Source organism: Rhodococcus sp. IEGM 1307 (genome assembly GCF_030056915.1).
GTDB classification, from domain to species: domain Bacteria; phylum Actinomycetota; class Actinomycetes; order Mycobacteriales; family Mycobacteriaceae; genus Rhodococcus_F; species Rhodococcus_F opacus_D.
Window position 1 is genome coordinate 630,465 of sequence record NZ_JASHKW010000001.1, and the last position, 57,671, is coordinate 688,135.

Here is a 57,671-nt window from a genome sequence, read left to right on the forward strand (position 1 = left end):
CCTTCACGACTCGCTCACCGCATTCTTCGGCGTGGGATTCGATGTCACCGAGGACCTTCCGATCCGGGTGCGACTGTGGGAACTCACTCCCGAACGGCACGTTCTCGCCCTCGTCGCGCACCACATCGCGGCCGACGGCTTCTCGATGGCACCTCTTGCGCGGGACGTGATGCTCGCCTACACCGCCCGCGCGCAGCAGCAGGCACCCGGCTGGGCGCCGCTGCCCGTGCAGTACGCCGACTACAGCCTGTGGCAGCGAGCGGCTCTGGGCACCGAAGACCAGCCCGATTCGATGATGTCCGGGCAACTCGGCTATTGGGCGCGGACGTTGTCGGGCATCCCGGACGTGCTGCCACTGCCTCTGGATCGGCCACGACCCCTCCAGCGGTCGCTCCTCGGAGACGTCGTCCCGTTCGACATCCCGCCCTCCGTCCACAAAGCTCTGACCGAGCTGGCACGCCAGCACAATTCGACGCTGTTCATGGTGGTGCACGCCGCGCTGGCCGTGCTGCTCGAGAGAGTGTCGGGATCGGACGACGTGGTGGTGGGAACCCCGATCGCGGGCCGGGGCCACGCGGCACTCGACAACGTGGTGGGAATGTTCGTCAACACGCTGGTGCTCCGCACAGCGGTGGCACCAGGATCGTCGTTCGCCGACGTGCTCACCGACGTGCGGTCGGCGGACCTCGGCGCGTTCGAGCACGCAGACCTTCCCTTCGAGCGTCTGGTGGACGAACTCGCACCCGAGCGGTCCACCGCGCACTCACCCCTGTTCCAGGTGTTGATCGAATTCCAGAACGCCACCCGCACCCACCTGGAACTGCCCGGGTTGACCGCCCGGTCGCTCGACGTCGATCTGAACGTCGCGAAGTTCGATCTGCAGCTGAGCCTGGTGGAGCGAGTCGACGAGCAGGGGGTTCCGGCCGGGATCGGCGCCGGCCTCCGCTACGCGACCGACGTGTTCGATCGTGCGTCGGTACAGAGTTTCGCGGAGCGCTTCGTGCGCGTGATCGAGGCCGTGACCACCGACCCGGCCACACCCGTCGGGGACATCGACATCCTGCACGCGCCCGAACGCGAACTCGTGCTCACCGCCGCGCATCGGCCGGGGACCGACGTCCCACCGCTGTCGCTCGTGGACGCGTTCGATCGCATGGTGGCATCCGCGGGCGATGCCGTCGCGGTGCGCTGCGACGGCGCGTCGATGACATACCGCGAACTCGACGACCGGGCCAACCGGCTCGCGCGACTGCTCGTGGCGCAGGGGGTAGGTGCGGAAACGCTGGTGGCGGTGGCGATGACGCGGTCGGTCGACCTCGTCGTGGCGCTGCTCGCGGTGGTGAAGTCGGGCGCCGGTTACCTTCCGGTGGATGTGGCCTCTCCTGCCGAGCGGTTGGTGTTCCTGCTCGGCGACGCCCGGCCGGAGTGTGTGCTCACCACGACTGCGGACGCCGCGACCTTCCGCGGCGCCGGGGTCCCGGTGGTGGTGCTGGACGACCCCGAAAGCGTGACTGCGCTGCAGCAGTTCTCGGCGCTACCGGTGACCGACGACGACCGTCGTACTCCACTGCACCTGGACTCGGTGGCGTACGTGATCTACACGTCCGGTTCCACCGGGCAGCCGAAGGGCGTGCAGGTCTCGCACCGCAACGTGATCACGTTACTGGCGAACACCCAGACGCTGTTCGGATTCGGACCGGCCGACGTGTGGACCATGTTCCATTCCGCCGCGTTCGACTTCTCGGTGTGGGAAATGTGGGGAGCGCTCGCACACGGTGGCCGGCTGGTGCTGGTGGACTATTTCACGGCGCGCTCACCCGAGAAGTTCCTCGAACTCCTGCGCGGCGAAACCGTCACGGTCGTGAATCAGACCCCCACCGCCTTCTACCAATTGGCGGAGGCCGATCGCCTCGCCGGTGGTCCCGGCCTGTCGTTGCGATACGTGATCTTCGGCGGGGAGGCCCTCGAATTCGGCCAGTTGCGGCGCTGGTACGCACGCCGGGGCGACGCCGCGCCCGTCCTCGTCAACATGTACGGCATCACGGAAACGTCCGTGCACGTCAGCCACCTGCCGATCGACCGGGACCTCGTCGAGGAGGAGTCCGCATCGGTGATCGGCCGGGGACTGCCCGGGCTGCGCGTGTACGTGCTCGACGGTCGACTCTATCCGGTGCCGCCGGGCGTGGTCGGCGAGATGTACGTCTCGGGTGCGCAGGTTTCGCGCGGCTACCTGGGCCGGGCCGCCCTCACGTCCGGCCGATTCGTCGCCGACCCCTTCACTCCCGGCGCCCGGATGTACCGGTCCGGCGACCTGGGCAGGTGGAACGGGAACGGCCAGTTGGAGTACCTCGGCCGCAACGACCTCCAGGTGCAGGTGAAGGGCTACCGGATCGAACTCGGTGAGGTGGAAGCGGCGCTGCTCGCGTGCGAGGGGGTGTCGCAGTCGGTCGTGACGGCCCGCGGGGACCGGTTGGTGGGGTACGTGGTGCCGGAGACCGGCGCGGCGATCGACCCGGCCGCGATCATCGATGCGGCCGCGGTGCGATTGGCGTCGCACATGGTGCCGGCCGCGGTGGTGGTTCTCGACGAGTTGCCGCGGACGGTGAACGGCAAACTCGATCGGAAAGCCCTGCCCGAACCGGACTTCGGGCAGCGGGTGACCGCGGGCCGCAGCCCGGTCACCGAGACCGAACGGATCCTCGCCGACCTGTTCGCGGAGGTCCTCGGCCTCGACTCGGTGGGGGTCGACGACTCGTTCTTCACCCTCGGCGGGGATTCGATCATGTCCATCCAACTGGTCACTCGCGCCAAGGGCGCCGGGATACTGATCTCGCCGCGCGAGGTGTTCGAACGGAAAACCGTTGCCGGGCTGGCCGCGGCGGCCGGGACGGACGACGAGACCGCTGTTCTCGACGAATTGCCGGGAGGCGGGATCGGCGAGATTCCGCTGACCCCGATCGTGCGGTGGATGCTCGCCCGGGGTGGGGATTTCCGCCGCTTCTCGCAGTCCGCACTGTTCACGCTGCCCGCCACGGTGGACGAACGCACCCTGACGGAAGCTCTGCAGGCCGTGCTGGATCGGCACGACCTGTTGCGGGCCCGGCTGTACCGCACGTCCCGCACCGAAGAGGGCTGGTCGATGGAGGTGCAGGCCGAAGGGTCGGTGCGGGCGGCGACCGTTCTCCGCCGGGGGCGGATGGACGATGTCGGCGCCGAACTGGACGGTGCCCTCGACCGGCTCGACCCGGAATCGGGCGTCATGATGCAGGCGGTCTGGCTGGACGGGGCCGAACACCCGGGTCGCGTGCTGCTCGTCGTCCATCATCTGGCGACGGACGGTGTGTCCTGGCGGATCCTGATCCCCGACCTCGCGGCGGCGTGCGCGCAACTGCAGTCCGGCGCGGCACCGGCGCTGGAGCCACCGGGGACGTCGATGCGCCGGTGGGCGCACGCACTCGCCGACGCCGCGCGTGAACCCCAGCGCACCGCCGAGGTCGAACTGTGGCGGGGAATGCTGCACGCGCCCGACCCGCTGCTGGGGTCGCGCCCGGTGACCGCGTCGGACACCGCCGAGACGGCCGCGGACATCGTGGTCCGGGTTCCTGCCCCGTTGACCGAGACGCTCCTGACGACCGTGCCGCGGGCCTTCCACGGCAGTGTGGGAGATGCGCTGCTGACGGCGCTGACCATGGCGCTGACGAGTTGGCGGCGACGACGCGGGATCGAACTGTCCGGCGCGCTGGTCAGTCTCGAGGGACACGGTCGCGAGGAGCAGTTGGCGCCGGGCGCTGATCTCGCGCGCACGATCGGCTGGTTCACGACGATCTTCCCGGTGCGACTCGATCTGAGCGGGGTCGACCTCGACGACGCGTTCGCCGCAGGCCCGTCCGCGGGGGCCGCGGTGAAGACCGTGAAGGAGCAACTCCTCGCCGTTCCCGACCACGGCATCGGTTTCGGACTTCTCCGGTATCTGAACGACGAGACGGCGCAGGTTCTTTCGCCGCTGCCGATGCCTCAGGTCAGCTTCAACTATCTCGGCAGGATGGGCCCGACCGCCACGGCGACCGACGAGGGGTGGGTGCCGGTCGAGGAACCCGGACTGCGCGAGAAGTCGGCGGTGCCCGTCGCGGCCGTCGTCGACGTCAACGCGATGACCGTCGACTCGGGCGACGGCCCCCAGCTGAACTCCACGTGGACGTACCCGCCGGGCGTCCTCACCCGAGAGGAGGTCGAGGAACTCGCGCAGCTGTGGGTGCAGGCACTCGCTGCTCTCGGCGCGCATGCGGAGTCGGGTGGCGGCGGGTTCACACCGTCGGATCTCGATCTCGTCGAACTGCGGCAGGATGCGATCGAGGACCTCGAACACGTCTGTCCGGACCTGACGGACGTGTGGCCGCTGTCGCCCCTGCAGTCCGGCATGCTCTTTCACTCCGAACTCGCCGACGACTCCCTCGATGTCTACCTGGTGCAGGTGAGCCTCGAACTCGAGGGCACCGTGGATCCGCATCGACTGCGCCGCGCGGCCGATGCCCTGCTGAACCGGCACGCGAATCTGCGCGCCTGCTTCCGGCACGACGCCGAGGGCAACGCCGTCCACGTGATCCGGCGACGGGTGGAGGCGCCCTGGCGCGACGTCCCACTCACGGCTCTGGACGAGGACGCCGCGGCTGCCGAGGTTGCGCGACTGCTGGCCGAGGACAGGGTCCGCCCGTTCGACCTGACACGTGCCCCGCTGATCCGGTTCATGCTGATCGCGACCGCGCCGAACCGCTACCGGCTGGTGTCGACCAACCACCACATCCTCCTCGACGGCTGGTCGATGCCGTTGCTGGTCCGGGAATTGCTGACGCTCTACGCCACCGACGGGGACCCGTCGCCGCTGCCCCGCGTCCGCGGGTACCGCGACTACCTGGCGTGGATGAGCCGCCGAGATCACGGCGCCTCCCGGGAGGTGTGGGCTCGGGCCCTCGCCGGGGTGGACGGACCGACGTTGCTGGCCCGCTCGGATCCGGGACGGCGGCTGTCCACGATGTCCGACGAGTTCGTCTTCGACCTGGACGAGGACCACACCACACGCCTGCGTGATGTCGCGCGGTCGCGTGGCCTGACGGTCAACACGCTCGTGCAGGTCGCGTGGGGGATTGTGCTGGGTACGTTGACCGCCCGCGACGACGTGCTGTTCGGTGCCACCGTTTCGGGGCGGCCTCCCGAACTGGCCGGCATCGAGACGATGGTCGGACTGTTCATCAACACCCTGCCCGTCCGGGTCAGGCTGCGCCCCGACGACACGGTGGGTGCTCTGCTCGAGCGCGTGCAGGCCGAGCAGGCGGCATTGCTGGATCACCACTACCTCGGGTTGGCCGAGATTCAGAGTGCAGCCGGGCCGGAGGTCGGATTCGACACGCTGACGGTGTTCGAGTCGTACCCCGTCGACCGCGCCGGGCTCTCCACCGAGACCGACATCGCCGGAATGCGCGTCACCGGAGTGGATGCGCGCGATGCGGCCCATTATCCGCTGAGTCTCGTGGCATCCGTCGACGCTCGTCTGCGCCTGAAATTCGAGTACCTCCCGGACGTCTTCGACACGGACACCATCGACGACATCGCCGGACGCGTGCTGCATGTACTCGACGCGTGCGCTCGTCCGGACCAGCCGCTGGCCGCGCTGTCGCTGCTGACCGACCGGGAGCGCGCCGACCTGGTGCCGGTCCGCGGCCGTCCGGGCGGGTCGACCCGCACGCTGCCGCAGATCCTCGACGAGGGGGCCGCGGTCGATCCGGGCGCGATCGCACTGTCCTCCGAGGACGGCGACGTGAGCTACGGCGATTTGGACGAGCGGTCGAATCGCCTGGCGCGCGCACTCATCGCCCGTGGGGCGGGCCCGGAGACGTTCGTGGCCATCGGGATACCGCGGTCCCTCGACTCCATTCTGTCGGTGTGGGCGGTGGCGAAGACCGGTGCGGCGTTCGTGCCGATCGATCCGAACTACCCCGACGAGCGCATCACTCACATGCTCGTCGATTCCGGAGTCACTCTCGGCGTGACCACATCCGAACACCGAGGCCGGCTCCCGGGCACCGCGCACTGGCTGGCCCTGGACGAACCCGGCTTCGCGACCGAGTGCGCCGAGCGCGCGGGGGCACCCGTGACCGACGCCGACCGGAGCGGTCCGGTCACGCTGGACACCGCCGTGTACGCCGTCTACACGTCGGGGTCCACGGGTGTGCCCAAGGGCGTGGTGGTCACCCATCGCGGACTCGACAACTTCGCTCTCGACCAGCTCGAACGTTTCGGTGCGACACCGCAGTCCCGGACTCTGCACTTCTCCACACCGAGTTTCGACGGGTCGCTGTTCGAGTACCTGCAGGCCTTCGGTGCCGGCGCGACGATGGTGATCGCGCCGCCCAGCGTGTTCGGCGGCGAGGAACTCGCGCGGCTGCTGGCCGACCGGAGCGTCACCCACGCATTCATCACTACCGCTGCGCTGGCGTCACTCGATCCGGCCGGGCTGGCGCAGCTCACGGACCTGGTGTTCGGCGGCGAGGCCTGCCCACCCGAACTGGTCGCCCGCTGGGCGCCGGGCCGCCGGCTGTACAACGCGTATGGACCGACCGAGACGACGATCATGTCCAACATCAGCGAGCCGATGGTCCCCGGGCACCCGATCACCATCGGCGGCCCGATCCGCGGGGTGACGGAACTGGTGCTCGACTCCCGGCTGCAACCGGTCCCCGTGGGAGTTCCCGGCGAGTTGTACCTTGCCGGCGCCGGCCTGGCCCGCGGCTACCACCGCCGACCGGCACTCACCGCCGAACGGTTCGTCGCCGACCCCGTCCGCCCCGGCGAGAGGATGTACCGCACCGGCGACATCGTGCGGTGGACGGCAGACCACAGCATCGAGTACGTGGGCCGCACCGACTTCCAGGTGAAGGTGCGCGGCTTCCGCATCGAACTCGGCGAGATCGACTCCACCCTCATGTCGGAGCCGGACGTCGGATTCGCCGCCACTCTCGCGCACCGCGGCCCCGCGGGAGACACCTTGCTGGTGTCGTACGTCGTTCCGGCGTCGGGTCGCTCCCTCGACCCGGCCGTACTCACCCGGCACCTGGCGGACCGCCTGCCGTCCCACATGGTGCCCACCTCCATCACGGTGCTGGAGCGCATTCCGCTGACTGCCGTCGGCAAGCTGGACCGCACGGCACTGCCCGAACCCGACCTGCTCTCCGGGACAGGGCACGACCGGGTTCCGGTCGGTCCGATCGAGGACGCGGTGGCCGTCGTCTTCGCAGAGGTACTCGGACTGGCGCGCGTCGGCGCCGACGCCGGTTTCTTCGACATCGGTGGCAACTCCCTGAGCGCCACCCGGGTGATGGCACGGCTGCGCGCGCTGCTCGGCACCGACTGTGGGGTGCGAGATCTGTTCGAGGCGCCCACGGTCGCCGCGTTGGCGGCACGGATCGAGCACGCCGGCGCCGGGCCGTCCGGACGTCCGGTGCTCGCGGCCCGCACCCGTCCCGAGGACATCCCGCTGTCGTACGCGCAGCAGCGGATGTGGTTCGTCAATCAGCTCGACACCACCTCGGCTGCCTACAACATCCCGATCGTGGTGTCACTGAGCGGAGACCTCGATGTGGGATCGCTGAACTCGGCACTCACCGACGTCGTCGCCCGGCACGAGTCGCTGCGCACGATGTTCCCGGTCCGTGGGGACTGGCCGGTTCAGCAGATCCTGCCCGCCGAGGGTGCGGTGCCCACTCTGACCCCCGTTCCCGTCGCGGACGAGCACGGCCTGCGGGAGGAGCTGACCCGGCTGGTTTCGGCGGGTTTCGATGTCACCGTGCGGATCCCGCTGCGGGCCGGACTGTATTCGCTGAGCGACACCGAGCACGTACTCGCCGTGGTGGTGCATCACATCTCGGCGGACGGGTTCTCGATGGTCCCGCTGGTGCGCGACGTGATGACCGCGTACGGCGCCCGCGTCGTCGGCGGCGCACCCCACTGGCCACCCCTGCCGGTGCAGTACGCCGATTACGCCCTGTGGCAACGGGAGTCGCTGGGTTCGGACGACGACCCCCGGTCGCTGATCTCGCGGCAACTCGACTACTGGACGACCACCCTCGCCGGCGCCCCCGACCTTCTGGAACTCCCCACGGATCGGGATCGGCCGTCCCAGCAGTCCTTCCGCGGCGCGCGCATCCACTTCTCCGTCGACAGCGACCTGCACCGTCGCATCAGCGAACTGTCGCGACGTCTCGGCTCCACCGAATTCATGACCGTGCACGCCGCCCTGGCGGTGTTGCTCAGCCGTCTCGGGGGAACCCCCGACGTCGCGGTCGGCACCCCGATCGCCGGCCGGGGAGACCCCGCACTCGACGACCTGGTGGGCATGTTCGTGGGCACGCTCGCCCTGCGCACACAGGTGGACGCCGCCGAGTCGTTCACGGCCCTGGCCGCGCACTGTCGCGACGTCGACCTCGAAGCCTTCGCCCATGCCGACGTTCCGTTCGAGCGGGTGGTGGACGCGGTCGGCCCGACCCGATCGACGGCGTATGCGCCGCTCGTCCAGGTCTCGCTGGAATTCCAGAACAACGAGCGACCGGTGCTGACGCTGCCGGGACTGGAAGTCCGTGGAATCGATCCCGGGCTCGCCGTGGTCAAGGTGGATCTCGAATTCCTCCTGGCGGAGGAGTTCGACGCGAACGGTGCGCCGGCCGGGATGAACGGCGCCGTCGACTTCGCGACCGATCTCTTCGACCCCGACACGGTCCGCGGCTTCGCCGGCCGCTTCGTGCGCATCCTCGACGCCGTCACCGAGAATCCGGACCGGCCGATCGGCGACCTCCCCCTCCTCGACGCGGTGGAGTTGCGGGCGATGGTGCCTGCCCGCGGCGAGCCGCAGGTGCGCCCCGAGCTGTGGCCCGATCTGCTGACGGCCGCCGCCGCACTCACCCCGGACTCGGTGGCCCTGTCCCTCGGGGACCGCCGGGTCAGCTACCTCCAACTCGACGAGTGGTCCAACCGGGTGGCCCGGGTTCTCCGCGGACGCGGGGTGGGACCGGAGACGTTCGTGGCAGTCGGAATGCCCCGGTCGATCGAGTCGGTGGTCTCGATCTGGTCGATCACCAAGGCAGGCGCGGCGTTCGTGCCCGTCGACCCCACCTACCCGCGCGACCGCATCGACTACATGCTCACCGATTGCCGGGCTGTGCTCGGCGTCACCGTGAGAAGTCGCCGGAGCGCCCTGCCCGACACCGTTCCGTGGCTGATCCTCGACGACGAGGACTTCGCCGCGCAGGCGTCGGCCGTGTCGTCGGCACCGATCACCGACGCGGATCGGACGAGTCCGTTGCACCTCGCTCACCCGGCCTATCTCATCTACACGTCGGGGTCGACCGGAAGGCCGAAGGGCGTCACCGTCACCCACCGGGGTATGGCCGATTTCACCGCGGAGACGCACCAACGGTTCGAGGTCACCCGCGAGTCCCGGGTCTCGCAGTTGGCGTCCCCGAGTTTCGATGCCTCGGTGTTCGAGCTGATGATGGCGTTCGGCGCGTCGGCGCGCGTCGTGATCGTGCCGCCTGCCATCGTCGGGGGCAGCGAACTGGCGGATCTGTTCCGTCGCGAGCAGGTGACTCATGCGACCATCACGCCGACCGCACTGGCGGCCCTCGACAACGACGGACTCGATTCGCTCCGGGTCCTGGACCTGGTGGGCGAGGCGTGCCCGCCGGAGGTGGTGGCGCGGTGGGCGCCGGGGCGGAGCCTGCACAGCGGGTACGGGCCCACGGAGACCACGATCCAGGCGAGCGTCAGCGCCCCGATGCGTCCCGGCGAGAGCGTGAACATCGGGGCACCCGCCCGGGGATTCGCGTTCCTGGTCCTCGACGAGCGGCTGCAGCCGGTCCCGGTCGGTGTGCCCGGCGAGTTGTATATCGCCGGACCGGGTATGGCACGGGGGTACCACAACCGGGCGGCGCTCACCTCGGAACGCTTCGTGGCCTGTAACTTCGGGGAACCGGGGTGCCGGATGTATCGGACCGGTGACGTGGTGCGCTGGCGTGAGTCGGCGAGCGCACTCGAGTACATCGGGCGCAGCGACTTCCAGGTCAAGGTCCGTGGATTCCGCATCGAACTCGGCGAGATCGACGCCGTGCTCGCCCGTCACCCGGCGGTTGCCTTCGCTGCCAGCGTCGGTCACACCGGCCCGTCCGGTGACACCGTGCTCGCCTCGTACGTGCGGGCTCAGGACGGGCAGGAGGTGGAGCCCGCGGGACTGCGCACCTACGCGTCCGAGCGACTGCCCGCCCACATGGTGCCGTCCGCGGTGGTGGTACTCGATCGGATTCCGATGACCCCGGTGGGCAAGCTCGACCGGAAGGCGTTGCCCGCCCCGGAGTTCGGTTCGACCGGTGCGGCGTTCCGGGCACCGGCCACGGAAAACGAGCGCATCGTCGTGGACGCCTTCGCGGAGGTTCTCGGGGTGGACCGGGTGGGCACCGCGGACAGCTTCTTCGATCTCGGTGGAAATTCGCTCCTCGCCACCAGGATCGTCAGCGCACTGCAGGCCGCGCTGGACCGGAGGGTTCCGCTGCAGTGGATGTTCCTCGACCCGACACCGGCGGGGATCGCCCGCCGCCTCGACCTGCCGCATCGGAGCGCCGGTATGGAAGAGGCACTCGCCGTGGTGATTCCGCTGCGTGCGCACGGAATCGGGCGACCGTTGTTCTGCGTCCATCCGGGCATCGGCCTGTCCTGGGGGTACGCCGGTCTGGTGCGGTATCTCCCTCCCGACCGGCCGGCGTACGGACTGCAGCTGCCCACGATCAGCGATGACGGCGACTACCGGACGATCGAGCAACTGGCCCACCGCTACATCGAGGAAATGCAGGCCATCCAGCCCACCGGCCCGTACGACCTGCTCGGCTGGTCGCTCGGCGGGGTCATCGCGCACGCCATGGCCGTCGAACTGCAGGCAGCCGGCGAAGAGGTCGCCACACTCGCCGTCATGGACAGCTACCCCGTGGGCGGCGAGGACCCGCTGGTCGGCCGGCTCGAGATCCGGGACCTCCTGCGCGGGTTGGGACTCCAGACCGAGGGGGACGGTGAGATGACCTACGAGCACGCCGCGCGGTTGATCGACGAATCGTTCGGGACCGAGACCGGAGTGCGAGGGCACGACCTCGAACGCATCGCCGCCGGGTACGAGAGTTCGAGGTGGCTCGCCCACCACTTCGTGCCCCGGGTGTACGACGGGGATCTGCTCATCTTCCCCGCCACACGCGACGGGAACGGCACGACCCGGGCCCGGTCGGCGGACGAGTGGCGGCCGCTCGTGACCGGCCGGATCGACGAGCAACCCGTGGACTGCGGGCACAACGAGATGATCGAGCCGCAGTCGCTCGCCGTCATCGGGCCGATCCTCTCGCGCGTGCTCTCCGAACGGCCGTGAATCGGATCAGGCGATGCGGAACCCGGCGAGACCGCGAATCGGCCACTCGCCGTTGACGTCCGATGCGTCCCGGCCCTGCCGGACGAGGTAGTCGGCGAAGTCGCGTTGCCGTTCGGCGTGCCAGCCGGCCTGATGCGTCATGATGTCGAGGGCCCGCAGATTCGGGTACTCCTGCGCGAGGGTCCGGGCGAGGTGTGCGGCGGCGATCGCGTCGGCCTCGGCCTCGTGGGCGTCCTCGAGGGCGATGCCGTAGTGCTCGCACACCGCGCCCAGTGTGCGCCTGCCCTTCCGGTACCGGTCCATCTCGCGGTCGATGACGTACGGGTCGACCACGATGCCGGTGACGAGTTCGGTCAGCCCGAGGCGCAGGCCCTCGGTGTGCATGACGGTCAGGTCGTAGGAGGCGTTGAACGCGACGACGGCATGGTCGCGGGTCCACGCGTCGTGCAGAGCCTCGCGGATCTCGCCGTACCCGGTGGCGTAGTCCTGCCCGTTGGCCCGGGCGTACTCCGTGGAGATTCCGTGCACGTCCGAGGCGCCCTGCGGGATGGGAACCTCCGGGTCGAGCAGCCACGTTCGCGACTCGAAGTGGTGAGCGTCGACGACGGCGATGCACGCGGAGACGATGCGGGCGTCGGTGGGGTCAGGCCCCGTCGTCTCCAGATCGAACGCGCAGATCGGTCTGTCCGACCAGCTGGTCATGGGGGCCTCTCGGTGGTGATTCGTTGCCCGCCCAGTATCGGCCGCGGCGGGCGCCGGATCCGGGACCGACACGGCGGGGATCCCAGGTTGTCGTGGCCGGTCGCCGGGGGTATCGTGTCCTCCGGTCTGCAGTTCGCCGAGGTCGTGAACTGCCTTTTCGAGAGAGCAAGGAGGTGTGGCATCCGATGAGAAGCCAACCTCCGAGTACCAACTGAAACCGTTCCACCGGTAGGTGCGCGGTTTCACGGTCCGTGTTCCTCAGCGCTGTTCCGCGCTGCCCCCTTTCCCTCGAAGGCCCCGTGTCATGCCTCAGCTGCGCCCGATCCGTTCCCTCCTCCCCAGCCGTTCCGCCGGTCTGTCCGACGCCGACGCCGGTCACGCGGTGACCCGCCGGCCCGTCGAACCGACGCCCGCCGAGGAAACGGTGGTCAACAGCGCCGTCTACCGCGACGGCCGGAAGACGGCCACCCCGGCCACCCTGTCCGAGGCGCTCGCGAGCCTGCCGGACGCGTCGTCGATGGCGTGGATCGGGATGTACCGGCCGAACGACGCCCAGTTGTATGCGGCAGCAAAGCAATTCGACCTGCACGAGCTGGCCGTCGAAGACGCGATCGTCGCCCACCAGCGGCCCAAGCTGGAGCGTTACGGCAAGACGCTGTTCGTGGTCCTGCGCGCCGCGCGCTACTGCGACGAGACCGAGCGCGTCGAATTCGGTGAGCTGCACGTCTTCTGCGGTCCGACGTTCGTGCTCACGGTCCGGCACAGCGAATCCCCCGACCTGTCGGCGGTCCGCCGGCGGATGGAGAGCAACCCGGACCTGCTCCGGCTCGGACCCGAAGCCGTCCTCTACGCGATCCTCGACGCCGTGGTCGACGGGTATGCGCCCGTCGTCGCCGGACTGCAGAACGACATCGACGAGATCGAGACCGAGGTGTTCAGCGGAGCGCCGGGCGTGTCGCGGCGCATCTACGAACTCACCCGCGAGGTCATCGAATTCCAGAGGGCCACAAGGCCGCTGCTCGGTATGCTGCGCGGATTGTCGGCGGGATTCGAGAAGTACAACACCGACGGGGAACTGCAGCGTTACCTGCGTGACGTCACCGACCACGCGACGGTCGTCGTGGAGCGGGCCGACGGCTTCCGTCAGCTGCTCGGGAACATCCTCACCGTCAACGCCACCCTGGTGTCGCAGGAGCAGAACGAGGAGATGCGCAACCTGACCCAGGCCAGCTACGCGCAGAACGAGGAGATCAAGAAGGTTTCGGCATGGGCGGCGATCCTGTTCGCGCCCACCCTGATCGGGACGGTCTACGGCATGAACTTCGACCACATGCCCGAACTGCACTGGGTCGGTGGGTATCCGTTCGCCCTGTCGCTGATGATGCTCACCTGCGCCGGGCTGTACACGATCTTCAAACGCCGCGGCTGGTTGTGAGCGAGGCCGGCTGCGGGCAGTGCCCGCAGCCGGCCGGCGCCTGCTGTCAGAGTTCGTCGACGCAGACGACGAACTTGCGCTCGGAGTATTCGTATCCGTTGGACGACGTGCTGCACGAGTCCACGGACGTGGCGCCCTGCACGATCTCCGTCACCTTCACACCGTCGACGGCCGTGGTGTCGCCGCAATCGATGCGCGCGGGATCCTCGCCGCCGACATCCATGCACCCGCCGATAACCCAGTCCACGTCGAGGCAGATCGCGCCCTGCTCGATGCCGCCGAGGGTTTCGTAGTAGTACGAGTCGGCGTCGCTGATGCACTGGCTGTTCTTCGCGGCCTTGGCGATCACCTTGTAGTTCGAATCGGCGCTGCCGCACACCGCCTTGTCGATCTCGGCGTCGGAGACGGTGCCGCCGAGCTTCACGCACTCACCGATCGCGACCTCGAAGTCGACGTCGCCGCCGGCGTCCTCGCCTTCCTGCCCGTCGATCACGGTGGTCGATTCGCTGGACGTGGTGGCCGCGGACGCACCCGACTCCGGCACCGCGGTGGGCGTCGTGTCCGAACCGCACCCGGCCACCAGAACTGCCGTCGCCGACAACGCGACGACTGCGGTACACACCCGCCGAACTAACCCTGTCATGTCTGACCCCTCCGTCAGGTGACCGTCCGCCACCCGTTCCTCCGAGATGACCGTGCCACCTCGATCGTGTCCACCGCGATTGCCGTGTCGCGCATTATTTGATTACATCGCCGTCCGATTTGCCAATTGTGGTGACAGTATGGACGGGTGGATCTCCCCGTGATGCCTCCGTTACAGCCGATGCTCGCGAAGGCTGCGTCGTCCGTTCCGGCGCAACCGGAGTCCGGGCTCGCCTGGTCCTACGAACCGAAATGGGACGGTTTCCGCACCCTCGTCTTCCGCGACGGCGACGAGGTGGTGCTCGGGTCCCGCGGCGGAAAGGATCTGGCCAGGTACTTTCCCGAACTCGTCCGGGCGGTGAAGGACGAACTGCCGCAGCGGTGCGTGGTGGACGGCGAACTCGTCGTCCCGCGCAACATCGACGGCCGCACCCGGCTCGACTGGGAGTCGTTGTCGGAGCGCATTCATCCGGCCGAGAGCCGGGTGACGATGCTGTCCGAGAAGACCCCGGCGCAGTTCGTCGCGTTCGATCTGCTCGCCCTGGGCGACCGCGACCTCACCCGCGAGGACTTCTCGGTACGCCGCGCGCAGCTCGTCGACACCGTCGGCGGCGGACCCAGCTGCCACGTCACCGCCGCCACCGAATCCAGTGCGACGGCCACCGAGTGGTTCGAGGCGTTCGAGGGGGCCGGCCTCGACGGGGTGGTGGCGAAGAAGCTGGTGGGCCCGTACCTGCCGAACAAGCGGGAAATGGTGAAGGTGAAGCACGCCCGCACCGCCGACTGCGTCGTCATCGGATACCGGCCGCACAAGAGTCAGCCGGGGATCGGGTCGATGCTGCTCGGACTGTATGACGGCGACCAGATGGCGATGGTCGGCGGTGCGTCGGCGTTCACGGCGGCGCGGCGGATCGAACTGCTCGCCGAACTCGACGAGCTGCGCGTCGGCGACGACGTCGTCGCGGACGGGGCGCCGACGCGGTGGCAGTCCGGCAACGACCGAACCTGGGTGCCGCTGCGCCCCGAACGCGTCGTCGAGGTGGCGTACGACCAGATGGAGGGTGCCCGGTTCCGGCACGCCGCGCGGTTCCTGCGCTGGCGCCCGGACCGGACGCCCGACGAGTGCACGTTCCAACAATTGGAGGTCCCGGTGCGATACGACCTTGCCGACGTCCTGGCCGGAGGTTCCTAGATGGCGAGTCCTGCCGAAGAACTCGACGTCGACGGCGTCGCCGTGCGGCTGTCGAACCCCGACAAGATCTACTACCCGAAACTCGGTGCCGAGGGCGGCACGAAACGGCACCTGGTGGAGTACTACCGGACCGTGGCACTCGACGGTGCGCTGCTGACCGCCCTGGTCGATCGGCCGACGCATCTGCAACGGTTCCCCGACGGGATCGAGGGCGAGGAGATCTACCAGAAGCGGGTTCCCGCGAAGCGGCCCGATCACGTGGAATCGTGCGAGGTCACGTTCCCGTCCGGCCGCAAGGCGGACGTGCTCCGCGTGCGCAGTGCCGCGAACATCGTGTGGGCGGCGAACCTCGGCAACATCACGTTCCACCCGTGGGCGGTCCGGTGCCCCGACGTCGATCACCCCGACGAACTGCGCATCGACCTGGACCCGCAGCCGGGAACCGGATTCGACGACGCCCGGGCGGTCGCGCTGGACGTGCTCCGGCCGCTGCTGGACGAACTCGGTCTCGTCGGCTTCCCCAAGACGTCGGGCGGCCGCGGGCTGCACGTGTATCTCCGCATCGAACCGCGCTGGGATTTCATCGAGGTGCGGCGCGCGGGCATCGCCCTCGCCCGGGAGATCGAGCGGCGCAGCGGCGACCGGGCCACCACGTCCTGGTGGAAGGAGGAACGCGGCGAACGCATCTTCCTCGACTTCAACCAGAACGCCAGGGACAAGACCATCGCGTCCGCCTACTCGGCCCGCAAGACGCCGATCGCGACCGTGTCGACGCCGGTCACCTGGGAGGAACTGGTGGACGTCGACCCCGACGACTTCACCATCGCGACCGTGCCCGCGCTGCTCGCGAAGCGCGGCGATCCCATGGCGACCATGGGTGACGTGGCGCAATCGCTCGACGTGCTGCTGGAGATGGCCGAACGGGACGCCGCGAACGGTCTCGGCGATCTGCCGTACCCACCCAATTACCCCAAAATGCCGGGGGAACCCAAGCGGGTACAACCGAGTCGGGACCGAGACCGCAAATAGCCGGCGCTCACGTAGGCTCGGGACGGTCGGGTCGGGAACAATGTGAGGTCGCCATGGAACGTACGACAGTCGGTACTGCCGGACTCGTCCTCGGTGTCGTCGCGACGGCACTCGGGACCCTGATGATCGCGCCGGCGACCGCGTCGGCCGTGTCCCTGTCCTGCGTGTCCCCACCGGGCCGGGGTGACACCACGGTCGTCGACCGCACCGCGTGCGGGGCCAACGCCGATACGAGCAGCAATTCGGCGGCGTTCGGCACGGACGGTGTCGGGTTCGCCGACGCAGCCCACGCGGGAGCGGCGCTCGGCGCCGGCCTGGGAGGGGGTGTCGGTGCCGCCGAGGCACGTCGTGGCGCAGTCGCCGCGGTGGCGGTCGGGCCCCAGAGCGTCGCCATCGGGACGGTCGACAGTGCCGGTCCCGCGCTGGTGCTGAGCGGTCCGGGAGGGCAGGCGCTGGTCGCGGATCCGGCCAAGGGCGTGGTGTGCGCCGCTGGACCGTCGCTTGCGATCAATTTCCTTGCAGGTCAAGCGTGTCTGAGCGACGGCATAACAGTGTGGCGGCTTCCCTGAACGGCACCCCGGTCCGCGTCGTATGGTGACGGTAGTCACAATGGGTTGACGCAACTGCCGTAGGAGATACGGCAGCGAGATCGGAGGTGGTCGATGACGACCAGCGTTCGAGTTCCCCGGCCCGCGTCCGTGCCACGGACGGAGCTGCACGTCGATCCGCGGTTCCTGCCGCTCGCCGACCGGTTTTTCGCGATGTACCGGCAACCACAGCACGGCGGCGGGGCGCTCACCGCGTACTTCCGGGGTGAGAAAGTCCTCGACATCTGGGCGGGCTGGGCAGACCGCGACCGCCGATGGGACCGCGACACCGTCGCCCTGTCGTTCTCGACGGGAAAGGGTGTGGCCAGCACGGTCGTCCACCGCCTCGCCGAGCGCAGGCTGATCGACTACGACGCGCCCGTCGCGCGCTACTGGCCCGAGTTCGGCGCGGCAGGCAAGGACGACATCACGGTTCGCGAACTCCTCACCCACCGGGCCGGACTGCACAAGGTCCGGGGCCTGATGCGAAGCCCGCTCGATCTCCTCGACTACGACGCCGTCGTCCAGGCCCTCGCGGCCACCCCGGCGGATCCGCGCAGGCTGCGCGGTCCCGGGTATCACGCCGTCACCTACGGGTGGCTGGTGGCCGAACTGATCGCACGCGTCACCGGGAAGCCGTTCGTCCAGGCCGTGCAGGACGAAATCGCGGGCCCGCTCGGCGTCGACGACTTCTGGTATCAGGTTCCCGGACAGCACCGTCCACGGATCGCGAAGCTGTTTCCGCACATCAACCCGGCCGGCCTCAACTGGGAGCTCACGTCGAACGTGCTCTCGCTCGTCGGCCCCACCCGCGGCCTCGCCGAGGCGGCGATGCCCCAGGGATTCGACGTGCTGGTCCGGAACCCCGCTGTGCACGACGCGGTGATGCCCGGCTGGAACGGCGTGTTCAGCGCGCGGGCGCTCGCGCGCATGTACGGCGCCATCGCCAACGGGGGCAGGCTGGACGGACACCGGTTCCTGCGCAAGGCCACCATCGCGCAGATGTCGCAGGTGCAGACCCACGACCGCGACTACGTCCTGGGGATCCGCCCGCAGTGGTCCCTCGGCTACCACCGGCCGATCCTCGCGTCCCGGGAACAACCGCGGAACGCGATCGGGCACTACGGCGTCGGCGGGTCCGGTGCCTACGCGGACCTCGACAGCGGACTGTCCCTGGGCTTCGTCACCAACCGACTCGGGAGTTCCCTCACGGCTCTCGGTGATCTTCGTCTGGCCCGGCTCGGTGTCGAGGCGCAGGCGATCGTCCGGAACGGCAAGTAACCACGAAAGGAATCCCGATGAGTGATCACGTGTACCGAGTTGTCGAGGTCGTCGGTTCGTCGAGCGACAGTACCGACGCGGCCGTCGAGAACGCCATCGCGCGGACCAACGAGACCGTGCGCAACGTCGAGTGGTTCGAGGTCGTCGAGACCCGGGGTCACGTCGAGAACGGCGCCATCGCGCACTACCAGGTCACGGTGAAGGTCGGATTCCGTGTGGAGCCTGGCGACGCGGTCTGACATCGCGCACGGTTCTCGCGCAAAATTGGAACACGTTATAGTCTGGTGTCACATCCCGACGTCGGACTGCGCGTACTCAGGTAGGGGAGAACCGTGACTTATGTGATCACGCAGCCGTGCTGCAACGACGCATCGTGCGTCGATGTCTGTCCGGTCAACTGCATCCATCCCACACCGGACGAGAAGCCGTTCGCCACCACGGAAATGCTGTACATCGACCCGGACACCTGCATCGACTGCGGGGCCTGCGTCGAGGAGTGCCCGGTGGAGGCGATCTACGCGGAGAACGACCTCGACGAGGTCGACGAGCCGTACCTCGACATCAACGCGCAGTACTACACCAAGCACCCCATCGGCCCCGACTGGCCCGAGCCGCTCAAGCTGCCGCAGATCGACGCAGCCCTCGGCACGCTCCACGTCGCGATCGTCGGGTCGGGTCCGGCCGCCTGCTACGCCGCGATGGAACTGACCGCGAAGCCGCGCGTCGAGGTCGACATCTTCGACCGCCTGCCGACCCCGTACGGGCTGGTGCGCGCCGGTGTCGCGCCGGACCATCCGGGCACCAAGGGCGTCACGGACCAGTTCCGCTCCGTCGTCGGCAAGCGCACGGTGCACTGCCACTTCAACGTGGAAGTGGGCCGGGACGTGAGCCACGAGGAACTGCTCGCGCACCACCACGCCGTCATCTACGCGGTCGGCGCGGCAGGCGACCGCACGCTGGGCATTCCCGGCGAGGATCTGGTCGGCAGCCACGCCGCCACCGAGTTCGTGGCCTGGTACAACGGCCACCCCGACTACGCCGACCACACGTTCGACCTGTCGGGGGAGCGGGCCGTCATCGTGGGCAACGGCAACGTGGCACTCGACGTGGCCCGCATCCTCGTCACCGATCCGGAGATCCTGGCGAAGACGGACCTCGCCGACCACGCCCTCGAGGCGCTGCGGGCGAGCAACATCCGCGAGGTCGTCATTCTCGGCCGCCGCGGCCCCGCTCAGGCCGCCTACACCAACCCCGAACTCCTCGCGCTCGGGCTGATGCCGAACGTGGACATCGTGGTCGACCCGGAAGAAGCGGTGCTCGACCCGGCAAGCCGCGCGTTCGTCGACGGCGACGAGGCCGAGCCGTCGCAGCGCCACAAGGTGCGGCAGGTCGAGGAATTCGCCCGGCGCACCGCCGATCCGGCGAAGAAGCGGATCGTGCTGCGTTTCCTGACGTCACCCGTGGAGATTCTCGGCACCGACACCGTCGAATCGGTGCGCATCGCGAAGAACGAGATGGTCGCGGACGCGTCGGGACGGCTCAGCGCCAAACCCTCCGACGTCACCTCCACGCTGGACACCGGCCTGGTGTTGCGCTCGATCGGCTACCGCGGTCAACCCGTGCCCGGCATCCCCTTCGACGACCGGCGCGGCGTCATCCCCAACGAGAACGGCCGGGTGATCGATCCCGAGACCGGCGCGCCGGTGCCCGGCGTGTACGTGGCGGGCTGGATCAAGCGCGGGCCGACGGGCGTGATCGGCACCAACAAGTACTGCTCCGCGGAGACGGTCAAGATGCTGATCGACGATTTCTCCGCCGGTCGGCTCGACGCGCCCGCCGAACGTGAGGCTCTCGACCGCCTGATCGCCGAGCGTGCGCCCGACGCTGTCGACTACCAGGGCTGGCAGCGGATCGACAAGACCGAACGCGCCGGGGGCAAGGCGGCCGGCCGGACGCGCACCAAGCTGATCACCATCGAAAGCATGCTCGCCGCCGCCCGCGCCGAGACCTGATCGTGAACACTTCTTGACCACTCGGTGACACCACCTCCCCGCAGGCCGCGGAGCGGCAACGATTGCGGGCAAATTGCTCGCGGCCGGATGATGTGTGTTAATGGCAGTGCGCGATTGGTAGGTCCGTCGGGGACGCGCGTTGCACACGTCGTCGAACGAGAGTGGTCATATGGGCAAGTCAGGAATCGGTTTTTCCAGGAACAAGCACTGGTCTTCGCGCGTCGCCGTCGCACTGACCGGGGCCGTCGTCTCGGGAACTGCGCTGGTCGGGGCCGCACAGGCCGCACCGCTCTTTCCCGGTGGACCGGAGATTCCGAGTCTTCCCACCCTTCCCGGGCTGCCCGGCGCGCCGCAGCTGCCGCTTCCCGAACCGGCACCCGCGCCCGCGAACTTCTCGGCTCCGTCCCTCAACCCGGGCGCCGGCGAGGTCGTGGGTGTCGCGCAGCCGGTGATCATCCGCTTCAACGAGGCGATCGGCGACCGCGCCGCCGCCGAGCGGGCCATCAAGGTCACCACCAGCCAGCCCGTCGAGGGTGGTTTCTACTGGATCAACGACAGCCAGGTGCGCTGGAAGCCCACCGAGTTCTGGCCCGCGAACACCGAGGTCACCGTGGATGCCGGCGATGCGCACTCCACGTTCACCATCGGCGACGCGCTGGTGGCGACCGCGGACGACAACACCAAGCAGATCACCGTCACCCGGAACGGCGAAGTGGTCAAGACCATGCCGACGTCGATGGGTAAGACCGATCACGAGACGCCGAACGGCACGTACATCATCGGCGACAAGTTCCGCGACATGTACATGGACTCGTCCACGTACGGAGTCCCGGTCGACTCGGCCGAGGGGTACCGCACGTACGTCGAGTACGCCACCCGCATGTCGTACAGCGGCATCTTCGTCCACGCCGCACCGTGGTCGGTGGACGCCCAGGGCAACACCAACGTCAGTCACGGCTGCCTCAACGTGAGTACCGAGGACGCCAAGTGGTTCTACGAGAACTCGAAGAAGGGTGACGCCGTGGTCGTGCAGAACACCGCGGGCGGCGTGCTGAGCGGCTCCGACGGTCTCGGCGACTGGAACCGCTGACCCCGATTCCCACCGCGTTCTTCCCGTAGCCCGCACAGTTCAATGTGCGGGCTACGGCAATTCACCGGCTATTCGTCATCGGTCGTCAGACTGCCGCAGTGAGATCGAGTCCGCAACGTTCCCTGCCGTCGCCGGGAAAGCAGGGACTGCTCGGGCGTCCGTGGCGGGACTATGCGTTGTTCGCGGCGCTGGTGGGTCCCAATCTGGTTCTGCTCGTACTGTTCACCTACCGGCCCCTGGTCGACAACATCCGGCTGTCGTTCTTCGACTGGAACATCGCCGACCCCGTCGCCACGTTCGTCGGATGGGACAACTACCGCGAGTGGTGGAGCCGGACCGACACCTGGCAGATCGTCGGCAACACCGTCGTGTTCACCGTCGCGACCGTGGTGGGATCGATGATCGCCGGTCTCGCGCTCGCCGTGCTGCTGGACCGTAACCTGCACGGCCGCAACCTCGTCCGCTCGGCGATCTTCGCGCCGTTCGTCATCTCGGGAGCCGCGATCGGCGTGGCGTTCCAGTTCGTGTTCGATCCCCGTTTCGGGTTGATCCAGGATCTGCTGCACCGTGTCGGGATCGACTCCGTCCCCGACTTCTATCAGGACCCGCACTGGGCGCTGTTCATGGTGACGGTCACCTACATGTGGAAGAACCTCGGCTACACGTTCGTGATCTACCTTGCGGCACTGCAGGGCACGCGGCGTGAGCTGACCGAGGCCGCGGAGATCGACGGGGCGGGCCGGTGGACGACGTTCCGCCGGGTCATCCTGCCGCAGTTGCGTCCGACCACCTACTTCCTCTCGATCACGGTGATGCTGGGCTCCCTTCAGGTGTTCGACATCGTCAACGTGATGACCCGGGGCGGTCCGCTCGGCACCGGAACCACCACGATGGTCTACCAGGTCTACAACGAGTCGTTCCGCAACTTCCGTGCCGGCTACGGCGCCACCGTGGCCACGATCATGTTCCTTGTCCTGCTAGGGATCACCGTCTACCAGGTGCGGATCATGGATCGCGGTGAGGTCCGGTGACCGCGGAGACACTGCGCGAACAGCGCAGCACGGAGGTGCCGGTGGCGACAGACCCGGCCCGTGACCATCGCCGCCGGGAAGCGCTCGTGACGGCCCTGGGATACGCCGCGATGGTGGCGGTGCTGGTCATGGTGGCCCTGCCGCTGTACTGGATCGTGATGACGTCCTTCAAGGATCGCCCGGACGTCTACACCCTGCCGGTCACCTGGTGGCCCGGCACCTTCCATCCCGAGAACTACTCGGAGGCCACCACGTCGGTGCCGTTCTGGACGTTCCTGCGCAACTCCGTGATCATCACCGGGGTGCTGGCCGTCGTGAAGTTCGCACTCGGCGTGTTCAGCGCCTACGGACTGGTGTTCCTGCGGTTCCCGGGTAAGAACGTCGTGTTCCTCGGCATCATCGCCGCCTTGATGGTGCCCAACCAGATCACGGTCATCTCCAACTACGCACTCGTCGCCGAATGGGGCTGGCGGAACAGCTTTCACGGCATCATCGTTCCGCTCGCCGGGGTCGCGTTCGGAACGTTCCTGATGCGCAACCACTTCCTGTCGATCCCCACCGAGATCATCGAGGCCGCCCGGATGGACGGCGCAGGCCACTTCCGCCTGCTGTGGCGGGTGATCCTGCCGGTGTCCGGGCCCACCATGGTGGCGTTCGCGATCATCACCGTCGTCACCGAGTGGAACGAATACCTGTGGCCGTTCCTGATGGCCGACGACGCGTCCGTCGCGCCGCTGCCGATCGGGTTGACCCAACTCCAGAACAACGACGGGCTCACCAACTGGGGTCCGGTCATGGCGGGAACGGTACTCACGATGCTGCCGATTCTCGTGGTTTTCCTTGTGCTGCAACGGCGCATGATCAAGGGCCTCACATCGGGTGCGGTCAAGGGATAGCGGAGAACGAGGAGAGACATGAATCGGATGAACCGTCGGGGATTCCTCGGGCTGGCGGGCGCGGTGGCCGCCGGCGCCGCGCTGTCCGCGTGCGCCGGGTCGGGGTCGGGCTCGTCGGCGACGTCCGGCGCGGCGGGCGACGCGAACACCATCACGTTCTGGTCCAACCACCCGGGCAAGTCGCAGGACGTCGAACGGGAACTGATCAACCGGTTCCAGGCGAAATACCCCGACCTCACCGTGAACCTCGTCGACGGCGGAAAGAACTACGAGGAGGTCTCGCAGAAGTTCAACGCGGCCCTGTCGGGCGGCGAACTGCCCGACGTGGTGGTCCTGTCGGACGTCTGGTGGTTCAACTACGCCCTGACCGGGGCCATCGAGCCGCTCGACGGACTGTTCGGCGAGGTCGGTGTCGACTCCTCCGACTATGTCGACTCGCTGCTCGCCGACTACCTGTTCGAGGGCAGGCACTACGCCCTTCCGTATGCGCGGTCGACGCCGCTGTTCTACTACAACAAGCAGGTGTGGGCGCAGGCCGGACTGCCCGACCGGGGGCCCGCCACCTGGCAGGAGTTCGACGAGTGGGGTCCCGAACTGCAGCGGGTGATGGGCGGCGGCAAGCTGGCCCACGGCTGGGGCGACGCCAAGAACTACCTGGGCTGGACGTTCGAGGGGCCGGTCTGGACGTTCGGCGGGGCGTACTCGGACCAGTGGGACCTGAAGTTCGGCGACGAGAAGACAGTCGCCGCGGGGACGTTCCTGAAGGACATGATCCACACGAAGAAATACGCGGCCGTGTCGAGCGACATCGCCAACGAGTTCGGCGCCGGCATCCTCGCGTCGACCATCGCCTCGACCGGCGACCTGTCGGGGATCACCAAGTCGGCCGCGTTCGACTTCGGCACCGCCTTCCTCCCCGCGTCGGGCGCGTCGGGCTGCCCGACCGGTGGCGCGGGCCTCGCGATTCCGGCGCGGATCTCCGACGAGCGGAAGAAGAACGCGCTGACGTTCATCGACTTCGTGACCAACGGCGAGAACACCGCGTACTTCTCCCAGAACGTCGGATACATGCCCGTCCGCAAGTCCGCTGTCGAGGACCCGAGCATGAAGGCGTACCTCGACGCGAACCCCAACGCGCGCACCGCCGTCGACCAGCTCGCGAAGACCCGGTCGCAGGACTACGCCCGGGTGTTCGTGCCCGGCGGCGACCAGATCATCGGCACCGGACTCGAGCAGATCGCGCTGCAGAATGCGGACGTGGCGGCGACGTTCGCCGGCGTCGGGACGCAACTGCAGCAGATCATCGACCGCCAGATCACACCCAAGCTGCCCCAGTAGGAGGAGAAGGAACATCCATGGCCCACGTGCAGTTCGCAGGTGTCACCCACCGTTATTCCGGAGCCGATCGACCGGCGGTCGATCGGCTGGACCTCGACATCGCGGACGGCGAGTTCCTCGTCCTGGTGGGTCCGTCCGGGTGCGGTAAGTCGACCAGTCTGCGAATGCTGGCCGGCCTCGAAGCCGTCGAGGCGGGCCGCATCGAGATCGGCGGCGCCGATGTCACCGCGCTGCCGCCCCGGGCGCGGGACGTGGCCATGGTGTTCCAGAGTTACGCGCTGTACCCGAACATGACCGTCGCCGACAACATGGGTTTCGCGCTCCGCAACGCCGGCGTCGGGAAGGTGGAACGCACCGAACGGGTGCTGGAAGCGGCGCGGATGCTCGAACTCGAACCGCTGCTGGATCGCAAACCGGCGAAACTGTCCGGCGGGCAACGTCAACGGGTCGCGATGGGCCGGGCCATCGTGCGGCACCCCAAGGTGTTCTGCATGGACGAACCGCTGAGCAACCTCGACGCCAAGCTGCGGGTGAGCACCCGCTCGCAGATCGCGGGCCTGCAGCGCCGGCTCGGCACGACCACCGTGTACGTGACCCACGACCAGGTGGAGGCCATGACGATGGGCGACCGGGTGGCGGTCATGCAGGGTGGGCGCCTCCAGCAGGTGGCCCGGCCCCGCGATCTCTACGACGACCCGGTCAACACGTTCGTCGCCGGCTTCATCGGCTCGCCCGGGATGAATCTCATGGACACCCCGATCCGCGACGGCGTCGCCGAACTGGGCGACCTGCGAATTCCCGTGCCGCACTCGGCTATCGGGGACGGCTCCGTGATCGTCGGGGTGCGCCCGGAGTCGTGGGTGCTGGTGGGGTCGTGGCGCAAGGACTCGTACACCGTCGACGCCGACCTGCTCGAGGAACTCGGGGCGGAGTCCTTCGTGTACGCGTCCGGGACGTCCGGGAAGGTGGTGGTGCGGGTGGACCGCACCCGCACCGTCGCCGCGGGGGAGAGGGTGCACCTGCAGCCGAAGCCCGGCGAGGTGTACTTCTTCTCCGCGGCGACGGGGAACCGTCTGCGGTAGTCGCTACCAGATCTTGACGCGCTCCTCCGGATCCAGATACAGGGCGTCACCCGGCTGGACGTCGAACGCGTCGTGGAACGTGTCGAGGTTGCGGACCACGCCGTTGCAGCGGAACTCCGGCGGCGAGTGCGGATCGACGGCCAGCCTGCGGAGCGCCTCGGCGTCCCGGGCCTTGGTGCGCCACACCTGTGCCCAGCCGAAGAACACCCGCTGGATACCGGTGAGGCCGTCGAGAACCTCGGGCTCGGACCCTTCCGTGGCGATCCGGTACGCCGCGATGGCGATGGACAGGCCACCGAGGTCGCCGATGTTCTCACCGATGGTGAACTCGCCGTTCACGCTGTGTCCGGGCAGCGCCTTCGGCTCGAATTCGTTGTACTGCTCGATCAGCGCCTTCGTGCGCTTGCCGAACTCGGTCCGGTCGTCGTCGGTCCACCAGTCGACCATGTTGCCGTCGCCGTCGTACTTGGCGCCCTGATCGTCGAAGCCGTGGCCGATCTCGTGACCGATGACGGCACCGATTCCGCCGTAGTTGGCGGCGTCGTCTGCGGCGGCGTCGAAGAACGGAGGCTGCAGAATGGCTGCGGGAAAAACGATTTCGTTCATGCCCGGGTTGTAGTAGGCGTTGACCGTCTGCGGTGTCATGAACCACTCGTCCCGGTCGACGGGGCCGCCGAGCTTCGCGAGGTCGCGGTCGTACTCCGCCGCGTAGCCGCTGCGGTAGTTGCCCACCAGGTCGTCGCGGGAGATGGTGACGGCCGAGTAGTCGCGCCACTTGTCGGGGTAGCCGATCTTGGGCGTGAATTTCTCCAGCTTGCGGAGCGCCGCCTGCCGCGTCTCGGGGCTCATCCAGTCCAGGTCGGAAATGTTGCGCCGGTAGGCCTCCTGCAGGTTGGCGACGAGTTCCTGCATGCGGGCCTTCGCGTCGGCCGGGAAGTGGCGTTCGACGTACAGCTTGCCGACGGCCTCGCCCAGCAGATCCTGCACCAGGGACACGCCGCGCTTCCAGCGCTCACGGATCTCTTCGGCACCGGTCAGCGTCTTCCCGTAGAACGCGAAGTTCTCGTCGACCAGGGCCTGCGTGAGGTACGGGGCGCGGGAGCGGATGACGTTCCACGTCGCCCACGCCTTCCAGTCGTCGATGTCCTCGGACGTCCACAGCTCGGTCAGCGTGGTGAGGAAGTCGGGCTGGCGGACCACGATCTCGGCGAACTGCTCGGACGTGCCGCCGAGCGCGCCGATCCACGACGACCAGTCCAACCCGGCGGGGAGCTGGTCGAGGGTGAGCAGGTTGTAGCTCAGCTCGGCGTCGCGACGCTTCACGACGTCCCAATGACCGGCCGCGATCTTGGTTTCCAGGTCGAACACGCGCTGCGCGTCGTAGTCGACGCCTGCGAGGGCGAACATCTTCGCGATGTGCTTCACGTACGCCGCGCGGATCTCCGCGTGGTCGTCCTGGCGGTAGTACGACTCGTCGGGCAGGCCGATGCCCGACTGGCTGAAGTGGACGAGGTAACGCTCGGAGTTCTTGGCGTCCGTGTCGACGTAGTGGCCGACGGCTCCGCCGACCCCCGTGCGCTGCTGGCGGCCGATGACGGCGGCGAGCGCGGAGAGGTCGGCGGCCGAGGCCACGTCGGCGAGCTCGCCCGCGATCGGTGCGAGCCCCGCGGCCTCGACGACATCCGCGTCCATGAAGCTGCCGTACAGGTCACCGATGCGCTGCGCGTCGGTCCCCGGCGCCGCGCCGGAGTCCGCCGCCTCCTCGATGATGGTCTGGACGTCTACCTCGGCCTTGTCGTACAGCGTGCGGAACGCGCCGTCGATCGCCCGGTCCGCGGGAATCTCGTAGTCGTCGATCCACTTGCCGTTCACGTGGACGAAGAGGTCGTCCTGGGCGCGGGTGTCGTTGTCGAGGTGAGTGAGGTCGATGCCGGAGCGCTGAGCCGTGGTCATGCGTTCCATCCTTACACCGTTCCGCGCCGGGAGGTCCACCACTGCGCTCAGGGCGAAACAGACGACCGGGGATCGATCAGACGTCGATGCCGAGGTTGATCGCCGCGAGGTAGCCGTCCGACTGCTTGGCGACGGTCAGCAGGCCGGCGGCGTCGTAGATGCTGTCGGTGGAGTTGTTCACGTTGTTCTCGCGTCCGGTGTGATCGGAGTACGGCGCGGTCGCGTACACCTCGTCGAGCAGGGCCTCGTCGAAGAACAGCTGGGTGGTGAGCACCGTCTTCTTGTCGATGTGCACCTTCAGGTGGATGTGGGTGGTCCGGCTGATGTACCAACCGGGGAAGATGGTGGTGAACTGGGCGACACCGTTCGCGTCCGTGGTCTGGGCGCCGCGCAGGTAGGTGCCGTCGTCCGTGGTGGCGGCCTCGCTGTCGCCGACGCTGTAGGACCCGTCGGACGTCTCACCCGAACCGCCGGACATGTCGCCGCCGGGACCACCCGCACCGGGACCACCTGCGCCACCGGGAGCACCGGCCGGGGGTTGGCCGCCACCGGGTCCGCCCGCCGGAGGCGCGCCTGCGGGGGCGCCGTTGCCGCTGAGGTCCGCGGCCTCGGAACCCGACTCGAAGCCGGAGTACACCCCACCCGCGTCGCAGTGCCAGATCTCGACGACGGCATTGCTCACCACCGCGGCGGAGCCGTCCGCGGAACAATTCGTCAGGTCCTGCACCCGCAGTGCGAGCTGCAGGTTCGTGCCCGGCCGGTCCTCGCGGATGTCGCTGCGGATGGAGTCGACGTCGAACCAGTACGGTCCCTGCGTCTCCTCGACGGCCAGGACGCACCGCGGTGCCTGGTCGAGCAGGGCGCTCACGGTGTCGGCGCTCGTCGCGGCACTGGATGCGGCTGCGGTCGACGTGGCCGACGCCGACGTGCTGCTGCTCCCGTTCCCGGTGCAGGCGGCGATGAGCCCACCCAGGCTCACCGTTCCACCGACCGCCAGTGCGCGGCGGCGGCTGATGCGCAGACGGCTCTTCTCGACGTCCTTGTTCACTATGCGTACCTCTCCATGATCGGGCTGTGACCTGATCGTGGCGCACGAACCTGCGCGCAGCGTGCCGTCCGGCTGTGAACTTGCTGGGAACTCACCCGCCGAGGCGGGCGTGCATCTCCCAGACGAGGACCTCGGCGCCGGAGTGCGAGGTGACCTGCTGGCCACCGGAGGCGCTCAGCCGGACGGCGTCCCCCTCGTACAGGGTGCCGACACCCTCCATCTCCGCGGTGCCCCGGGCGACGAAGACGTGGAGGAACGGCGCTTCGGGAAGCGTCACCGATGCGCCGGGGAAGAGTCGCGCGACATGCAGGGCCGCGTGCTTGTTGTGGATCCGGATCGCCGAATTATCTTTGTATTCCGGCATTCCGGACGCAACGGGCATCAGCCCGCCCTTGAGGATCTCGTCCTCGATCTCGAGTTGTTCGTAGCTCGGAGTGAGGCCGGCTTCGTCGGGTACCACCCACATCTGGACGAAATGCACCGGCTCGTGGTGCTGCTCACCCTCGAGGCGCCAGCTGTCGTTCTTCTCGGAATGCATGATGCCCTTGCCTGCGCTCATGCGTTGCGCAAGGCCGGGATAGATGATGCCGGAGTGGCCGATCGAATCCTGATGGACGAGCGAGCCGCGCAGCACCCACGTGACGATCTCCATGTCTTTGTGCGGGTGCGTGTCGAATCCCTGACCGGGGAGCACGGTGTCGTCGTTGTTCACGAGGAGCAGCCCGTGGTGTGTGTTGTCGGGGTCGTAGTGCTGGCCGAAGGAGAACGAGTGCTTCGAATCCAACCAGGAAATCTTGGTTTTCAGCCGATCGCCGGCACGATGAACATAGACATGAGGTGTGGTGACTGCTGGCATATCGGTCCTCCTTCGGGTGGTACCCGGTCCAGAGTACGAGGTGCCGGCTGCAGGTACTCGCAAGACGGTGTCGATTGTGCATCGAATTCATCGCCTGCCGGCAGCGGTGGAGGACCCGCGTCGAAGGCGAAATGAGGTTGCGCAGTGCGACATTGGCGAACCTGACGTCCGTAAGGTGGTGTTCGGCAACAGGTTTCACCGACGGTGCGAAATGCCCGAAAGACGGGCGTCCAGTTCGTGCCGCCGTGAATGCCCGCTTCGGCCGGGCCCGCGGCGTACAGTTCGAATTGTGCGTCCGGAAGTCGCAGGATTTGCGGCCCGTCGCACACAGCGGAAGGAGCGTGATGAAGGCGAATTCGGATCGACACGATCAGCACCTCCCCGAGCACCAGCGGATCGCAGACCTCGTCGACGACATGGAAGACCGGCTGGTGGCCGAGCGCGAGGCGAAGGGAATCGCGGGCAACGCGTCCGAGCGGAAGCAGGCGGAACAGGTCGAGCCCGACGACCAGGCTCCCGAGTAGTGCGGCTTCGCCACCCGTGAGTACTTATTAACCCCGGGCGGTTAATAAGTACTCACAGGTGGGTCACTCGAAGAAGCGGTACACGGCCTCGACGACTACCGCGGGACGCTCGCTGCCCTCGAGTTCGATCTGCCCGGCGACGGTCACCTGGACGCCGCCCTTGGGCAGCTCCTCGACGGACTGCAGCGTCGCGTTCAGCCGGACGCGTCCCTCGGCGGGTACGGGGTTGGTGAATCGGACCTTGTTGAGACCGTAATTGACGGCCATGGTGACGCTGTCGACGGTCAGTACCTCGTCCCACATGGGGATGATCAGCGACAACGTGAGGTAGCCGTGGGCGATGGGCCCGCCGAACGGGCTCTCCGCCTTGGCGCGCTCGGGGTCGACGTGGATCCACTGGTGGTCGTCGGTGGCGTCGGCGAACGTGTTGATTCGCTGCTGGGGGATGTCGATCCACGAGCTGGTGCCCAGCGGCTGGCCCTCGAGTGCGGCGAGGTCGGCGAGGGTGGCGACGCGGGTGGTGGTTGCGGTGGTCATGATAAGTCTCCTGGTGGTTCGGTGGGGCCGGGTCAGTGCTTGATGCCGAGAACGCGCAGCGCGTTCTGCTTGAAGATCAGCGGCGCGACCTCGGGTTTGATGTCGAGGTTCTCGAAGTCCTTCATCCAGCGGTCGACCTGGATGACGGGGAAGTCGGAGCCGAACAGCACCTTGCCGCGGAGCATGCTGTTGGCGGCCTTGACCAGCTGCGGCGGGAAGTACTTCGGCGACCACCCGGACAGGTCGATGAAGACGTTGGCCTTGTGGGTGGCGATGGAGATCTGCGAGTCGACCCACGGCACCGACGGGTGGGCCATGATCACGGTGAGGTCGGGGAAGTCGGCGGCGACGTCGTCGAGCAGCATCGGGTCGGAGTAGCGCAGTTTGATGCCGTGGCCGCCGGGCAGCCCGGCGCCGATCCCGGTCTGACCGGTGTGGAACAGGGCGGGGACCCCGGCCTCGGTGATCGCCTCGTAGAGCGGGTAGAACTGCCGGTCGTTCGGTTCGAAGCCCTGCATGCTCGGGTGGAACTTGAATCCCTTCACGCCGTAGTCGTCGACGAGCCGGTGCACGCGCCGCACGGCGGCCTTGCCCTGCCAGGGGTCGACGGATCCGAACGGGATCAGGACGTCGTTGTGGCGGGCCGCGCCCTCGGCGATCTCCTCGACCGAGTTGGCGGCGTGTCCGCTGGCTGAGGCCGCGTCGACGGTGAACACGACCGCGGCCATGTTGCGCGAGCGGTAGTGATCGGCGATCGCGTCGATGGACGGGGTGCGTTCCTCCCCGGACTTGAAGTACTTCTCCGAGGCGGCCATCAGTTCGTCGTCGAGCGACCGGTGCCCGCAGCCGTCGATCTCGACGTGAGTGTGGATGTCGATGGCGTCGATCTTGTCGAAGTCGATGCCGTACTCGTAGCGGCTCACTTCGCCATCAGCTCCTCGGGGAATTCCTCGCCGACGGACTGGACGGCGTCGCCGAACGTGCCGTTCCACTGAGCCGCGATGTCGTCGGCCGACCAGCCACCGTCGTGGTACTCGACCGCGGTCAGGTCGGGGTGCGACCACAGCGCGAGGCGGTCGCCGCCGACGGCGAACGCCTGGCCGGTGATCTCGGCGGCCGCGTCGGACGCGAGGAACGAGATGATGCCTGCGGCGTCCTCGGGGGTGCCCAGGCCCACCTCGCGGCGGATGATGTCGGGGAGCGGCTCGCCGTTCTTCATGCCCTCGATGTAGGGGGCCAGGAACGGGACGGTCTCCGTCATCGCCGTCGCTGCGACAGGGCAGACGGCGTTGGCGGTGATGCCCGCGCGCTGCAGTTCCATCGCCCAGGTGCGGACCATGCCGACGATGCCGGACTTGGCGCCCGAGTAGTTGGTCTGCCCGAAGTTGCCGCGCTGGCCGGCGGGGGAGCCGATGCAGATGATGCGACCACCGTCGCCCTGTTCGCGGAACTTCAGGACGGCTTCGCGTACGCAGGTGAAGGTGCCGCGCAGATGCACGTTGATCACGGCGTCGAAGTCGTCGTCGGTCATCTTCCACAGCACCTTGTCGCGGAGGATGCCGGCATTGGTGACCATGACGTCGAGGCGTCCGAATGCGTCGATCGCGCCGGCGACCAGCTTCTGGGCGGTTTCGGTGCTGCCGACCGGGGCGACGACGGCGACTGCCCGGCCGCCCGCGGCGGTGATCTCGGCGACGGCGGCGTCGGCGGTGGCCTGGTTGACGTCGTTGATCACGACCGCGGCGCCGTGGCGCACCAGGTCCTTGGCGTATGCCAGTCCGAGGCCCTGTCCGCTGCCGGTGACTACGGCGACTTTGTTGCTGAGGTCCATGTCGTGATTCTCCTAAGGTCGTGTTCGCTGGATCACACGTAATCATTGATGATTGAGAATGTCAATGATTAAGGTCTGCTACTCTACCGACAATCATCAGAAGGGGGTCGTCGCATGGCAGAGTCGCAGGCGTTATCGGACGACATCGGGTTCCTGCTCTCGCGCGTCGGCGGAATGGTGCTGGGCGCGGTGAACAAGGCCCTCGTCCCCACGGGTCTGCGGGTGCGCTCCTACTCGGTCCTGGTTCTCGCCTGTGAGCAGGCCGAGGGCGTCAACCAGCGCGGGGTGGCCGCCACCATGGGTCTCGACCCCAGTCAGATCGTGGGGCTGGTCGACGAACTCGAGGAACGCGGACTCGTCGTGCGTACCCTCGACCCCTCGGATCGCCGCAACAAACTGATCGCCGCCACCGAGGAAGGGCGCCGGCTCCGCGACGACGCCAAGGCGCGTGTCGACGCCGCGCACGGACGCTACTTCGAGGGCATCCCCGACACGGTCGTCAATCAGATGCGGGACACGTTGCAGAGCATCGCCTTTCCCACCTTCGTGGAGTAGGGCGCGATGACCGAGCTCCTCGCCCCGGCCCCGCCCGGCATGTCGTTCCTCGCCACGTTCGTCGTGGAGGTGGCCGAGCCGGTGGAGATCGGGTCCACGCCCGAAGGGACACGTCGCATCATCCCCATCGTCGGTGGCCGGGTCGAGGGCCCCGAGCTGCGGGGCACCGTGCTGCCGGTCGGGGCGGACTTCCAGCTGCTCAGCTCGTCCACGCTCACCGAGCTCGAGGCCAAGTACGCCATCGAGACCGACGACGGCGACCGCATCTACGTCACCAACTTCGGGCTGCGCTCGGGTACCGCCGAAGACATCGCCCGACTGGTCGACGGCGAGGCCGTGCCACCCGAGCGCATCTACTTCCGCTGCACGCCGCGGCTCACCGCCGCCGAGGGCCGGTGGTCGTGGCTGCGCTCACGGATCCTCGTCGGCACCGGCGAGCGCCTTCCCGGCGAGGTGCGTCTCACGGTGTTCGTGGTGGACTGACCGGTCGTGGAGATCCGCTGGATGAAGTCGTTCGTCGCGGTCGCCGAAGAACTCAACTACGGCCGGGCGGCCGAGGTGCTGCACATCGCGCAACCCGCAGTGAGTCAGCAGGTGCAGCAACTCGAGAAACGCCTCGGCGTCAAATTGTTCGACCGCACGACGCGATCGGTCCGGCTCACCGCGGCGGGGGAGCGCTTCCTGCAGCCGTGCAGGGACGCGCTCGCCGGAATCGACCGCGCCGTCGATGCCGCGGTGATCGCGGATCCGGCGGTCGAGGGTCGCGTCCGCGTCGGTTTCAGCGGCGCCTACGGGCAGACCGAATTGTCCTCTCTGGCACGGTCGGTGCGCCGTCGGTATCCCCTGATCGATCTCGTTCTCGAAGGGGCGACGGTCAGTGGGCAGATCCTCGACGAAATCTGGGAGGGGCAACTCGACCTCGGGATCGTCTCGGACGCGGTGTCCCACCCCCATGTGCTCACGCGGCAGATCTCGGTGGAGTACCTCAGTGCACTGCTCCCCAGCGATCACCCACTCGCCGAACGGAAGTCGATCGACCTCGCGGAACTACGCGACGAAACGTTCGTCGCGAATCCCGCCGCCACCGGATCCACGCTCCGCCGCGATCTGCTCGCCGCGTGCCGGGATGTCGGGTTCACGCCGAACATCGTGCAGGAGACCACCGACGGGATCGTCCTGACCGCCCTCGTCGCGGCGGGGGTCGGTGTGGCGCTCGTGCCGGGTGACGTCCAGACGTATCCCAATCGGGTGGTCCTCGTTCCCCTCGATGCCGGCCGATACGAAGTCCGGGCCGCGCTGGCCTGGTCGGACCGTCCCGTATCGCCGGTGGTGCGGACGGTCCTCGACCTCGCCGACGAGGTGCTGCCGTCGCCGGACACCGTCGCCGACGAGCAATAACGATCGCTTATCAATCGGTGCCGATACTGCTCTTGGACGGTGATCGGTTTCTTTGGCAGAGTCTCCCTCGGCGGCGCGGATGTGACCTGGACGACTCCGATCCCCGGTGCCGCACCCGCCTCGAGGCCCCTCCGAACTCCCGGATGCCCTTCACATTCAGGTAGGAACCACATGACTTCCACATTCGACGGCCGCGCCGTACGCGCCGACACGAGCGTCCGGTCGCCCCACGCGCGCCGGGCAGCCCTGGCCTCCTTCGTGGGCAGCACCCTCGAGTACTACGACTTCTTCATCTACGCGTCCTTCTCCGCGCTCGCGTTCAACACCCTGTTCTTCCCGGATCTCGGTTCGTTCTGGGGGACCATCGTGTCGATGGCGACCATCGGGATCGGTTACGTCGTCCGGCCTCTCGCGGCCCTCGTCTTCGGGCACTTCGGAGACACGCTCGGGCGTAAGCGGATGCTGGTGGTGACGCTCGTGATGATGGGTGTGGCCACCTCGCTCATCGGCTGCCTGCCGACGTACGGGGCGATCGGCGTCGCGGCGCCGATCCTGCTGGTGCTGCTGCGGGCCGTCCAGGGTGCGTCGGCGGCAGGCGAGTCGGCGGGAGCCGCGTCCCTGGCGCTCGAACACGCACCCGCCCATCGCCGGGCACTTGCGGCGAGCTGGGTGAACACCGGTGCCGCCGCGGGAATGCTGCTGGCGTCGCTGGTCGTCCTCGTGTTCTCCGGACTGCCCGAGGACGCCTTCCTCAGCTGGGGATGGCGTATCCCGTTCCTGCTCAGCATCTTCGTCGCTCTCGCCGGGCTCGTCATCCGCCGGATGCTGCCCGAGAGCGAGGTGTTCGAGGAGGCCGTGTCGACCGACGAGCCGAAGGAGATGCCGGCGAAGGTGATCTTCCGCGACCACTGGCCGAGTGTGCTGCGGGTCGTGGGGTGTGGGCTGTTCGCGGTGGTCTCCACCATCTTCAGTGCCTTCGCCCTGTCGTGGGGCACCCACGAGGCCGGCGTGTCCCGGACCGTCATGGTCGGCGCGACCGTGCTCACCGCCGCACTCGCGCTCGTGGCCCAGCCCGCGGCGGGGATCCTCGCCGATCGGATCGGACGCAAGCCGATCTTCATCACCGGCAACCTCGTCTGCGCCGTCGCCATCTCCGGATTCTTCTGGGCGGTCAGCCAGCGTTCGACGGCCCTGATCCTGATCACCGCGTGCATCGTGATGGTGGCCGGCTACTCGCTCGTCAACGCCGTCGGTCCCGCGCTGTACGCCGAGATGTTCGAGACGCGCATCCGGTATTCGGGCATGGCGATCTCCGGGCAGCTGGCGCTGGTGGCCACCGGATTCGCCCCCACCATCGCCGCGGCGCTCGTCCGGCCCGGACCGAACGGCTGGATACCGGTGGCCGTATTCACCGCGTGCTGCTGCCTGGTCAGCGCGGTCACCACGCTCACGGTCCGCGAAACCTACCGGACCAGCACCACCGACCTCGGCAAATGACCGCACTCCCGTCGAAAGTGACCGAACCTGTGAAACACGATGTACTGATCGAGAACGACGTCGAGGCAACGATGCGGGACGGGATGGTTCTGCGCTCGACCGTCTACCGCCCGAACGGATCCGGACGCTTCCCGGTTCTGCTCACCCGCACCCCGTACGGCCGCGACCTGTCCGTGAACTCGGGCTACCTCAACCCCACCACCGTCGCGGCCGCCGGATTCGTCGTGATCATGCAGGACGTCCGCGGCAGGTTCGGCTCGGACGGCGAGTTCGTGCCGTCGGAGAACGAAGGTCCGGACGGTTACGACACGGTGCAGTGGGCCGCCGAACTGCCGTACTCGACCGGCGCCGTGGGTATGTGGGGACGGTCGTACTTCGCCGAAACCCAGTGGCGTGCAGCCCAGGAGAAGCCGCCGGCCCTGCGCGGCATCGCCCCGGGCATCTCCGCAGGCGGCAATGCGCGGTCCGGTGGGCTCGTGCGCGGCGGCGCGGTGGAATTCGGTGCCCGGCTCGGGTGGGGGCACTATTCGGCCGGACCGGCCGAGATCGCGAAACTGTCCCGGACCGATCCCGCCCGCGCGGAACGCGAGTGGGAGTCGTGGACGCGAATCGACCGGGCGATGTCCGAGGACACGTTCCTCGACATCCTGCCCGTCCGCGACATGGCCGTGGACGCACCGGCGTTCTTCGCGTCGCCGATCGTCGAATCGCTGGGATTCCCGATCGATCACCACACCCGCGACCTGTGGGACAGCGCGAGCGACCGGGCCGTCGACCTCCCCTCACTGCACATCGGCGGGTGGTACGACATCTTCGTGAACAGCACCCTCGACCAGTACTTCGGCCAACTGGCGCACAGTGATTCCGGTGCGGCCCCCGCGCCGTACCTGATCGTGGGCCCGTGGAGTCACACCAACTTCTCCGGGCTCGGTGGCTCGGTGGTGTTCGGCAGTCCCGCGAACCAGGCGGTGCTCGACTCGGGTCAGGACCTGTCGTCGGTTCACGCGCAGTGGTACGCGTCGGTGCTCGGCGACGAGGAACCCGCCATGCCCCGGGTCCGGATCTTCGTGATGGGGGAGAACCGGTGGCGGAGGTACGACCGCTTCCCGGAACCCACGCGGACGGCCGAACTCTTCCTCGCTCCCGGCGGAACCCTCGTCGCGCAAGCGGAGGAAAGCGACGGGTGCGTCGACTACGACTACGACCCGGCGGATCCTGTGCCGACGGTCGGTGGGGCGACGATGATGCCGGGAACGTTCGCGCCCGGCGCACTGGAACAGAGCCGCGTCGAATCCCGCGACGACGTCCTCGTCTTCACCGGTGAGACACTCACCGAGCCGTTGACGGTGATCGGCCGGGTGTCCGCGACACTGTTCGCGTCGTCCAGCGCGGTCGACACCGATTTCGTCGTGCGACTGTGCCGGGTGACCGCGGACGGCACGTCGATCACACTCACCGACGGCATGGTGCGGGCCCGCTACCGCGACTCCTACCGCACCCCCGGGACGTACACGTCCACCGAACCGAGCCTGCTCGTGCCCGGGGAGGTGTACGAGTACGCGATCGACCTGTGGTCCACGGCCGTCACCTTCCAGCCGGGCGAGCGGATCCGGGTCCACGTGACGTCCAGCAACCATCCCCGTTGGGACCGCAACCTCAACACCGGCGAATCCGCCTACGAATCATCCGAATTCGTGGTCGCCCACCAGACCGTGCACACAGGGGAGCGTTACCCCAGCCGCGTGTCGCTGTCCGTGGTGCGCTGACGCGCCCGTGAGTACTTATTAACCGCGGGTGGTTAACAAGTACTCACAGGGGGCGAAGCGGCCCAACGCGTCGTAGCCGGCCTGTCTTTCAGCAGGCCGGCTTTCGCGTAGACCAGGGACCCCGTGCACACGCTGGTCATCAACGGAACGACGGCGCGCTGGCGGCGCACCCAGTCGAGATGGGCGTCGTCGAGCAGTTGTGGCCGCGTGCCCTGACCGCCGGGATGGAGCAGCACGTCGAGGGGCGGCGCGTCGGCATGGGAATGATGAGCGCCCAGGACGAGGCCCTTGGCGCACTGCACACTCCCGCCCGACGCGGAGAGGCAGGACGCGGCGTATCCGTCGTCCGGGTACATGCGCGTCCACGCGGACAGCACCTCCCACGGCCCGACGGCGTCCAACTCCTCGACGCCGTCGAACAACACGATCCCGATGTGCTTCATTCCATAATGCAAGCACGCTCGTGAGTACTTGTTAACCGCCCGACGTTAAGAAGTACTCACAGGCTGCGAAGCGGCAAGCTTGCGCAGGTCGGGTTTGCGGATCTTGCCGGTGGCGGTGCGGGGGAGTGCCTCCGCGATCTGGATGGACGTGGGAATCTTGAACCCTGCGAGCTTTTCTCGCAGCCGGGCGCGCACCGTCTCCTCGTCGAGTGTCGTGCCGTCGTCGGCGACGACGAAGGCCATGCCGGTCTCACCCCACTTTTCGTGGGGGACGCCGATGACCGCCGCCTCCCGGATGCCGTCCAGTTTCAGGAGCGCCGCCTCGACCTCGGCGGGGTAGACGTTCTCGCCGCCCGAGATGTACATGTCCTTGTAGCGGTCGCAGATGAAGAGGAAGCCTTCGTCGTCGAAGTAGCCGGCGTCGCCGGTGTGCAGCCAGCCGTCGACGATGGTGCGGGCGGTCGCCTCGGGCTGATTCAGGTAGCCGAGCATCACGTTCGGGCCCTTGGCGACGATCTCGCCGATCTCGTGCGGTTCGGCGCTCGACCCGTCCGGGCGTACGACGTCGACGTCGGTGAAGAACGTCCGCTTGCCGGCGGAACCGATCTTGGTGCGCACGTCCGCACTCGACAGCATGGTCACCGACGGCGCGGTCTCCGTCAGGCCGTACGCCTGCGTGATCGCGACGTTCCGGTCCTGCCACGGGGAGATCAATGCTTCGGGCAGCGGAGCCCCGGCGACGCAGATGGCCCGCAGGCTGGACAGGTCGGCGTCCGCGAACCGGGGGTGGTGCCAGAGTTCCTGGATCATCGTGGGGACGGCGAAGAACGTGGTGATGCGTTCCTTCTCGATCGTGTCGAGGACGACGCCGGCATCGAACTTGCGCAGCAGCACCACGGTGCCGCCGTTGAGCAGTGTCGGCGTGACAGCGCCGCCGATCCCACCGATGTGGAACAGCGGCGCCACCGACAGTGTGCGTTCCTTCGACGTCATGTCCTGGGCGAGAAGCTGGTTCAGTGCGTTCCACAGCATGTTGCCGTGGCTGAGCATGACGCCTTTCGGTGCGCCGGTGGTGCCCGACGAGTACATCAGTACCGACAGGTCGTCGAGGCCGACCTGTTCGTCGATGCGGGTGTCCGGCTGGCCGGCGCGCACGCCCTCGTACGTGTGGGTGGACCACGAGTCGCCCAGGCCGATCCAGGTGGTGACCGGGGTGTCCGACTGCGCCAGCTCCTGCGCGACGTCGGCCTGCTGATCGCCGAAGATCACTGTGGTGCAGCGTGAATCGCCGAGCACGTAGCGTGCTTCCTCCGCGGTGAGGCGTGCATTGAGCGGGAGATACGTGGCGCCGAGCAGCCCGGCAGCGAACATCACCTCGAGCGCCGCCGGGTCGTTGAACCCGAAGAAGCCGACGCAGTCACCCTTCTCGACGCCGAGGGCGCGCAGGCCGTGGGCGAGTCGGCGTGTCCGCAGTGCCATCTCCTCGTACGTGACGGCCTGACCGTCGAAGACGAGCGCCTCGTTCTTCGGCGTCATGGTGATGCGGCGCTCGAGCCACGAGCCGATGCCTTCGTTGTCCATGGTGACTCCTCGTTCTCTTCGAAACTACTCTCGAGCTTGTGGCGGCGTGGTGTGTCAGGCCGACGGGGTGTCGGCGGTCAGGTCGTTGTCCTTGCTCTCCTTCGTCGCGACGAGGAAGACGGCGCTGACCACGCACAGTGCGATGATGAACAGCCCGACCGGGAGGATCGATTTACCGGACGACGCGAACAGCGACGCCAGGATGACGGGGGTGAATCCCGCACCGATGAGGGTGGCCAGCTGATATCCGAGCGACGCACCGGTGTAGCGCGCCCGGGTGCCGAACTGCTCGGAGATGAACGCGGCCATCGGACCGTAGGTGGCCGAGTGGCAGATGGTGTAGCCGACGAAGGCGAGCGCGATGAACAGGAACTGTCCCGTGCTGAGCAGCAGGAAGAGGGGGTAGACGCTGAGGATCATCGCGCCGAGTCCCGCGAGCATGACCGGGCGGCGGCCGATCCGGTCGGACAGTCGCGCCGATCCGAGGACCAGGAAGATCGCGCAGAACTGGCAGAAGGAGAACGCCAGCAGCGCGTCGGACCGCGCGGCGCCGCTCGACACGGCGTACGTGATGGCGAACGTGGTGAACGCGGTTTGCATTCCGAAGCTCGCGATGCAGCTCATCGACGCCACGACGACCGCGCGGGGCCGCTTCAGGATGGTGACGATGGGCGGGGTGGTTTCCTTCTTCGCGGATTCCTTCAGCGCCGCCGTGAACAGCGGGCTCTCCGACACCTTGGACCGGATGAACAGGCCGAGGGCCAGCATGAACGCCGAGATCAGGAACGGGATACGCCAGCCCCAGGTCAGGAACTGCTCGTCGGGGAGGAGTGACACGGCCGCCAGCGCGAGCGTGCCGAGCAGTGCGCCGGTGGGGGCGCCCGCGTTGGTGAACGCCGCCGCGAAACCGCGCTTGCCGGATTCGGCGTGCTCGAGCGACATCAGCGCTGCGCCACCCCATTCGCCGCCGACGGCGAGTCCTTGGCAGACGCGGAGAAGGACGAGGATCACCGCGGCCCAGGAGCCGATCATTTCCGGTGGGGGAATGAGTCCGATCGCGAACGAGGCGATGCCCATGACGGTCATCGAAATCAGCAGCATGGCCTTGCGGCCGACGGTGTCCCCGAAGTGACCGAAGACGATTCCGCCCAGGGGGCGCGCGACATAGCCGGCGGCGAACGTTCCCATCGACGCGATGCTCGCGGCCAGGGGGTCCAGATCGGCGAAGAAGACCGGACCGAAGACGAGGGACGCTGCCGTGGCGTAGAGCAGGAAGTCGTAGAACTCGATGGTGCTGCCCAGGTAGCTCGACAGGATCACCCTGCGAACTTCCTTCTTGCGTTGGGTGGCCGACATGGTGCCGGCGGTGGCGGTGACCGTCATCGATACTCCTTGGCCGAAGCGTGGGACAACAGAGCGGATCGCGTGTGTAGCGCGGATCACAATTAAACATTAATCATTGAACTTGTCAATGGAAGAGATCGCCAACGCTTCTGTGGTAACCGCACCCATCAGGCACGCGTGAGCGTGCGCCCGATGATTTCCTTCATGATCTCGGTGGTCCCGGCGTAGATCGACCCGCCGCGGCAGTCGAGATAGTCCTGGGCGACGTCGTACTCGCGCATGTATCCGTACCCGCCGTAGAGTTGGACCGCGCGCTGGACCACCCGTTGCTGCAGCTCGGTGATCCACCATTTGGCCATGGCCGCGGTCACCTCGTCGAGCGTGCCGTGGGCGGCGTCGAGGATGCAGCGGTCCGTGAAGCACTGCGCGATCTCGATCTCGGTGGCGAGCTCCGCGAGGTAGAAGCGGTTGGCCTGGAAGTCGGCCACCCGCCGGCCGAACGCCGTGCGGTCGCAGCTGTACGTCAGGGCCTGGTCGAACGTGCGTCGCATCGACGCCATGGACGTGACGGCCACGCTGAGGCGTTCCTGGGGCAGGTTGTGGCGCAAGTAGCCGAAGCCGTCGTTCAGCTCGCCCAGGACGTTCTCGCGGGGGACGCGGACGTCGTCGAACACCAACTCGGCGGTGTCCTGTGCGGTCAGGCCGACCTTGTGCAGCGGTCCGTTGCGGGTGAAGCCGGCCATCCCCTCTTCGACCACCAGCAGGCTCACGCCCTTCTTGCCCGCCACCGGATCCGTCTTGGCCACGACGATCACGAAGTCGGCGAGCATTCCGTTGCTGATGAAGATTTTGGTGCCGTTGAGGACCAGATCGTCGCCGTCGGGGAGGGCGGTCGTGGAGATCGCGGCCAGGTCGCTACCCGCGCCCGGCTCGGTCATGGCGATGGCGCCGATCTTCTCGCCGGTGCACAAGGGGGTCAGGAACCGATGCTTCTGCTCCTCGTTCGCCAGCGAGACGAGGTACGGCGTCACGAGGTCGTTGATGCCGGCCAGGCCCATCACCACGGCGGGGGCCCCGACGCGGCAGAGCTCCTCGATGGCGATGGCGTTGAAACGGAAGTCGTCGATTCCGCCGCCGGCGAATCGTTCCTCGACATTGATCCCGAGGAGCCCGAGCTTGCCGGCCTGACGGTAGAGGTCCCGGTCCACCTGTCCCGCCTCGGCCCAGTCGCGAAGATGCGGGGCCACGTCACGTTCGGCGAACCGGCGCACCGTTTCCCGGAACGCATCGTGATCGGCGTCGAAGATGGTCCGTTCCAGTGCAACCGAAGACATGCGAGGTTCCTTTCGACGGCACGCGTGCGGCGCACGCGTGCATACTCGAAAGGAACATATCTATCAATCATTGATAATGTCAATGATTGATCATGTCCAACAGAAGGGCGCCGGCGTCAATACCAATACTTCCGCCCGCCGACCGCGCGGCCCGTCGTGCCCAGCAGTAGTAGCACGAGGCCGATGACGAGAAGGATGATTCCGATCGTCGTGAGGATGGAAATCCCCGCGACGAGGCCGATGACGAGCAGGATGATCCCGAGAACGATCACGGTCTTCCCTCTTTCGGTTGACGGTCTGGAGCTACTGACTCGGTTGCGGCACTTCACAATCGATCTTCGGGTTCACACCCGCATAGTTGAGTGGGCCGGCGATCACAGTCACCGCGATCGTTCCGGCGCTGGCGCAATCGGCCGTCGTGTCCTTGAAGTAACCGCGCTGCCACACGGCAACGGCGCCGATGATCAGCCAGATGATCACGATGAGCGTCACGAGCCGTCCGATACGCATTTCCGACCTCCCGTGTGGGCACCGGCGCCCGGCCGGTGCACGTGTCGTACTCGAACGCTATGTCGACGACGTGTCGGTCGGCTTCGCGTGTGCTCCGTGGGTATTCGTGGAGTCCGTGCCGCTGGGGCGACCGTTGGCAGGCCCTGCGCCCGTGGTGCGAGCGTCGGTGGCCCGAGTGTTCGTGGGCCCCGCTCCCGTGGTTCGAGCGTCGGTGGCCCTGGCGTCGTTCGTCGCCGTGTCCGTCTTCTTGACGTCGGGATCGAGCTCGTCGGCGCGCTGCCACTCGTGCTTCAGGTCATCACGCGACGTGGTCGCCGTATTCTGGTGCGTCTGCGCATCGACCTGCAGTCTCTTGGCCTCTGCCGCCTTGGCCTCGGCTTCTGCTTGAGCCCTTCTGGCGTTGGCTGCAGTTTCCTCCGCGATCGCCTCGCGCTTCTCGACGACGGACGTCTGCTCCTGCGCGTTTGCGCGGATGCTGTCGGCCTGTTGACGGTGGCGCTGGTTCCGCTTGCGCGATGCCGCAACGGCCAGCGCGATCAGGGCGAGAACGACGACGATCGCGACGATGATCCAGATGACAGTCATGGTGTCCATTGGCTACTCCCAGCGGTTGTGTTGTTAAGGTACCCCGCGCTGAAACCCGGCAAACAGACCGAGAGCCAATCGCAATCAACCGTCGTATTTCGACACCACATAGGGTGCGGGCATGGAGATCCGCTGGATGCGCGCGTTCCTCGCCGTAGCCGAGGTGTCGAACTACGGCCGGGCCGCCGAGTCGTTGCGCATAGCCCAGCCCGCGGTCAGCCAGCAGATCCAGCAGCTGGAGAGGCATCTCGGAGTGAAGCTGTTCGACCGCGGTACGAGACCGATTCGGCTGACCGCCGCGGGCGAGCAATTTCTCGAACCCTGCCGATCCGCGATGAAAGCCGTTGCCTGGGCCGAGCAGTCGGCGTCGGCGGGCAATCCCGCGGAGGAGGGCCGTGTGCGGGTCGGATTCAGCGGTGCCTACGGACAGTCGAAGCTGCCCCTGTTCGCCCGGACCGTGCGCAAGAGATATCCAAAGCTCGAGCTGGTTCTCGACGGGGCGAGACCGAGCGGGCTGATCCTCGACGACATCTATTCCGGCAAGCTCGATCTCGGTTTCGTCTCGGCGGCCCTGTCGCATCCCGAGATCCGGACGAGAGTGATCTCGGTCGAGCCTCTGGGGGCGCTGCTCTACGCCGACCACCGATTGGCGAAACGCTCGGAGATCTCGCTGTCCGAACTGCGCGACGATCCGTTCGTCACCAACCCCGCGGCGTCGGGATCGACTCTGCGTCTGGACGTGCTGGCTGCATGCCACGACGCGGGGTTCACGCCGGAGATCGCGCAGGAAACGTCCGACGGAACGACGCTGACCGCGCTGGTGGCGGCGGGTGTGGGGGTCTCGCTCATTCCTGTCAGTTCCCATCGCACCGGAGCCGTCGACGCCGTCGTCGTGCCCACGGACGGCGGACGCCACCGAATCCGCGGTGCGCTGGCGTGGGCGGACAGGCCCCTGACACCGCTGCTCGAGACGGTCCTCGCCCTCGCGGCGGAGCTCATGCCGACGATCGACGGTGTCGATAAGTAGTTCTTATCGAAAGTATGCCAAGTTGATCTTGGACTGTGATGAAGGGGTTTGGCAGAGTCGTCGGCGCAGCGGTGGTGTGATCCGCGGCACGTCATCACCTCTACTCCGGTCCGAAAGGTCCTCCCATGAGCGTACGAGCTGGTTCTGCTGCGCGCCCGAACCCGCAGCAGCCTGTCGGTACCCCGGCGAGTGTGCCCGTGCGGCAGCCGCGTAAGGCGGCTTTCGCAAGTTTCCTCGGCAGCCTCGTCGAGTACTACGACTTCTTCATCTACGGATCGGCGGCCGCCCTGATCTTCCCGACGGTCTTCTTTCCGTCGGAGAGTCCGGCGACCGGCACGTTGGCGGCACTGGCGACATTCGGCGTCGGATACATCGCCCGCCCGATCGGGGCCGTGGCGCTCGGCCACTACGGCGACCGCATCGGACGCAAGCGTGTGCTCGTCTTCACGCTGGTCCTGATGGGTGTCTCGACGTTCCTCATCGGATGCCTGCCGGGGTTCGGGAGCATCGGGGTCGCGGCGCCGATCCTGCTGGTGGTCCTGCGGCTCATGCAGGGTGCGTCGGCGGCGGGCGAACAGAGTGGCGCCAATTCGCTGACCCTCGAGCATTCGCCGGAGGGTTCGAGGGCGTTCTACACCAGCTTCACGATGAGCGGCACCCAGGCGGGGCAGCTCATCGCGACCCTGGTGTTCATCCCCGTCGCCGCGCTGCCCGAGGGCATGCTGATGACGTGGGGGTGGCGAATCCCGTTCCTCGTCAGCGGAATCCTGACGATCGTCGCGCTGTTCGTCCGCCGGACGATGGAGGAGACACCGGTGTTCCGGGAGGCGGAACGCGACAACGAGCTGGTCGAGATCCCCGTCGTCGAACTGTTCAAGAATTATCGGCTGCAGATGCTCCGGGTGATCGCGTGCTCGCTCTTCGCCGTGTCGGGCACGATCATGACGGTCTTCGCGCTCGCCTACGGTACCGGTGAGGCCGGGCTCGAACGGCAGACCCTGCTGTGGGCGGGCGTCATCGCAAACATCATGCAGCTGTTCGCCATTCCACTCTGGGCGATGCTGGGAGACAGGATCGGCCGCCGGCCCGTGTATCTCGCCGGAATCGTCGGCGCCATCGCCGCGTTCTTCTTCTACTTCGAGGCGATGAGCATCGGTTCCGTTCCCCTGATCTTCGCGGTGTCGGCCTTGTTCGGTGCCGCCGCATCCGGTGTCAGCGGTGTCGGTCCGACCTTCTTCGCGGAAATGTTTGATACCCGAGTGCGGTTCTCCGGCATCGCCATCTCGACGCAGATCGGGTTCGCTTTCGCGGGCTTCGCCCCGAGCATCGGCTATGCGCTGCTCGGAACCGGCACGCACGGGTGGATACCGGTGGCGGCGTTCGGCTCCGTCTGCCTGCTGGTTGCCGGCCTCTCGGCGGTGACCGCCCCGGAGACGGGCAGCGTCGCGATCACCGACCTGGGCAAGAAGTAATCGATCCCCGAACCGCCTCGGTGCGGTTCCCCATCACGAGGAGAACTCATGACGCTCGACCCCGACATGGCAGTACTGCTGGACAAGCTGAACGACTGGGACGCCGCCGCAGGTCCGCAGACGACGATCGAAGGCGCCCGCAAGCGCATCGAGGAGATGCGTGCCCTCTACTTCGAACCCGAACTGCTCGAGGTACGAGAAGTCGAGAACGTCACCGTCCCGGGTCCTGCCGGCGGCATCCCCGCCCGGATCTACCGGCCGGACACGGAGGAGTCGACTCTGCCGACCGTCCTGTACCTGCACGGCGGCGGCTGGGTGATGGGCGGCCTCGACTCCCACGAGTCACATGCTCGACGCGTCTGCGCCCGAACCGGCTCCGTCGTCGTGGCCGTCGACTACCGGCTGGCACCGGAACACCCGTTCCCGGCGGGCTACGACGACTGCCTGGCATCGCTCCACTGGATCCACGACACCATCGATCGGCTGGGCGGCGACGCGTCCCGAGTTGCCGTCGCCGGAGACAGCGCGGGTGCAAATCTCGCGGCGTCGGTGGCCTTGGCGGCCCGCGACGCGGAACTTCCTCTGCGGGCACAACTGCTGCTGTACGTGCCGGTGCATCTCGCGAAGCGTTACCCGTCGATGGACGAACTCGCCGACGGGTATTTCCTCAGGATGCCGGCGAACGAGGACATGGGGGCCGGCTACCTCGACGACCGCAGACTGTCGTCGGACCCCCGCGTCTCGCCGATCGAGGGCGATCTGGCGGGGGTGGCACCCGCCATCGTGTGCGGGGCCGAATGCGATCCGCTCCGAGATCACGCCCCCGCGTACGCCGCTGCGCTGGAGGCCGCCGGCGTGCCGGTGCGACTCCGGATCTCGCCGGGCATGCTGCACGGGTACTGGAGCATGGGCGTCGTGCCACGCGCCAACGACCTCGCGAACCAGCTGTGCGAAGAACTCGCGGAGTTGCTCGCCCCGGAGTAGCTCGACATTCCACTACCGTGAACCGCATGAGCGAGTTGCTGGAACGTGACGGTGTGCGCGGACATCTCCACCGCCCCGCGGGTGACGCAGTGGCGGGGCTGGTTCTGACGCATGGAGCGGGAAGTGACTGCGACACAAAGCTGTTGCGTGCCATGACCGACGGGTTCGTGGAGCGGGGCGTCGTCGTCCTGCGGTTCGATCTGCCGTTCCGTCAGCGCCGCGCGTCGGGTCCGCCGCATCCGTCGAAGGCGGCGGAGGATCGGGACGGCGTCGCGGCCGCGGTGGCCGTGATGCGGGAGCTGGTGTCGGCGCCGGTGTGGGCAGGCGGGCACTCGTACGGCGGGCGGCAGGCGTCCATGCTCGCTTCGGAGCGACCGGGTCTCGTCGACGCCCTGTTGTTGCTGTCGTACCCGCTGCATCCGCCGGCCAAGCCGGAGAAGCTCCGCACCGAGCACCTGCCCGGTCTCCGCACCCCAACCGTGGTGGTGCACGGTTCGAAGGACCCGTTCGCGACCACTGGCGAAATGCGGTCGGCACTCGAACTGATCCCCGCACCGACGACGCTCGTCGAACTCGAGGGAGCCCGCCACGATCTGGCCCCGGACAAGTTCCCGGTGGTCGAACGCGCGGTCACGGCTATGCTCGACCTTCTGTAGGGCGGGCGAGGACGGCCGCGCGTCGTCGGTATGTTCGGTGAATGAGCAACGTGCAGACGAACGCGCCCCACTGGTTCACCACGGCGTTGGCGTCGCCGGTCGACACCGGCCGGGTCGACGTCGCCGGGGCGCAGGTCCACTACCGTGCGTGGGGGCCGTCGGGCTCACCGGGAATCGTGCTCGTGCACGGCGGCGCCGCCCACAGCCGGTGGTGGGACCATGTGGCACCCATGCTGGCCACGGGCCGTCGCGTCGTCGCACTCGACCTGACCGGGCACGGTGACAGCGACCGGCGCGCGGAGTACGGCCTGGAGCAGTGGGCGGAGGAAGCCCTGGCGGTGGCGAAGCCTGCGGGCATCTCGGGGGCGCCGGTGTTCGTCGGGCACAGCATGGGCGGCATGGTGTCCTACGTGGCAGCGCAGCTGTTCGGCGAGGATCTGGCCGGTGTCCAGCTGATCGATTCGCCCGTCCTCGCCCGCACACCGGAGGAGGAGGAAGCGCGCAAGCAGCGTGCCTTCGGTCCGAAGAAGGTCTATCCGTCCAGGGCCGAGGCGCTCGAGCGGTTCCGGTTCGTCCCGCCGCAGGACACCGCGGTGCCCGCGGTCCTGCGTCACGTCGCCGAGAACTCGATGGAGGAGGTGGACGGCGGCTGGTCGTGGAAGTTCGATTCCACGTTCTTCGCGCGCCACGGCAGCAACCACCTCGGCGGATCCGACCCACGCTGCCGCATCGCGTACTTCCGCGCCGAGAACGGCATCGTCACCGACGCCATGATGGACGACATGCGCCGTCGATTCGGGCCCACCGCGGTGGTCGTGGAAATCCCCGACGCCGGACATCACGTGATGATCGACCAGCCGCTCGCGCTCGTCGTGGGCATCCGGACGGTGCTCGCGTCGTGGGACGTCGAAGATTCCGTGGCCGGGATGCCGGGCTGACTCAGTCGCCGGACCGGACGGCGGCGACGAACTGCTCGATCAGCGCCGCATCCTTCACTCCACGCGACGATTCGACGCCGCTCGACACGTCGACGCCCCACGCGCCGGTCGCGTCGACGGCGGCCCGCACGTTGCCGGGATGAAGTCCGCCGGCGAGGATCCACTCGCCGTCGGGCCGGCTCTGGTTCGCCCAGTCCCAGGGCACGCCCGCCCCGGCGGTCGCCCCGTCGACGAGGATTCGGTCGGCGCCGAAATCGCCCGACGTGTCACCGGCGACCACGGCACGGATCACGCCGAGCCCCGCCTCCCGCAACCGGGCGACGTCGTCGGCGGACTTCAGGTCGTGCACCTGGACGGTCCCGAGACCCGCCGCGGCGGCGACCTCGATCACCTCCGACACGGGACTCCCCTTGAACACACCCACCGCGACGGTGTGACCGGTGACCCGGCGGACCAGCGGCGCGGCGTCCTCGGGGGAGATCCGGCGGACGCTGTCGGCGAACACGAAACCCACGGCGTCGACGCCGAGGCGCACGGCCAGATCTACGGAGGCCTCGTCTCGCAGACCGCACACCTTGATGAATGTCACCCCGGCAATTTTACCGGTCGCTCCGAGTCGCCGACGCAGTGCGGGTTCGCGCTCTAGGCTTCGTGACGTGGAATGGCTCAGCGACCTCAGCGTGATCTCAGGGCCTCTGCCCTGGATCCTCACGGTGATCGGTGCGCTCGGCGGCGTGTGGCTGCTCGCCGCCCGCGCCCCCTGGTACCGCAGGAAGGCGATTCCGATCTGCCTGGCCGTGTCGGTGGTCGTCACCGTGGTCCTCTACGTGATGGTCGAGAAGGTTCTCCGGCCGTTCCCCGACCCCATCGAGATCTCCATCTACGTGTGGATCGGTCTGGGGCTCTTCGCGATCGTCCTGCTCGTGCCGAGGATTCGCGCCGGCCGGACGGTGAAAGCCGCCGTCGTCTCGGTCCTCGCGGTTCTCGCCGTGATTCTCGCGTCCGCGACGCAGATCAACCTGGTGTTCGACGCCTACCCCACGGTGGGCACGGCCTTCGGGGCGGAGCCGTTCGACCGGGTTCAGATGAACGACCTCGGCAGCGCCGCCGAGAACGTGGTGACGGGAACACCTCTCGACGCGTCGTGGACCGCCCCGCCCGGAATGCCGAGCGAGGGAAGGGTCCTGACGGCGGCCGTCCCCGGAACCGCGTCGGGGTTCGCCGCCCGCGACGCCGAGATCTACCTCCCGCCCGCCTACTTCGCCAACCCGCGCCCCCTGCTGCCGGTGCTCGTGATGCTGGCCGGGCAGCCCGGTGCGCCGGAGGACTGGTTCGCCGGCGGCAAGCTCGCCACCACGATGAACGAGTTCGCCGCGAAACACGGGGGACTGGCCCCGATCGTGGTGGTGGCGGACGGCACCGGCTCGCAGATCGCGAACCCCCTGTGTGTCGATTCGAAGCTGGGCAACGTGGCCACGTATCTGGCGAAGGACATTCCGTCCTGGGTGAAGTCGAACCTGCAGGTGAACCCGGACCCCAAGGCGTGGGCCATCGGCGGCCTCTCCTACGGCGGCACCTGTTCGCTGCAGATGGCCACCAACTATCCCGACGTGTACCCGACGTTCCTCGACATCTCGGGTCAGGAAGAACCCACACTCGGCGACCACCAGCGCACCCTCGACGAGGCGTTCGGCGGTGACGAGGCCGCGTTCAAGAAGGTCAACCCGCTCGATCTGATGGCGTCGAACAAGTACCCGGACTCGGCAGGGGTCTTCGTGGTCGGCTCCGACGACGACGCCTACAAACCGGGTGCGCAGAAGGTGTATCAGGCAGCGAAGGCTGCGGGTATGGACGTGCAGTACGCGGAGGTCCCCGGCGGGCACAGCTTCGCGGTGTGGTCGGCGGGGCTGGAGAAGGAACTGCCGTGGCTGGCACAGCGGTTGGGGCTGATCGGCTCGTAGGCACTCGTCACGGCGGAGAGGGATGAGATGACGGCGGCAGCGCACATACTGCGAGTGGGTTCGGCGTTGCCCGACCCGCCGTTCGAGTTCCGGGACGGCGGGGCTCCTGCGGGTTTCGATGTCGAGTTCACGCGGGCCGTCGCGCAGGTGCTCGGCCTCGAATGGTCGCTCGTCCCGTACCGGGGCACCGACTTCAACGGCATCTTCGATGCGCTGGCGGACGGTGAATTCGACTGCATCGCCTCGGGAACCACCGTGACACCGCAGCGGAGGGCGCGCGCGGATTTCTGCGCTCCGTACCTCGTGTCGGGTCAGTCCCTCGCCGTCGACACGTCGCGGCATCCGGGAGTGCGCGGGGTGGACGACCTGGGCGGTCTGACCGTCGGTGTCCAGCACGGCAACACGAGTCAGCCGATCGTGGAGAGGCTGGTCGCGGAGGGTCGCGCGGGCGCGATCCGCGTGTACGCCTACGACCGGATCGGGCAGGCTCTCGACGACCTGTCCTCGGGCGGGTGCGACGCCGTCATGAAACTCGCGCCTGTCCTCACCTGGCTCGTCCGGGATCGCCCGCACGTGGAGGTGGTCGAACGGGGAATCTCCCGCGAGGAGATCGCCGTCGCCGTCCGCACGGGGGATCACGCGCTGCGCGAACGCATCGAGTCGGCGCAGCGCACCCTGGCCGCGGACGGCACCCTCGACCGGCTGAGGTCGACGTGGCTCGGGGTCGGTGAAACCGACGGCCGCTAGTGCTGACCGGCACACCTGTCCAAGAATAGGAACGTGTTCTATATTTGCGGCAACCCTTTCTCTCAGTGACTGGAGTGCCCGGCATGTATGAGTGGTCAGATACCGACCTGATGTTCCGCGACGCGATCCGCGGTTTCATCGACAAGGAGATTCGACCGCACGTCGACAAGTTGGAGACCGGTGAGCTGCCTCCGTTCGACATCATCCGCAAACTCTTCGCCACCTTCGGTCTGGACGAGATGGCCCGTGACGCGCTGACGAAGTCGCTGGACCGCGAACGCAGTGGGGCCGTGTCCGGCGCGAAGGAAGAGAAGTCCGGCGGCCTCGGCGGTGCGGGCAGCATGGGCGTCATCATGAACGCCGAGTTGGCCGGCGTCAGCCTCGGGCTCGTCGCCTCGCTCGGGGTGAGCCTCGGGCTGGCGGCGGGCACCATCCGCAGTCGCGGGACGCTGGCGCAGAAGGAGCGCTGGCTACCCGGACTGGTCACGTTCGAGAAGGTCGGAGCCTGGGCCATCACCGAGCCCGACTCCGGCTCGGACGCGTTCGGCGGCATGAAGTCGTACGTGCGCCGCGACGGCGACGACTACGTCCTCAACGGGCAGAAGACGTTCATCACCAACGGCCCGTACGCCGACGTCATCGTCGTCTACGCGAAGCTCGACGAGGGAGACTCGTCCGTCGACCGCCGCGACCGGAAGGTTCTCGCCTTCGTCCTCGACGCGGGCATGGAGGGGCTCACCCAGGGTGCGCCGTTCAAGAAGATGGGCATGAACTCCTCACCCACCGGAGAACTGTTCTTCGACAACGTGCGCCTCACCCGCGACCGTCTGCTCGGCGAGACGGAGGACGGCGGCAAGTCCGACGGCAAGTCCAGCGCGAAGGAGAGCTTCGCGGCCGAACGGATCGGCATCGCGTCGCTGTCACTGGGCATCATCAACGAGTGTCACCGGCTGTGCGTCGACTACGCCAAGTCCCGCAAGCTGTGGGGTAAGGAGATCGCCCAGTTCCAGCTCATCCAGCTCAAGCTCGCGGAGATGGAAATTGCCCGCATCAACGTGCAGAACATGGTCTTCAACGCCATCGAGCGCACCGCGGCGGGGGATCAGGTGAGCCTCGCGGAGGCGTCGGCGATGAAGCTCTACTCCTCGCGGGCGGCCACAGAGGTGGCGATGGAGGCGGTGCAGTTGTTCGGCGGCAACGGGTACATGGCCGAGTACCGGGTGGAGCAACTCGCGCGCGATGCGAAGTCGCTGATGATCTACGCAGGCAGCAACGAGATCCAGGTGACGCACATCGCGAAGGGTCTGCTGGCGATGTGAGGTGTGGCCCTCGGGAACAAATGTCGTACGGCGTACGTTAGTGGGGTGTCGTCAACGAAAGGACACCACCGTGAAGGTCACCGCGAGCGCACTGTCGCTGAACGTCGCAGACCCCAGTGCGTCGGCCGAGTTCGCCAAGTCCCACCTGGGCTTCGTCGAGGAGATGGCAGCCGAGGGCTTCGTGTCACTGAAGCGTGCGGACGTGGGCTTCAATCTGGTCTTCCTGAAGACCGGACTGGAAACCTTCAAGCCCGCGCGGATCGCCGGTGACGCCGGCCAGGGGTTACTGATCGCGCTCGTCGTCGACGGTATCGACGCCGAATACGAGCGACTGCAGGCGGAGGGTGTCCCGATCGTGACGCCCATCGAAACCGAGCCCTGGGGCGAACGCTACTTCCAGATGAGCGACCCCAACGGGGTGATCATCCAACTGGTCGAATGGATGTAGCGGTCACACCGAAGCGAGGAACGGCTCGACGGCCGCGAGCACCTCGGTGCTCGCGGCCACCGCCGTCGAGTGGTCGAAACCGGGCAGGATCGTCAGCGACGCACCGGGAATCAGTGCCGCCACCCGCTGGGTGTCGCCGATCCGCTCGGCGTCGTTCGAACCGACGAACAACAGGGTGGGGACGGCGATCCCACGCAGGATGTCGTCGTCCACCCCCGGCTCCACACCGGAACGCCGCATGTACGCGGCGAGCGCCTTCGCGTCGTTCGCCATGAACGCCGCCCGGGTTCCGGCGTCGATCGGCCACGCGCGCAGAGCATTCCACTGCCCCAGGAACGCATCCATGCCGTCCCGCTCGAGGACGTCGATGCAGCCCAGGAAAAACAGGCGGTCGAACGCGCCGGCCTGCGGTCGGCTACTGCCACCGCCGACGATCAGGCTCTCCAGCCGTTCGGGCGCCCCGACCGCCAAGGCCAGCGCGACCCGGCCGCCGAGCGAATACCCCAGCACGTGCGCGCTCGGAAGATCCAGGTGGTCGAGGACCGCCAGAACGTCGCCGCTGACCAGCTCCATGGCGTACGCGCTCTCGTCGTGCGGCTTGTCGCTGCGCCCGTGGCCCCGCAGATCGACCAGGATCAGCCGGTACCGGTCACGCAGCGCGGCGACGTAACCGAATCCACGCCAGATCGCGTGGGAGAGCGCCGTGCCGTGAAGGAGAACGAGCGGCTCACCGTCGCCGACGGTCTTGTACGCGATTCGGACACCGTCGACGGGATTGGTAGCGTGCTGCACCCGCCCAGTCTGCATCACTCAGAAGTCGCGGCCTCACCTGCGTACCTCACACGCCGGGACGATGCTCTCGCGTGTAATCCCACGGTCGCAGCTGTTCGACGGCCTTGCCGACACGGAAGACGGTGGCGTCGTCGTAGGTGTGCCCGACGATCTGCACCCCGGTGGGGACGCCGGATGACGCGTGACCGCTGGGGACGGCCAGGACCGGACACCGGTTGTTGATGTTGAACGGGAGGGTGAGCAACGCCTCCGCGGCGTGATCGAGCCGCTGACCGTCGACGACGATCCCGTCGAGCATGTCGTCCCCCGCGGGGTAGGCCGATACGCCGGACGTCGGGCACAGCAGGGCATCGAACCCGGACATCGCCTCGGCGAGCTGTCGGTGCATCCGGGTCTCGATTCGCAAACCGTCGACGAAGGTGGCCCCCGTGCGGGCGCTCGCGGTTTGGGTCGCGAACGCGCGGGTGTAGGGGGTGAGAAGATCCTCGTGCCCGGCCGCGACCTGTGCCACGATCGCACCCATGATCGTGCCGAAATGTGTTGTCACTGCCAGTCGGATCTCCTCGGCGGTCCACGGCAGCTCGATCTCCTCGACGATCGCCCCGGCGGTCTCGAGCGCACGTGCCACCGCGCGGGTGTTGGCCTCGATCTCCGGTTCCACCACGAAGCAGCCCAGCCGGATACTCAACGCCACGCGCATGCCCTCCACCGAGGGGTACTCGGTGGGCAGCGTGATCGCAGGACGTAGTGAGGTGTGGTCGCGGACGTCCGGCCCGATGAGCGTGTTCGCCAACAGGATCGTGTCGTCGACGGTGCGTGCCATGGGACCGTCGCCGCGATAGAAGTCCATGTTCATCGGGGGCACCCCGGGGATTCGCCCGTACGGGGCCTTGTATCCGACAGTCCCGGTGAACGCCGCCGGGCCCCGGGTCGAGCCGCCGATGTCCGACGCGGTCGCCAGCGGGGTGGTTCCGGCGGCCAGCGCCGCCGCGGAGCCGCCGGAGGATCCGCCCGGGCTGTAGGCGAGGTTCCAGGGGTTGCGGGTCACGCCCCACATCGGGGTGTGGGTGAACCCGGCGACGCTGAATTCGGGGGTGGTGGTGCGGGCGTGGATGATGCCGCCTGCGGCGTGGATTCGCTCGATCACCGGAGCGCTCTCGGCCGCGACAACGTCCTTGTTCACCAGCGAGCCCTCGGTGAGGGATCGCCCGGCGATAGCGTGCTTTTCCTTGGCGGCCACCGGAATGCCCTCCAGCGGACGCGGCGCCGGGCCGCGTCCGAGATAGCGCTGCTCGGCTTCCTCGGCCTGTACGAGTGCCTCGTCGAAGAGTTGCTCGCAGAACGCGTTCACGTGGGGTTCGACCTGCTCGGCACGGTCGATGAGGGCGTGCATCAGCTCTACCGGGGACAGTTCGCGTGAGTCGAACAGTGCTCGCGCTGCGGTGGCGCTGAGGTACGGGAGATCGGTGGTCATATGTTCCTCGTCTTTCGTGAACCCGATGGGTTGTCGAAGCTGTTGTAGCGCAGTGCTAACGGGACGCAGCGTGCGGTGAGCGCTCCGTGGCGAGCGCGTGCGTCGCCGCCGCGTGCATTGCTGCGGTCGCGGCGGGCAGCACGGATGCCGGGTCGGGCGCGAATCGTGGTGAGTGGTTCGGTGGGATTCCGGCCGGTGGTTGCCCCGCTGCCAGGGCCGCGAGATCTGCTTCACTGAAGCGCTCGTGTTCCATCCCGCCGATGTGCCAGAACACCGAAGGACACCGCGCCGCGGTCCCGAGTTCGCTGAAGTCCTCGCTGCCGGTCAGTGGATGGGGCAGACGATGTACGGGCATTCCGGCCTCGGCGATTGTCCGCAGCACGGACCCGGTCACGTCCGGAGTGTTGACGGTCAACGGAAAGCTGTTGAACTCCTCGATATCCGGAGACTTCGGCGCATCGGCAGCGGCCGCCTCCGCTTCGGCCAGTCGCCTGATCGCCGTCAGCATCCGCTCACGCGACGCCGGTGTGAACGTCCTGAGGCTGAGGAGCAACTCGGCATCGTCGGCGATGATGTTCGCGGCGGTGCCCGCATGCAATGCACCGGTGGTGAGCACCGGCGCCGGCCGGGCGGAGGCCTCACGGGCGGCGAGAGTCTGGAATCGCAGTGTCAGTGAGGCCGCCATCAGCAACGGATCGACCGCGCTGTGTGGCGTCGACGCGTGGCCACCGCGCCCGAACAGTGTCACTCGGATGCTGTCGGACGCGGCCATCACGGTACCCTCCCGGGAGACGACGACGCCCGCGGGCAACGGCGCTACGTGCTGGCCCAGGCAGATCGCGGGCGTCGGAAACCGTTCGAACAGGCAGTCGTCCAGCATGGCGCGCGCACCCTGCCCCGTTTCCTCCGCGGGCTGGAACACCGCCAGAACCGTGCCGTCGATCGTCGGCGCGCCGGCGAGTCGCGCGCACACCGCGAGGAGCGCAGCGACGTGCACGTCGTGTCCGCACGCATGCATGACCCCGGGCACCCTCGACGCGTAGTCCAAGCCTGTGTCTTCCTGCACAGGCAAGGCGTCCATATCCGCGCGCAGAAGCACCACCGGCCCGGGGCCGCCCCGCAGAACACCGACGACGCCGGTGCCACCGACGCGCTCGGTCACCTCCCAGCCGCCGAGGGCGCGCAACTCGTGCGCCACGAGACCCGCGGTGCGGTACTCGCACGCTGAAAGCTCGGGATGCGCGTGGAGATCGTTGTAGACGTCTCGCCAATGGGACTGCTGTGCGGCATCATTCGACAGTGGAGTGCTCATGGGTTTCCTCTCGGTCGGGGGTGCGGTCGAGCCGGACGGCGGCGAGCATGTGGTCGGTGGTCTGGGGTGCGGCGAGAACGGCGGCGATCGCGATGAGCGGGCCGACGGCCAGCGCACCGAAAGCAGTGGTCCAGGACGCGGCGTCGACGATCGCTCCGAAAGCCAAGGGCGCCGCGATGCCGGCGATCATGCCGCCGAACAGGATCATCGAGGACGCGGCCCCGGAAACCGAAGCCGGGAGGCTGCGCAGCGGCACCGCGAACGCGGGCATGTAGCACAGTGCACTGATGCCGCTGAGGACGGTTCCGACGACGACGAACATGGTCACCGATTCCGTGTGGGGCAGGACGATCACGAGTGCGGCACTGACGATCATCGCGGGGACGATGATGCGGCTGGGTCTTCCCTCCCACCGGTCCGACAAACGGCCGCCGACGATCACGGCGATGGCGGCCACGAGGGTCGGGGCGATCGAGAGCAGACCCGCGGTGCCGATCGACACGCCCCGCTCCTCGTGGAGATACGAGACGGTCCAGGAGCCGATGCCCCACACGATCACGTCGTATCCGAAGAACACCAGCGCGAAACACCACATCGCGGGCGCTCGGAGCACGATCCCCACGCCACTCGAACTGCTGCTTCGGTGTGCCGTGGCGGGGTCGAGTGCGGACACGTCCGAGGGCAGTGCCTCGGGCATCCAACGCTTGATCGCAACCACGACCACAACCCCGAGGACGGCGATGACGGCGAACATCGGCCGCCATCCCCACAGTGGCAACAGAATCGACGCGATGATCGCGGCGGCGAACGAGCCGAAGGCGTTCGAACTCAGCATCCACCCGTTGGCTGTCATCCGCTGCTCGGGCACGCTGCGTTCCGACAACAGCTTGATCGCGGCTGCGGGGAACGCGCCCTGCGCGAAGCCGAACAGCAGCCGGATCGCCAACAGTGCGGTGAACGACCAGGCGATCGCCGTGAGCCCGGTGAACAGGGACCACGCGATGAGACCGGCG

General features: G+C 67.8%; 48 protein-coding genes (2 of these 48 cut by a window edge). 28 read left to right on the plus strand and 20 right to left on the minus strand.

Going from position 1 to position 57,671, the window contains the following annotated elements:
* Nucleotides 1–11,449 carry the 3' portion of a non-ribosomal peptide synthase/polyketide synthase gene (locus QM841_RS02740; RefSeq protein ID WP_283330821.1) on the plus strand. The gene continues 15,134 nt to the left of window position 1, outside the view, so only the last 11,449 of its 26,583 coding nucleotides appear in the window; the start codon falls outside the window, past its left edge; it ends in the stop codon at nt 11,447–11,449.
* A 6-nt stretch (nt 11,450–11,455) separates the two neighbouring features.
* Here the strand turns inward: QM841_RS02740 and QM841_RS02745 are convergent, their stop codons facing one another.
* Complete coding sequence (locus QM841_RS02745; RefSeq protein WP_283330822.1) at nt 11,456–12,151, minus strand: 3'-5' exonuclease; 696 nt, start codon at nt 12,149–12,151, stop codon at nt 11,456–11,458.
* 304 nt (nt 12,152–12,455) lie between these two features.
* On the opposite strand from QM841_RS02745, the gene QM841_RS02750 reads away from it, so the two are divergent.
* The gene (locus QM841_RS02750; protein ID WP_283330823.1) at nt 12,456–13,586 is read left to right on the plus strand and encodes a magnesium and cobalt transport protein CorA; all 1,131 of its coding nucleotides are present in this window, start codon (nt 12,456–12,458) and stop codon (nt 13,584–13,586) included.
* A gap of 46 nt (nt 13,587–13,632) precedes the next feature.
* Here QM841_RS02750 and lppU read toward each other — a convergent pair whose 3' ends face one another.
* Complete coding sequence (gene lppU / locus QM841_RS02755) at nt 13,633–14,229, minus strand: LppU family putative lipoprotein (protein ID WP_283330824.1); 597 nt, start codon at nt 14,227–14,229, stop codon at nt 13,633–13,635.
* 147 nt (nt 14,230–14,376) lie between these two features.
* Here lppU and QM841_RS02760 point away from each other — a divergent pair, with 147 nt between their 5' ends.
* The 11 genes from QM841_RS02760 (at nt 14,377) to QM841_RS02810 (ending at nt 25,766) form a co-directional block, all read left to right on the plus strand.
* Nucleotides 14,377–15,420 (plus strand): ATP-dependent DNA ligase, encoded by a 1,044-nt coding sequence (locus QM841_RS02760; protein WP_283330825.1) that lies wholly within the window; start codon nt 14,377–14,379, stop codon nt 15,418–15,420.
* On the plus strand, nt 15,421–16,449 hold the full coding sequence (ligD, locus tag QM841_RS02765) for a non-homologous end-joining DNA ligase (RefSeq protein WP_283330826.1): 1,029 nt from the start codon (nt 15,421–15,423) through the stop codon (nt 16,447–16,449).
* A gap of 53 nt (nt 16,450–16,502) precedes the next feature.
* Nucleotides 16,503–17,018: a DUF6764 family protein gene (locus QM841_RS02770; RefSeq protein WP_105421188.1), complete on the plus strand. Its 516-nt coding sequence runs from the start codon at nt 16,503–16,505 to the stop codon at nt 17,016–17,018.
* Between the two features lie 93 nt (nt 17,019–17,111).
* Nucleotides 17,112–18,317: a serine hydrolase domain-containing protein gene (locus tag QM841_RS02775; protein ID WP_283330827.1), complete on the plus strand. Its 1,206-nt coding sequence runs from the start codon at nt 17,112–17,114 to the stop codon at nt 18,315–18,317.
* Nucleotides 18,318–18,334: 17 nt separating this feature from the next.
* Nucleotides 18,335–18,556, plus strand: coding sequence for a dodecin (locus QM841_RS02780; RefSeq protein WP_280784598.1), 222 nt, complete (start codon nt 18,335–18,337; stop codon nt 18,554–18,556).
* A gap of 93 nt (nt 18,557–18,649) precedes the next feature.
* On the plus strand, nt 18,650–20,329 hold the full coding sequence (locus tag QM841_RS02785; protein WP_283330828.1) for an FAD-dependent oxidoreductase: 1,680 nt from the start codon (nt 18,650–18,652) through the stop codon (nt 20,327–20,329).
* Between the two features lie 169 nt (nt 20,330–20,498).
* Nucleotides 20,499–21,419, plus strand: a complete 921-nt coding sequence (locus tag QM841_RS02790; RefSeq protein WP_280784596.1) for a L,D-transpeptidase — start codon at nt 20,499–20,501, stop codon at nt 21,417–21,419.
* 98 nt (nt 21,420–21,517) lie between these two features.
* Nucleotides 21,518–22,450, plus strand: coding sequence for a carbohydrate ABC transporter permease (locus QM841_RS02795; protein ID WP_283330829.1), 933 nt, complete (start codon nt 21,518–21,520; stop codon nt 22,448–22,450).
* A gap of 41 nt (nt 22,451–22,491) precedes the next feature.
* Entirely contained in the window at nt 22,492–23,346 is an 855-nt protein-coding gene (locus QM841_RS02800) for a carbohydrate ABC transporter permease (RefSeq protein WP_411194619.1), read from the plus strand.
* An 18-nt stretch (nt 23,347–23,364) separates the two neighbouring features.
* Nucleotides 23,365–24,684, plus strand: a complete 1,320-nt coding sequence (locus QM841_RS02805) for an ABC transporter substrate-binding protein (RefSeq protein WP_283330831.1) — start codon at nt 23,365–23,367, stop codon at nt 24,682–24,684.
* 17 nt (nt 24,685–24,701) lie between these two features.
* The gene (locus tag QM841_RS02810) at nt 24,702–25,766 is read left to right on the plus strand and encodes an ABC transporter ATP-binding protein (RefSeq protein WP_283330832.1); all 1,065 of its coding nucleotides are present in this window, start codon (nt 24,702–24,704) and stop codon (nt 25,764–25,766) included.
* Between the two features lie 3 nt (nt 25,767–25,769).
* On the opposite strand, the gene QM841_RS02815 is transcribed toward QM841_RS02810, so the two are convergent.
* The 3 genes from QM841_RS02815 to QM841_RS02825 all read right to left on the minus strand — a co-directional run bounded on the left by QM841_RS02815 (nt 25,770) and on the right by QM841_RS02825 (nt 29,623).
* The gene (locus tag QM841_RS02815) at nt 25,770–27,719 is read right to left on the minus strand and encodes a M13 family metallopeptidase (protein ID WP_280784591.1); all 1,950 of its coding nucleotides are present in this window, start codon (nt 27,717–27,719) and stop codon (nt 25,770–25,772) included.
* 76 nt (nt 27,720–27,795) lie between these two features.
* Nucleotides 27,796–28,767 (minus strand): intradiol ring-cleavage dioxygenase, encoded by a 972-nt coding sequence (locus tag QM841_RS02820; protein ID WP_283330833.1) that lies wholly within the window; start codon nt 28,765–28,767, stop codon nt 27,796–27,798.
* Nucleotides 28,768–28,858: 91 nt separating this feature from the next.
* Complete coding sequence (locus QM841_RS02825; RefSeq protein WP_283330834.1) at nt 28,859–29,623, minus strand: pirin family protein; 765 nt, start codon at nt 29,621–29,623, stop codon at nt 28,859–28,861.
* A gap of 344 nt (nt 29,624–29,967) precedes the next feature.
* On the opposite strand from QM841_RS02825, the gene QM841_RS02830 reads away from it, so the two are divergent.
* Nucleotides 29,968–30,147: a hypothetical protein gene (locus tag QM841_RS02830; RefSeq protein WP_005243850.1), complete on the plus strand. Its 180-nt coding sequence runs from the start codon at nt 29,968–29,970 to the stop codon at nt 30,145–30,147.
* A 63-nt stretch (nt 30,148–30,210) separates the two neighbouring features.
* On the opposite strand, the gene couM is transcribed toward QM841_RS02830, so the two are convergent.
* The 3 genes from couM to couN are packed head-to-tail and all read right to left on the minus strand — an operon-like array spanning nt 30,211 to nt 32,515.
* Entirely contained in the window at nt 30,211–30,684 is a 474-nt protein-coding gene (gene couM / locus QM841_RS02835) for a p-hydroxycinnamoyl-CoA hydratase (RefSeq protein ID WP_283330835.1), read from the minus strand.
* 32 nt (nt 30,685–30,716) lie between these two features.
* The gene (couO, locus tag QM841_RS02840; protein ID WP_172649992.1) at nt 30,717–31,607 is read right to left on the minus strand and encodes a 4-hydroxyphenyl-beta-ketoacyl-CoA hydrolase; all 891 of its coding nucleotides are present in this window, start codon (nt 31,605–31,607) and stop codon (nt 30,717–30,719) included.
* Entirely contained in the window at nt 31,604–32,515 is a 912-nt protein-coding gene (gene couN / locus QM841_RS02845; RefSeq protein ID WP_283330836.1) for a 4-hydroxyphenyl-beta-hydroxyacyl-CoA dehydrogenase, read from the minus strand. Before couN ends, couO begins: the two co-directional genes overlap by 4 nt.
* Nucleotides 32,516–32,629: 114 nt before the next feature.
* On the opposite strand from couN, the gene couR reads away from it, so the two are divergent.
* The 5 genes from couR to QM841_RS02870 all read left to right on the plus strand — a co-directional run bounded on the left by couR (nt 32,630) and on the right by QM841_RS02870 (nt 37,731).
* On the plus strand, nt 32,630–33,070 hold the full coding sequence (gene couR / locus QM841_RS02850; RefSeq protein WP_009478157.1) for a MarR family transcriptional repressor CouR: 441 nt from the start codon (nt 32,630–32,632) through the stop codon (nt 33,068–33,070).
* 6 nt (nt 33,071–33,076) lie between these two features.
* On the plus strand, nt 33,077–33,553 hold the full coding sequence (locus QM841_RS02855) for a DUF3237 domain-containing protein (protein WP_283330837.1): 477 nt from the start codon (nt 33,077–33,079) through the stop codon (nt 33,551–33,553).
* A 6-nt stretch (nt 33,554–33,559) separates the two neighbouring features.
* Nucleotides 33,560–34,468 (plus strand): LysR family transcriptional regulator, encoded by a 909-nt coding sequence (locus QM841_RS02860; RefSeq protein WP_283330838.1) that lies wholly within the window; start codon nt 33,560–33,562, stop codon nt 34,466–34,468.
* 171 nt (nt 34,469–34,639) lie between these two features.
* On the plus strand, nt 34,640–35,965 hold the full coding sequence (locus QM841_RS02865; RefSeq protein ID WP_283330839.1) for an MFS transporter: 1,326 nt from the start codon (nt 34,640–34,642) through the stop codon (nt 35,963–35,965).
* Nucleotides 35,962–37,731 (plus strand): CocE/NonD family hydrolase, encoded by a 1,770-nt coding sequence (locus QM841_RS02870; RefSeq protein ID WP_349307380.1) that lies wholly within the window; start codon nt 35,962–35,964, stop codon nt 37,729–37,731. Before QM841_RS02865 ends, QM841_RS02870 begins: the two co-directional genes overlap by 4 nt.
* A 32-nt stretch (nt 37,732–37,763) precedes the next feature.
* Here QM841_RS02870 and QM841_RS02875 read toward each other — a convergent pair whose 3' ends face one another.
* The 7 genes from QM841_RS02875 to QM841_RS02905 form a co-directional block, all read right to left on the minus strand.
* Complete coding sequence (locus tag QM841_RS02875) at nt 37,764–38,174, minus strand: DJ-1/PfpI family protein (protein ID WP_283330841.1); 411 nt, start codon at nt 38,172–38,174, stop codon at nt 37,764–37,766.
* A 45-nt stretch (nt 38,175–38,219) separates the two neighbouring features.
* Nucleotides 38,220–39,755 (minus strand): p-hydroxycinnamoyl-CoA synthetase, encoded by a 1,536-nt coding sequence (gene couL / locus QM841_RS02880; RefSeq protein ID WP_283330842.1) that lies wholly within the window; start codon nt 39,753–39,755, stop codon nt 38,220–38,222.
* A gap of 54 nt (nt 39,756–39,809) precedes the next feature.
* Nucleotides 39,810–41,138, minus strand: a complete 1,329-nt coding sequence (couT, locus tag QM841_RS02885; RefSeq protein ID WP_105421153.1) for a p-hydroxycinnamate MFS transporter — start codon at nt 41,136–41,138, stop codon at nt 39,810–39,812.
* A gap of 128 nt (nt 41,139–41,266) precedes the next feature.
* Entirely contained in the window at nt 41,267–42,433 is a 1,167-nt protein-coding gene (couH, locus tag QM841_RS02890; protein ID WP_283330843.1) for a dihydro-p-hydroxycinnamoy-CoA dehydrogenase, read from the minus strand.
* A gap of 116 nt (nt 42,434–42,549) precedes the next feature.
* Nucleotides 42,550–42,705, minus strand: coding sequence for a DUF6131 family protein (locus tag QM841_RS02895; protein ID WP_005263616.1), 156 nt, complete (start codon nt 42,703–42,705; stop codon nt 42,550–42,552).
* A gap of 31 nt (nt 42,706–42,736) precedes the next feature.
* Nucleotides 42,737–42,943, minus strand: a complete 207-nt coding sequence (locus tag QM841_RS02900; protein WP_005571421.1) for a hypothetical protein — start codon at nt 42,941–42,943, stop codon at nt 42,737–42,739.
* Nucleotides 42,944–43,000: 57 nt separating this feature from the next.
* Nucleotides 43,001–43,537, minus strand: coding sequence for a hypothetical protein (locus QM841_RS02905; protein WP_280784578.1), 537 nt, complete (start codon nt 43,535–43,537; stop codon nt 43,001–43,003).
* 112 nt (nt 43,538–43,649) lie between these two features.
* Between QM841_RS02905 and QM841_RS02910 the strand changes: the two genes are divergently transcribed.
* The 5 genes from QM841_RS02910 to QM841_RS02930 all read left to right on the plus strand — a co-directional run bounded on the left by QM841_RS02910 (nt 43,650) and on the right by QM841_RS02930 (nt 48,605).
* The gene (locus QM841_RS02910) at nt 43,650–44,555 is read left to right on the plus strand and encodes a LysR family transcriptional regulator (protein ID WP_283330844.1); all 906 of its coding nucleotides are present in this window, start codon (nt 43,650–43,652) and stop codon (nt 44,553–44,555) included.
* 125 nt (nt 44,556–44,680) lie between these two features.
* The gene (locus QM841_RS02915) at nt 44,681–46,027 is read left to right on the plus strand and encodes an MFS transporter (RefSeq protein ID WP_283330845.1); all 1,347 of its coding nucleotides are present in this window, start codon (nt 44,681–44,683) and stop codon (nt 46,025–46,027) included.
* Nucleotides 46,028–46,075: 48 nt separating this feature from the next.
* Nucleotides 46,076–47,011, plus strand: coding sequence for an alpha/beta hydrolase (locus QM841_RS02920; protein ID WP_280784574.1), 936 nt, complete (start codon nt 46,076–46,078; stop codon nt 47,009–47,011).
* Nucleotides 47,012–47,037: 26 nt separating this feature from the next.
* Nucleotides 47,038–47,667 (plus strand): alpha/beta hydrolase family protein, encoded by a 630-nt coding sequence (locus QM841_RS02925; protein ID WP_411194614.1) that lies wholly within the window; start codon nt 47,038–47,040, stop codon nt 47,665–47,667.
* A gap of 41 nt (nt 47,668–47,708) precedes the next feature.
* Nucleotides 47,709–48,605, plus strand: coding sequence for an alpha/beta fold hydrolase (locus tag QM841_RS02930; protein ID WP_280784572.1), 897 nt, complete (start codon nt 47,709–47,711; stop codon nt 48,603–48,605).
* A 1-nt stretch (nt 48,606) separates the two neighbouring features.
* Here QM841_RS02930 and QM841_RS02935 read toward each other — a convergent pair whose 3' ends face one another.
* Nucleotides 48,607–49,194, minus strand: a complete 588-nt coding sequence (locus tag QM841_RS02935; protein ID WP_280784571.1) for a phosphoribosylanthranilate isomerase — start codon at nt 49,192–49,194, stop codon at nt 48,607–48,609.
* 67 nt (nt 49,195–49,261) lie between these two features.
* Here QM841_RS02935 and QM841_RS02940 point away from each other — a divergent pair, with 67 nt between their 5' ends.
* The 4 genes from QM841_RS02940 (at nt 49,262) to QM841_RS02955 (ending at nt 53,080) form a co-directional block, all read left to right on the plus strand.
* Nucleotides 49,262–50,566: an alpha/beta hydrolase gene (locus tag QM841_RS02940; RefSeq protein WP_283330847.1), complete on the plus strand. Its 1,305-nt coding sequence runs from the start codon at nt 49,262–49,264 to the stop codon at nt 50,564–50,566.
* A 27-nt stretch (nt 50,567–50,593) separates the two neighbouring features.
* Nucleotides 50,594–51,313, plus strand: a complete 720-nt coding sequence (locus QM841_RS02945; protein WP_283330848.1) for an ABC transporter substrate-binding protein — start codon at nt 50,594–50,596, stop codon at nt 51,311–51,313.
* A gap of 83 nt (nt 51,314–51,396) precedes the next feature.
* Nucleotides 51,397–52,632, plus strand: coding sequence for an acyl-CoA dehydrogenase family protein (locus tag QM841_RS02950; RefSeq protein WP_283330849.1), 1,236 nt, complete (start codon nt 51,397–51,399; stop codon nt 52,630–52,632).
* 70 nt (nt 52,633–52,702) lie between these two features.
* Nucleotides 52,703–53,080, plus strand: coding sequence for a VOC family protein (locus QM841_RS02955; protein ID WP_009478176.1), 378 nt, complete (start codon nt 52,703–52,705; stop codon nt 53,078–53,080).
* A gap of 3 nt (nt 53,081–53,083) precedes the next feature.
* Here QM841_RS02955 and QM841_RS02960 read toward each other — a convergent pair whose 3' ends face one another.
* The 4 genes in view from QM841_RS02960 to QM841_RS02975 are tightly spaced (at most 55 nt apart) and all read right to left on the minus strand, a layout consistent with a single transcriptional unit that may run on beyond the window.
* On the minus strand, nt 53,084–53,890 hold the full coding sequence (locus QM841_RS02960; protein ID WP_283330850.1) for an alpha/beta fold hydrolase: 807 nt from the start codon (nt 53,888–53,890) through the stop codon (nt 53,084–53,086).
* Nucleotides 53,891–53,918: 28 nt separating this feature from the next.
* Nucleotides 53,919–55,346: an amidase gene (locus tag QM841_RS02965; RefSeq protein ID WP_283330851.1), complete on the minus strand. Its 1,428-nt coding sequence runs from the start codon at nt 55,344–55,346 to the stop codon at nt 53,919–53,921.
* A 55-nt stretch (nt 55,347–55,401) separates the two neighbouring features.
* Entirely contained in the window at nt 55,402–56,658 is a 1,257-nt protein-coding gene (locus QM841_RS02970) for an amidohydrolase (RefSeq protein ID WP_283330852.1), read from the minus strand.
* Nucleotides 56,636–57,671, minus strand: the 3' portion of a protein-coding gene (locus tag QM841_RS02975) for an MFS transporter (RefSeq protein ID WP_283330853.1). 227 nt of this gene lie beyond the right edge of the window; the window shows 1,036 of its 1,263 coding nt (coding positions 228–1,263); the start codon falls outside the window, past its right edge; the stop codon is at nt 56,636–56,638. The genes QM841_RS02970 and QM841_RS02975 overlap by 23 nt, the downstream gene beginning before the upstream one ends.

Excerpts from the sequence above, each read along its gene's own strand:
- QM841_RS02745 (WP_283330822.1), bottom strand. The coding sequence starts at position 12,151 with ATGACCAGCTGGTCGGACAGACCGATCTGCGCGTTCGATCTGGAGACG.
- QM841_RS02750 (WP_283330823.1), top strand. The coding sequence starts at position 12,456 with ATGCCTCAGCTGCGCCCGATCCGTTCCCTCCTCCCCAGCCGTTCCGCC.
- lppU (WP_283330824.1), bottom strand. The coding sequence starts at position 14,229 with ATGACAGGGTTAGTTCGGCGGGTGTGTACCGCAGTCGTCGCGTTGTCG.
- ligD (WP_283330826.1), top strand. The coding sequence starts at position 15,421 with ATGGCGAGTCCTGCCGAAGAACTCGACGTCGACGGCGTCGCCGTGCGG.
- QM841_RS02770 (WP_105421188.1), top strand. The coding sequence starts at position 16,503 with ATGGAACGTACGACAGTCGGTACTGCCGGACTCGTCCTCGGTGTCGTC.
- QM841_RS02775 (WP_283330827.1), top strand. The coding sequence starts at position 17,112 with ATGACGACCAGCGTTCGAGTTCCCCGGCCCGCGTCCGTGCCACGGACG.
- QM841_RS02780 (WP_280784598.1), top strand. The coding sequence starts at position 18,335 with ATGAGTGATCACGTGTACCGAGTTGTCGAGGTCGTCGGTTCGTCGAGC.
- QM841_RS02790 (WP_280784596.1), top strand. The coding sequence starts at position 20,499 with ATGGGCAAGTCAGGAATCGGTTTTTCCAGGAACAAGCACTGGTCTTCG.
- QM841_RS02805 (WP_283330831.1), top strand. The coding sequence starts at position 23,365 with ATGAATCGGATGAACCGTCGGGGATTCCTCGGGCTGGCGGGCGCGGTG.
- QM841_RS02810 (WP_283330832.1), top strand. The coding sequence starts at position 24,702 with ATGGCCCACGTGCAGTTCGCAGGTGTCACCCACCGTTATTCCGGAGCC.
- QM841_RS02815 (WP_280784591.1), bottom strand. The coding sequence starts at position 27,719 with ATGACCACGGCTCAGCGCTCCGGCATCGACCTCACTCACCTCGACAAC.
- QM841_RS02825 (WP_283330834.1), bottom strand. The coding sequence starts at position 29,623 with ATGCCAGCAGTCACCACACCTCATGTCTATGTTCATCGTGCCGGCGAT.
- QM841_RS02830 (WP_005243850.1), top strand. The coding sequence starts at position 29,968 with ATGAAGGCGAATTCGGATCGACACGATCAGCACCTCCCCGAGCACCAG.
- couM (WP_283330835.1), bottom strand. The coding sequence starts at position 30,684 with ATGACCACCGCAACCACCACCCGCGTCGCCACCCTCGCCGACCTCGCC.
- couN (WP_283330836.1), bottom strand. The coding sequence starts at position 32,515 with ATGGACCTCAGCAACAAAGTCGCCGTAGTCACCGGCAGCGGACAGGGC.
- couR (WP_009478157.1), top strand. The coding sequence starts at position 32,630 with ATGGCAGAGTCGCAGGCGTTATCGGACGACATCGGGTTCCTGCTCTCG.
- QM841_RS02855 (WP_283330837.1), top strand. The coding sequence starts at position 33,077 with ATGACCGAGCTCCTCGCCCCGGCCCCGCCCGGCATGTCGTTCCTCGCC.
- QM841_RS02865 (WP_283330839.1), top strand. The coding sequence starts at position 34,640 with ATGACTTCCACATTCGACGGCCGCGCCGTACGCGCCGACACGAGCGTC.
- QM841_RS02870 (WP_349307380.1), top strand. The coding sequence starts at position 35,962 with ATGACCGCACTCCCGTCGAAAGTGACCGAACCTGTGAAACACGATGTA.
- QM841_RS02875 (WP_283330841.1), bottom strand. The coding sequence starts at position 38,174 with ATGAAGCACATCGGGATCGTGTTGTTCGACGGCGTCGAGGAGTTGGAC.
- couL (WP_283330842.1), bottom strand. The coding sequence starts at position 39,755 with ATGGACAACGAAGGCATCGGCTCGTGGCTCGAGCGCCGCATCACCATG.
- couT (WP_105421153.1), bottom strand. The coding sequence starts at position 41,138 with ATGACGGTCACCGCCACCGCCGGCACCATGTCGGCCACCCAACGCAAG.
- couH (WP_283330843.1), bottom strand. The coding sequence starts at position 42,433 with ATGTCTTCGGTTGCACTGGAACGGACCATCTTCGACGCCGATCACGAT.
- QM841_RS02900 (WP_005571421.1), bottom strand. The coding sequence starts at position 42,943 with ATGCGTATCGGACGGCTCGTGACGCTCATCGTGATCATCTGGCTGATC.
- QM841_RS02905 (WP_280784578.1), bottom strand. The coding sequence starts at position 43,537 with ATGGACACCATGACTGTCATCTGGATCATCGTCGCGATCGTCGTCGTT.
- QM841_RS02910 (WP_283330844.1), top strand. The coding sequence starts at position 43,650 with ATGGAGATCCGCTGGATGCGCGCGTTCCTCGCCGTAGCCGAGGTGTCG.
- QM841_RS02915 (WP_283330845.1), top strand. The coding sequence starts at position 44,681 with ATGAGCGTACGAGCTGGTTCTGCTGCGCGCCCGAACCCGCAGCAGCCT.
- QM841_RS02920 (WP_280784574.1), top strand. The coding sequence starts at position 46,076 with ATGACGCTCGACCCCGACATGGCAGTACTGCTGGACAAGCTGAACGAC.
- QM841_RS02925 (WP_411194614.1), top strand. The coding sequence starts at position 47,038 with ATGAGCGAGTTGCTGGAACGTGACGGTGTGCGCGGACATCTCCACCGC.
- QM841_RS02930 (WP_280784572.1), top strand. The coding sequence starts at position 47,709 with ATGAGCAACGTGCAGACGAACGCGCCCCACTGGTTCACCACGGCGTTG.
- QM841_RS02945 (WP_283330848.1), top strand. The coding sequence starts at position 50,594 with ATGACGGCGGCAGCGCACATACTGCGAGTGGGTTCGGCGTTGCCCGAC.
- QM841_RS02950 (WP_283330849.1), top strand. The coding sequence starts at position 51,397 with ATGTATGAGTGGTCAGATACCGACCTGATGTTCCGCGACGCGATCCGC.
- QM841_RS02965 (WP_283330851.1), bottom strand. The coding sequence starts at position 55,346 with ATGACCACCGATCTCCCGTACCTCAGCGCCACCGCAGCGCGAGCACTG.
- QM841_RS02970 (WP_283330852.1), bottom strand. The coding sequence starts at position 56,658 with ATGAGCACTCCACTGTCGAATGATGCCGCACAGCAGTCCCATTGGCGA.